The sequence below is a fragment of the Methylobacterium sp. A54F genome (assembly GCF_053346035.1).
Map to the genome: position 1 here is coordinate 1 of NZ_JBKFBF010000001.1, position 53,743 is coordinate 53,743.

54 protein-coding genes, 1 rRNA gene and 1 pseudogene (1 of these 56 cut by a window edge) are annotated in these 53,743 nt (G+C 72.9%); 21 read left to right on the forward strand and 35 right to left on the reverse strand.

Annotated features, from left to right (window positions below; genetic code table 11):
- Positions 1-122 (reverse strand): 16S ribosomal RNA (locus ACLBXP_RS00005); the annotation flags it as partial.
- Between the two features lie 649 nt (positions 123-771).
- Between ACLBXP_RS00005 and ACLBXP_RS00010 the strand changes: the two genes are divergently transcribed.
- Positions 772-2,814 (forward strand): M23 family metallopeptidase, encoded by a 2,043-nt coding sequence (locus ACLBXP_RS00010; protein WP_447665462.1) that lies wholly within the window; start codon positions 772-774, stop codon positions 2,812-2,814.
- Positions 2,815-2,864: 50 nt separating this feature from the next.
- Here ACLBXP_RS00010 and gluQRS read toward each other — a convergent pair whose 3' ends face one another.
- From gluQRS to ACLBXP_RS00035, 5 genes are all read right to left on the reverse strand, one after another.
- The gene (gene gluQRS, locus ACLBXP_RS00015; protein ID WP_447665463.1) at positions 2,865-3,752 is read right to left on the reverse strand and encodes a tRNA glutamyl-Q(34) synthetase GluQRS; all 888 of its coding nucleotides are present in this window, start codon (positions 3,750-3,752) and stop codon (positions 2,865-2,867) included.
- Positions 3,749-4,024 (reverse strand): hypothetical protein, encoded by a 276-nt coding sequence (locus tag ACLBXP_RS00020; protein WP_447665464.1) that lies wholly within the window; start codon positions 4,022-4,024, stop codon positions 3,749-3,751. Before ACLBXP_RS00020 ends, gluQRS begins: the two co-directional genes overlap by 4 nt.
- Positions 4,011-4,475, reverse strand: coding sequence for a DUF3016 domain-containing protein (locus ACLBXP_RS00025; RefSeq protein ID WP_447665465.1), 465 nt, complete (start codon positions 4,473-4,475; stop codon positions 4,011-4,013). The genes ACLBXP_RS00020 and ACLBXP_RS00025 overlap by 14 nt, the downstream gene beginning before the upstream one ends.
- Positions 4,476-4,591: 116 nt before the next feature.
- On the reverse strand, positions 4,592-4,810 hold the full coding sequence (locus ACLBXP_RS00030; RefSeq protein WP_447665466.1) for a hypothetical protein: 219 nt from the start codon (positions 4,808-4,810) through the stop codon (positions 4,592-4,594).
- Between the two features lie 89 nt (positions 4,811-4,899).
- Positions 4,900-5,427: a ComEA family DNA-binding protein gene (locus ACLBXP_RS00035; RefSeq protein ID WP_447665467.1), complete on the reverse strand. Its 528-nt coding sequence runs from the start codon at positions 5,425-5,427 to the stop codon at positions 4,900-4,902.
- Positions 5,428-5,628: 201 nt separating this feature from the next.
- Between ACLBXP_RS00035 and ybgC the strand changes: the two genes are divergently transcribed.
- The 5 genes from ybgC to tolB all read left to right on the forward strand — a co-directional run bounded on the left by ybgC (position 5,629) and on the right by tolB (position 10,213).
- A complete protein-coding gene (gene ybgC / locus ACLBXP_RS00040) occupies positions 5,629-6,120 on the forward strand; it encodes a tol-pal system-associated acyl-CoA thioesterase (protein WP_447665468.1) in 492 nt (163 codons plus the stop codon).
- 186 nt (positions 6,121-6,306) lie between these two features.
- A complete protein-coding gene (tolQ, locus tag ACLBXP_RS00045) occupies positions 6,307-7,023 on the forward strand; it encodes a protein TolQ (protein WP_447665469.1) in 717 nt (238 codons plus the stop codon).
- A 24-nt stretch (positions 7,024-7,047) separates the two neighbouring features.
- The gene (locus tag ACLBXP_RS00050; RefSeq protein ID WP_447665470.1) at positions 7,048-7,491 is read left to right on the forward strand and encodes an ExbD/TolR family protein; all 444 of its coding nucleotides are present in this window, start codon (positions 7,048-7,050) and stop codon (positions 7,489-7,491) included.
- A 13-nt stretch (positions 7,492-7,504) separates the two neighbouring features.
- Complete coding sequence (gene tolA / locus ACLBXP_RS00055; protein ID WP_447665471.1) at positions 7,505-8,827, forward strand: cell envelope integrity protein TolA; 1,323 nt, start codon at positions 7,505-7,507, stop codon at positions 8,825-8,827.
- Between the two features lie 54 nt (positions 8,828-8,881).
- On the forward strand, positions 8,882-10,213 hold the full coding sequence (gene tolB / locus ACLBXP_RS00060; RefSeq protein WP_447665472.1) for a Tol-Pal system beta propeller repeat protein TolB: 1,332 nt from the start codon (positions 8,882-8,884) through the stop codon (positions 10,211-10,213).
- A gap of 25 nt (positions 10,214-10,238) precedes the next feature.
- On the opposite strand, the pseudogene ACLBXP_RS00065 reads toward tolB, so the two are convergent.
- The 7 genes and pseudogenes from ACLBXP_RS00065 to ACLBXP_RS00095 form a co-directional block, all read right to left on the reverse strand.
- Positions 10,239-10,499 (reverse strand): annotated as a pseudogene (locus ACLBXP_RS00065) (GSU2403 family nucleotidyltransferase fold protein); the annotation flags it as partial.
- Positions 10,500-10,600: 101 nt separating this feature from the next.
- Positions 10,601-11,833: an MFS transporter gene (locus tag ACLBXP_RS00070; protein ID WP_447665473.1), complete on the reverse strand. Its 1,233-nt coding sequence runs from the start codon at positions 11,831-11,833 to the stop codon at positions 10,601-10,603.
- Positions 11,834-11,878: 45 nt separating this feature from the next.
- Positions 11,879-14,005: a protein-disulfide reductase DsbD family protein gene (locus ACLBXP_RS00075; RefSeq protein ID WP_447665474.1), complete on the reverse strand. Its 2,127-nt coding sequence runs from the start codon at positions 14,003-14,005 to the stop codon at positions 11,879-11,881.
- A 104-nt stretch (positions 14,006-14,109) separates the two neighbouring features.
- Positions 14,110-15,939: a M24 family metallopeptidase gene (locus tag ACLBXP_RS00080; RefSeq protein WP_447665475.1), complete on the reverse strand. Its 1,830-nt coding sequence runs from the start codon at positions 15,937-15,939 to the stop codon at positions 14,110-14,112.
- Between the two features lie 54 nt (positions 15,940-15,993).
- Positions 15,994-17,145: a hypothetical protein gene (locus tag ACLBXP_RS00085; protein ID WP_447665476.1), complete on the reverse strand. Its 1,152-nt coding sequence runs from the start codon at positions 17,143-17,145 to the stop codon at positions 15,994-15,996.
- Between the two features lie 159 nt (positions 17,146-17,304).
- Positions 17,305-17,493, reverse strand: coding sequence for a ribosome modulation factor (gene rmf / locus ACLBXP_RS00090; protein ID WP_447665477.1), 189 nt, complete (start codon positions 17,491-17,493; stop codon positions 17,305-17,307).
- A gap of 98 nt (positions 17,494-17,591) precedes the next feature.
- Positions 17,592-18,512 (reverse strand): 50S ribosomal protein L11 methyltransferase, encoded by a 921-nt coding sequence (locus ACLBXP_RS00095; RefSeq protein ID WP_447665478.1) that lies wholly within the window; start codon positions 18,510-18,512, stop codon positions 17,592-17,594.
- Between the two features lie 504 nt (positions 18,513-19,016).
- On the opposite strand from ACLBXP_RS00095, the gene modA reads away from it, so the two are divergent.
- From modA to modC, 3 genes are read left to right on the forward strand one after another with little or no spacing between them, the layout of a single operon-like run.
- Complete coding sequence (gene modA, locus ACLBXP_RS00100; RefSeq protein ID WP_447665479.1) at positions 19,017-19,826, forward strand: molybdate ABC transporter substrate-binding protein; 810 nt, start codon at positions 19,017-19,019, stop codon at positions 19,824-19,826.
- On the forward strand, positions 19,823-20,512 hold the full coding sequence (gene modB, locus ACLBXP_RS00105; protein WP_447665480.1) for a molybdate ABC transporter permease subunit: 690 nt from the start codon (positions 19,823-19,825) through the stop codon (positions 20,510-20,512). The genes modA and modB overlap by 4 nt, the downstream gene beginning before the upstream one ends.
- Positions 20,513-20,539: 27 nt before the next feature.
- Positions 20,540-21,643, forward strand: coding sequence for a molybdenum ABC transporter ATP-binding protein (gene modC, locus ACLBXP_RS00110; RefSeq protein WP_447665481.1), 1,104 nt, complete (start codon positions 20,540-20,542; stop codon positions 21,641-21,643).
- Positions 21,644-21,675: 32 nt separating this feature from the next.
- On the opposite strand, the gene ACLBXP_RS00115 is transcribed toward modC, so the two are convergent.
- Complete coding sequence (locus tag ACLBXP_RS00115) at positions 21,676-22,767, reverse strand: helix-turn-helix transcriptional regulator (protein ID WP_447665482.1); 1,092 nt, start codon at positions 22,765-22,767, stop codon at positions 21,676-21,678.
- Between the two features lie 342 nt (positions 22,768-23,109).
- On the opposite strand from ACLBXP_RS00115, the gene ACLBXP_RS00120 reads away from it, so the two are divergent.
- The 3 genes from ACLBXP_RS00120 (at position 23,110) to ACLBXP_RS00130 (ending at position 25,381) form a co-directional block, all read left to right on the forward strand.
- Positions 23,110-23,391, forward strand: a complete 282-nt coding sequence (locus tag ACLBXP_RS00120) for a hypothetical protein (protein WP_447665483.1) — start codon at positions 23,110-23,112, stop codon at positions 23,389-23,391.
- Between the two features lie 332 nt (positions 23,392-23,723).
- Positions 23,724-24,998, forward strand: coding sequence for a hypothetical protein (locus ACLBXP_RS00125; protein ID WP_447665484.1), 1,275 nt, complete (start codon positions 23,724-23,726; stop codon positions 24,996-24,998).
- A gap of 11 nt (positions 24,999-25,009) precedes the next feature.
- Positions 25,010-25,381 (forward strand): hypothetical protein, encoded by a 372-nt coding sequence (locus ACLBXP_RS00130; protein ID WP_447665485.1) that lies wholly within the window; start codon positions 25,010-25,012, stop codon positions 25,379-25,381.
- 15 nt (positions 25,382-25,396) lie between these two features.
- On the opposite strand, the gene nudC is transcribed toward ACLBXP_RS00130, so the two are convergent.
- The 5 genes from nudC to ACLBXP_RS00155 form a co-directional block, all read right to left on the reverse strand.
- On the reverse strand, positions 25,397-26,311 hold the full coding sequence (gene nudC / locus ACLBXP_RS00135; RefSeq protein ID WP_447665486.1) for an NAD(+) diphosphatase: 915 nt from the start codon (positions 26,309-26,311) through the stop codon (positions 25,397-25,399).
- A 3-nt stretch (positions 26,312-26,314) separates the two neighbouring features.
- Positions 26,315-26,728: an HIT domain-containing protein gene (locus ACLBXP_RS00140; protein ID WP_447665487.1), complete on the reverse strand. Its 414-nt coding sequence runs from the start codon at positions 26,726-26,728 to the stop codon at positions 26,315-26,317.
- Between the two features lie 8 nt (positions 26,729-26,736).
- Positions 26,737-27,339, reverse strand: coding sequence for a hypothetical protein (locus ACLBXP_RS00145; RefSeq protein WP_447665488.1), 603 nt, complete (start codon positions 27,337-27,339; stop codon positions 26,737-26,739).
- A 94-nt stretch (positions 27,340-27,433) separates the two neighbouring features.
- Positions 27,434-28,297 carry a universal stress protein gene (locus tag ACLBXP_RS00150; RefSeq protein ID WP_447665489.1) on the reverse strand — a complete coding sequence of 288 codons (864 nt, stop codon included), beginning with the start codon at positions 28,295-28,297 and terminating at the stop codon, positions 27,434-27,436.
- A gap of 113 nt (positions 28,298-28,410) precedes the next feature.
- Positions 28,411-29,526, reverse strand: coding sequence for an acyltransferase family protein (locus ACLBXP_RS00155; protein ID WP_447665490.1), 1,116 nt, complete (start codon positions 29,524-29,526; stop codon positions 28,411-28,413).
- 187 nt (positions 29,527-29,713) lie between these two features.
- Here ACLBXP_RS00155 and ACLBXP_RS00160 point away from each other — a divergent pair, with 187 nt between their 5' ends.
- Entirely contained in the window at positions 29,714-30,427 is a 714-nt protein-coding gene (locus ACLBXP_RS00160) for a DUF4142 domain-containing protein (RefSeq protein WP_447665491.1), read from the forward strand.
- A gap of 480 nt (positions 30,428-30,907) precedes the next feature.
- On the opposite strand, the gene ACLBXP_RS00165 is transcribed toward ACLBXP_RS00160, so the two are convergent.
- From ACLBXP_RS00165 to ACLBXP_RS00185, 5 genes are all read right to left on the reverse strand, one after another.
- Positions 30,908-31,378, reverse strand: coding sequence for a DUF2442 domain-containing protein (locus ACLBXP_RS00165; protein WP_447665492.1), 471 nt, complete (start codon positions 31,376-31,378; stop codon positions 30,908-30,910).
- A complete protein-coding gene (locus tag ACLBXP_RS00170; protein WP_447665493.1) occupies positions 31,365-31,598 on the reverse strand; it encodes a DUF4160 domain-containing protein in 234 nt (77 codons plus the stop codon). Before ACLBXP_RS00170 ends, ACLBXP_RS00165 begins: the two co-directional genes overlap by 14 nt.
- A gap of 198 nt (positions 31,599-31,796) precedes the next feature.
- A complete protein-coding gene (locus tag ACLBXP_RS00175) occupies positions 31,797-32,462 on the reverse strand; it encodes a carbonic anhydrase (RefSeq protein WP_447665494.1) in 666 nt (221 codons plus the stop codon).
- Positions 32,463-32,531: 69 nt separating this feature from the next.
- On the reverse strand, positions 32,532-33,053 hold the full coding sequence (locus ACLBXP_RS00180; protein WP_447665495.1) for an NUDIX hydrolase: 522 nt from the start codon (positions 33,051-33,053) through the stop codon (positions 32,532-32,534).
- Positions 33,050-33,799 carry a DUF429 domain-containing protein gene (locus ACLBXP_RS00185; RefSeq protein ID WP_447665496.1) on the reverse strand — a complete coding sequence of 250 codons (750 nt, stop codon included), beginning with the start codon at positions 33,797-33,799 and terminating at the stop codon, positions 33,050-33,052. The genes ACLBXP_RS00180 and ACLBXP_RS00185 overlap by 4 nt, the downstream gene beginning before the upstream one ends.
- Before the next feature lie 96 nt (positions 33,800-33,895).
- Between ACLBXP_RS00185 and ACLBXP_RS00190 the strand changes: the two genes are divergently transcribed.
- Together ACLBXP_RS00190 and dut are read left to right on the forward strand one after the other, a co-directional pair.
- A complete protein-coding gene (locus tag ACLBXP_RS00190) occupies positions 33,896-34,783 on the forward strand; it encodes an HpcH/HpaI aldolase/citrate lyase family protein (protein ID WP_447665497.1) in 888 nt (295 codons plus the stop codon).
- Positions 34,780-35,268, forward strand: coding sequence for a dUTP diphosphatase (gene dut / locus ACLBXP_RS00195; RefSeq protein ID WP_447665498.1), 489 nt, complete (start codon positions 34,780-34,782; stop codon positions 35,266-35,268). Before ACLBXP_RS00190 ends, dut begins: the two co-directional genes overlap by 4 nt.
- Before the next feature lie 14 nt (positions 35,269-35,282).
- On the opposite strand, the gene ACLBXP_RS00200 is transcribed toward dut, so the two are convergent.
- From ACLBXP_RS00200 to fabA, 4 genes are all read right to left on the reverse strand, one after another.
- Positions 35,283-37,133 carry a glycoside hydrolase family 15 protein gene (locus tag ACLBXP_RS00200; protein ID WP_447665499.1) on the reverse strand — a complete coding sequence of 617 codons (1,851 nt, stop codon included), beginning with the start codon at positions 37,131-37,133 and terminating at the stop codon, positions 35,283-35,285.
- Between the two features lie 95 nt (positions 37,134-37,228).
- Positions 37,229-38,059 carry an enoyl-ACP reductase FabI gene (gene fabI / locus ACLBXP_RS00205; protein ID WP_447665500.1) on the reverse strand — a complete coding sequence of 277 codons (831 nt, stop codon included), beginning with the start codon at positions 38,057-38,059 and terminating at the stop codon, positions 37,229-37,231.
- 361 nt (positions 38,060-38,420) lie between these two features.
- On the reverse strand, positions 38,421-39,647 hold the full coding sequence (fabB, locus tag ACLBXP_RS00210) for a beta-ketoacyl-ACP synthase I (RefSeq protein ID WP_447665501.1): 1,227 nt from the start codon (positions 39,645-39,647) through the stop codon (positions 38,421-38,423).
- 172 nt (positions 39,648-39,819) lie between these two features.
- Positions 39,820-40,359 (reverse strand): 3-hydroxyacyl-[acyl-carrier-protein] dehydratase FabA, encoded by a 540-nt coding sequence (gene fabA, locus ACLBXP_RS00215; RefSeq protein WP_447665502.1) that lies wholly within the window; start codon positions 40,357-40,359, stop codon positions 39,820-39,822.
- Positions 40,360-40,607: 248 nt separating this feature from the next.
- Here fabA and ACLBXP_RS00220 point away from each other — a divergent pair, with 248 nt between their 5' ends.
- A complete protein-coding gene (locus ACLBXP_RS00220; RefSeq protein WP_447665503.1) occupies positions 40,608-41,510 on the forward strand; it encodes a cell envelope integrity EipB family protein in 903 nt (300 codons plus the stop codon).
- 25 nt (positions 41,511-41,535) lie between these two features.
- Here the strand turns inward: ACLBXP_RS00220 and ACLBXP_RS00225 are convergent, their stop codons facing one another.
- The 3 genes from ACLBXP_RS00225 to ACLBXP_RS00235 form a co-directional block, all read right to left on the reverse strand.
- Complete coding sequence (locus tag ACLBXP_RS00225) at positions 41,536-42,174, reverse strand: N-acetyltransferase family protein (protein WP_447665504.1); 639 nt, start codon at positions 42,172-42,174, stop codon at positions 41,536-41,538.
- Positions 42,171-44,513, reverse strand: coding sequence for an Orn/Lys/Arg family decarboxylase (locus tag ACLBXP_RS00230; protein WP_447665505.1), 2,343 nt, complete (start codon positions 44,511-44,513; stop codon positions 42,171-42,173). The genes ACLBXP_RS00225 and ACLBXP_RS00230 overlap by 4 nt, the downstream gene beginning before the upstream one ends.
- Positions 44,514-44,606: 93 nt before the next feature.
- Positions 44,607-44,789: a hypothetical protein gene (locus ACLBXP_RS00235; RefSeq protein ID WP_447665506.1), complete on the reverse strand. Its 183-nt coding sequence runs from the start codon at positions 44,787-44,789 to the stop codon at positions 44,607-44,609.
- Positions 44,790-44,943: 154 nt separating this feature from the next.
- Here ACLBXP_RS00235 and ACLBXP_RS00240 point away from each other — a divergent pair, with 154 nt between their 5' ends.
- Positions 44,944-45,153: a hypothetical protein gene (locus ACLBXP_RS00240; protein ID WP_447665507.1), complete on the forward strand. Its 210-nt coding sequence runs from the start codon at positions 44,944-44,946 to the stop codon at positions 45,151-45,153.
- A gap of 22 nt (positions 45,154-45,175) precedes the next feature.
- On the opposite strand, the gene ACLBXP_RS00245 is transcribed toward ACLBXP_RS00240, so the two are convergent.
- From ACLBXP_RS00245 to ACLBXP_RS00260, 4 genes are all read right to left on the reverse strand, one after another.
- Positions 45,176-46,042: a metallophosphoesterase family protein gene (locus ACLBXP_RS00245; protein ID WP_447665508.1), complete on the reverse strand. Its 867-nt coding sequence runs from the start codon at positions 46,040-46,042 to the stop codon at positions 45,176-45,178.
- An 88-nt stretch (positions 46,043-46,130) separates the two neighbouring features.
- Entirely contained in the window at positions 46,131-48,188 is a 2,058-nt protein-coding gene (locus ACLBXP_RS00250) for an ATP-binding protein (protein ID WP_447665509.1), read from the reverse strand.
- Between the two features lie 137 nt (positions 48,189-48,325).
- Positions 48,326-48,988 carry a Shedu anti-phage system protein SduA domain-containing protein gene (locus tag ACLBXP_RS00255; RefSeq protein WP_447665510.1) on the reverse strand — a complete coding sequence of 221 codons (663 nt, stop codon included), beginning with the start codon at positions 48,986-48,988 and terminating at the stop codon, positions 48,326-48,328.
- Positions 48,988-49,263, reverse strand: a complete 276-nt coding sequence (locus ACLBXP_RS00260; RefSeq protein ID WP_447665511.1) for a hypothetical protein — start codon at positions 49,261-49,263, stop codon at positions 48,988-48,990. The genes ACLBXP_RS00255 and ACLBXP_RS00260 overlap by 1 nt, the downstream gene beginning before the upstream one ends.
- A gap of 305 nt (positions 49,264-49,568) precedes the next feature.
- On the opposite strand from ACLBXP_RS00260, the gene trpA reads away from it, so the two are divergent.
- From trpA to ACLBXP_RS00280, 4 genes are all read left to right on the forward strand, one after another.
- A complete protein-coding gene (gene trpA, locus ACLBXP_RS00265) occupies positions 49,569-50,399 on the forward strand; it encodes a tryptophan synthase subunit alpha (protein ID WP_447665512.1) in 831 nt (276 codons plus the stop codon).
- Positions 50,400-50,540: 141 nt separating this feature from the next.
- Positions 50,541-51,431 carry an acetyl-CoA carboxylase, carboxyltransferase subunit beta gene (gene accD / locus ACLBXP_RS00270; RefSeq protein ID WP_447666194.1) on the forward strand — a complete coding sequence of 297 codons (891 nt, stop codon included), beginning with the start codon at positions 50,541-50,543 and terminating at the stop codon, positions 51,429-51,431.
- A 5-nt stretch (positions 51,432-51,436) separates the two neighbouring features.
- A complete protein-coding gene (locus ACLBXP_RS00275) occupies positions 51,437-52,762 on the forward strand; it encodes a bifunctional folylpolyglutamate synthase/dihydrofolate synthase (RefSeq protein ID WP_447665513.1) in 1,326 nt (441 codons plus the stop codon).
- Positions 52,763-53,015: 253 nt separating this feature from the next.
- Positions 53,016-53,743, forward strand: the 5' portion of a protein-coding gene (locus ACLBXP_RS00280; protein WP_447665514.1) for an outer membrane protein. 175 nt of this gene lie beyond the right edge of the window; only the first 728 of its 903 coding nucleotides appear in the window; it begins with the start codon at positions 53,016-53,018; its stop codon lies off the right edge, out of view.

Genomic DNA, 53,743 nt, shown 5'->3' on the forward strand with positions numbered 1-53,743 from the left:
AAAGGGTACGTTCCCACGTGTTACTCACCCGTCTGCCACTCACCCCGAAGGATGCGTTCGACTTGCATGTGTTAAGCCTGCCGCCAGCGTTCGCTCTGAGCCAGGATCAAACTCTCAAGTTGAAGAGCTGATCTCAGCTGATCACAACATAACGGAAGCACACCTCAACCAGACCAAACAAACTACGACAGCACCCCAAGGGGCAAAACCCCACGAGATACCGCCGCAGCCGCCCGGACCCGGTCGGTGAGCTCTACGAAACGTCGGTCAAGCTTCATCTCTCGATGCCCCAGCCTTTCAGCCGGAGCCGCAAGGACAAGCCGCCCACGCTTCTCTTCCTCAGATCAACTTGTCAAAGAACACCGGCCTCGAAAGACCCGGCCCGCACCCTTACGAGGACGAACGATCGCTTCGGCGCCTGCGCCGAACAACCCGCTCAGTCTGTGCAAGAGACGTTTCAGCGCCCGGGCCACTTCCGCGGCCGGCGCCGATGAGCAGCGGTATACGGACACCCACCCCACCCGTCAACACCCAAAGTGACGATCCCGCAAAATCCACGTGACGCACCCGTGACGGCTGAGAAGGATGTGATCCTCTCGGCAGTGGAACTCCGAGTTGGAGCTCTGAGGATACGTACACGCTCGTTCGCGCGTGCGACCCTTGCGCCTCAATCTCGACATCCTCGGCTTCGACATGGTCTGTTGCGGGCGGCGGCCATCCCATCGGAGCGCCCATGGCCCTGGGATCAACAGCCTGCATGAAGGAGCGTCGGTGAACCGCGCACGCCTCGCGATCGCTACGAGCGGCGCTGCCCGGGCGGTCGGCACTCAGGCGCCCCTCGACATCCTGGGCCCGGATGCCTCCCGCATCGACCGGCGCGAGGTGAACCTGCGCTGGCTCTGCGCCAGTGCCCTCACGGGTCTGACCGGTGCCGGGCTCATCGGAGCCGCACTCCATGTCTCGCTCCAGGGCGGCACGACCCTCGCGGCGATCCCCGAGCGGGCGGCCGTGGTGGTGCGTCCGCAGCCGAGCGAGAGCGGCGCGAACGTCGCGCGCAAGGGCGATCGCCTGGTGCGCAACCTCATGATCGCCTCGGCCAAGCAGAGCTTTCGGGCGCCCGTCACCGTGCGCCTGGGGGACCGCGAGATCATCAAGGTCCGCCCCTTCGTCCGGATCTCGACGGCCTTGTCCACGGCGACCGGTGTGTTCGCGGGCGACATCCCCCCGTTCGACCCGATGAAGTTCGTGTCCGATGAGCCGGCGGAGCGCGCGCCCGACCCCGGCAGCGCCGAGGCGCCGGGCGCCGAGGTCAGCGTCGTCAAGCGCGACCTCGCCGAGGCCGCCATCGACGCGAACGCGCCAGCCCTCGGCGAGGACGCCGTCACCGCACAGGTGGAGGAGGAGCGCCGCATCGCGGCCGAGGCAGGGCGCCGCGCCATCATCCCGATCGCGCCGCAGATCATGCTCTCACGCACCCTGCAATCGGGCCAGGCGGCGCCCGATTTCGACACGGCGGGCAAGATCGGCCAGGACGGCAGCCCCTTCAAGGCCATCGAGGTCCTGGTGGTGCCCGAGAACGTGACGCGCCTCCCGAAGGTGGAGCTGCGGGGGAACGAGGCTCCCCTGGTCGAGGAGCGGGATCTCGCGCTCAAGCGGGGCGAGACCCTGGAGGGCGTGCTCCGGACGATGGGCTTCGCGGGCGAGGAGGCGGTCCGTGCCATCGTGGCGGCGCTCGGTGGCCGGACGCGGACCGCCGCCCTCGCGGAGGGCCAGCAGTTCCGCGTGCAGATCGCGCCCGGGCCCCGGCTCGGCGACCCGCGCCAGGTGACGCGCGTGGTGCTCTACGGCGAGAACGGGATCGAGGGCATCGCGGCGCTCAACGATCGTGGCGCCTTCGTCTCGGTCGCGCCCCCCACCGAGGATGCGCCGGGCCGCGGAAAGCCCGCGGTCGCGGCGGAGAACGGCGAGGACGACGAGGAGGGCGGCACCGGCCCGCGCCTCTACCAGAGCCTCTACGAGACGGCCGCGCGCCACGAGCTGCCGCGGGCGGCGGTCGAGGATATCGTGCGCGTCTTCAGCTACGACCTCGACTTCCAGCGCCGGATCTCCTCGGGCGACAGCCTCGACGTGTTCTACACCTACGACGAGGATGCGGGGCAGAGCGCGGCCGAACGGCCCGAGCTGCTCTACGCCGCCCTCAACCTCGGCGGCGAGACCCGCAAGGTCTTCCGCTTCCAGTCGCCCGACGACGGCTCCATCGACTACCTCGACGAGCAGGGCCGCTCGCTCAAGAAGTTCCTGATCCGCAAGCCCATCGCGGACGGCATCATGCGCTCGGGCTTCGGCTACCGGCGCCATCCGATCCTCGGCTACGCCAAGCTCCACACCGGCGTCGACTGGGCGAACCCCATCGGCACCCCGATCGTCGCGGCCGGCAACGGCACGGTGATCAAGGCCGAATGGGATTCCGGCTACGGCCGGCGGGTCGAGATCCAGCACATCAACGGCTACGTCACGACCTACAACCACATGTCCCGGTTCGGTCGCGGCGTCTCCGCGGGGGTCAAGGTCCGCCAGGGCCAGGTGATCGGCTACGTCGGCTCGACCGGGCTCTCGACGGGCGCCCACCTGCACTACGAGGTGATCATCAACGGCCACTTCGTCGACCCGATGAAGATCCGCGTGCCGCGCGGGCGCGAGCTCGACGGGCGGATGCTCGCGGAGTTCCGCCGCCAGCGCGAGCAGATCGAGGGCGTGATGCAGAAGTCGAAGAGCGCCACCGCCCTGGCCCAGCGGGATGCGGCGACCCGCTGAGCCGCGCCGCTGGACTCCCGGAGTGCCCACGCAGCGCCCGGGCCGAAGTCTCAACCCGTAGCCGGAAAGCCGAGCTGCGCCCGGAGCGCGGCAGGCTCCGTCCCCTCGGCGCGCAGGTCCGCGAGACTCGGCGAGCCCTTCGACTTCGCGAGCTTGGTGCCGTCCGGCGCAAGGATCAGAGCGTGGTGGTGGTAGGCCGGGCTCGGCAGCCCGAGCAGCGCCTGCAGGAGGACGTGGAGGTCCGTGGCGGCCTCGAGGTCCCGCCCCCGCACCACGTGGGTGACGGCCTGCTCCGCGTCGTCGTGCACGACGGCGAGGTGATAGCTCGTGGGCACGTCCCGGCGGCCGATCAGGGCATCGCCCCAGCGCTCCGGCGCAGCCATCGCCCACCCCTCCGATCCGTCGACCGCGAAGGTCCGGTATCGGTGCGGACCGGGCGCCGCGGCGAGGGCCCGATCCAGGGCGAGGCGCCAGGCGTGGGGCTCGCCCGCGGCGCAGCGGCCGGCGGCCACCTCCGGCGGCAGATCCCGGCAGGTGCCCGGATAGTGGGGCACCCCGTCGGGGTCGCGGGGAAGCGGACGCCCGGCCTCCGCCTCCGCGGCGGCCCGTGCCGCGATGGCGCCGCGGGTGCAGAAGCACGGATAGGCGAGGCCGCGTTCTGCGAGGCCGTGCAACGCCGCCCGGTAGGCCGGCATGTGTGCGGATTGGCGTCGCGCCGGCTCGGGAAAGCGCAGGCCGAGCCAGTCGAGATCCGCGTGGATCGCACCAACGAGCTCGGGGCGGGAACGAACCGGATCGATGTCCTCGATGCGCAGGAGAAGGGCCGCGTCGTGGCGCCGCGCCAGCGTCTCGTTGAGCAGAGCCGAGTAGGCGTGGCCGAGGTGTAGGCGGCCGTTCGGGCTCGGAGCGAATCGGAAGGTGGCCGCCCTCGGTCTCACTCGCCGGCGCGGCGCAGGCAGTGCGGCTCGGTCGGCTGGCAGGCGATGCCGGGCAGCGAGCAGGCCGGCCCCTCCGCCTGCCGCTGGCAGACCCGGCAGCCATCGGCCCACTCGAGGCAGGTCGCGTCCCGGGCGGGGTCGGCAGCCGGGCCATGCGCGGCCGGGGCAGGCCACAGGGCTCCCACCAGCACGGTCGCGACGACGAGGCCGGCGATGCTCCAGGCGACACGGGCATCGCTCGGCGGGGAGGGCGGGGCGCTATCGTCGGCCATGGGGTCCTGTTCGCGCGGAGGACGGGACGGTGTCAACGCGCGCCGGGCCCGAAGCGCTTGGCAACCAGTCCCGGAGCACCGCGCGCTCGTAATAGAGGGCGCCGGTCGAGAAGCGCGGATTGCTGGTCAGCAGGAAGTTGATGTCCGTGACGGTGTCCTCGCCCTGCGCGATCACGCGCCGCCCCCGGCGCAGGACGTAGGAGAGGCGGATCCGCGGCGGAGAGGCGTCCTGCACCACCCGCAGGCCCGTGGGCGCATTGATGCCCGGCCGCTCGAAGCCCGCGAGGTCGATGTCGAGAACCGAGACGTCGAGGGTCTCGCTCGGGTCGAGCACGGACCGGCCGAGCTCCTGCAGGATTCGGGTCATCTCGGCGAGCGTGACCCGCAGGGTCGGACCGGACCCGAAGCGGTTCTCCGCGTCCGTGAAGCGCTCGGGCGCGACGTAGCGCACGTGTACGCCCTGCGCCTGCGCGGGGCCCGCTGTCGTCAGGACTGCCGCCAGCACCACGGCGGCGAAGCGTGCGCGGCCCGGCGCCGACGAGCGCGTGGGCGACCCTGCCGATGCCCTCACTGCTTGGCGCGGTTGATGATCGCCTGGAGCGCCCGGGCGACCGGCTCCGTGATGGTACGGCGGTACTTGCGGTGGACGAGCTGGCCGTTGTGGTAGACGTCCTGCTCCACGTACAGGCGCTCGCCGTCCCAGCGGACGACGTTGTCCGACTCGATCGTTTCCTGAACCCCCAGATCGTCCCGCAGGATCGGGTTGCTGCCGGGCTGGCTTAGCATCGTCGGAACATCCTCGCGATCGTCTCGGCTTCGGGCGGGCCACCATAGGCAACCCGGTCCGGCTGCGCCAGCGGATGGGGCTGACGAGCCTACGGGACCGTCACCTGGTCCTTGATCCGGTCGTAGGTCGCCCGGCTGAGGACCCGCTTGGTCAGCAGTTCGCCGACCGACGCGTAGGGCCGCTTCTGGATGATCGCCCGGCCGATGCTGCCCCCGCCGCGCAGCCGGTTCAGCTCGGCCAGGGTGCCGGTGTTCAGGCTCACCAGGGCGACGGCCCGGGGGGGCGTCGTCTCCTCCGCCTGCTCCACGGCCTGCTGGCCGCTCGGCGGCGGCGGCTCCGGGGGACGCACCACGGTCGGGATCGGCTCGGCCGGCAGGGGCCGCACCGGCGGGGGTGCGGCCGGCTCGGCGACGCTCCCGGGGCGGGGCTCGGGCATCGGCGGCACCGGCGCGGGCGGGATCTCGCGCGCCTCGGGCGTCCTCGGGGCTTCGACGCCCGTGGCGGCAGGCTCGGGTGCGGCGTCGCCGTGCGGCCAGACGAGTTGCACCAGGGCCGCGAGGAGGCCGGCGACGATGAGCAGCCCGGAAATCCGCAGCACGGTTGACCCGCTGAGCATCGCGCCTCCCGTGACGACCCACTTATGACCTTCTCAACCTAGGCGCGGCGACCGCCGCATCCAACCGGATGGCCGCCAGCCCACGGCACCGGGGCGCCCTCCATCAACAGCCGGATCCCTAATTCGGCCCCATTCGGGCGGGAGGCCCCCAGCGTGGGGCCTCGCGGCGCCCCGCTCCGGCCACCTTGGAGCCAGACCCGCGTGACGGACGACTCGACCGATCCCCTGGACACCGACCCCCTGGACAAGGCCCATGCGCTGTCCGTGCGTGTCTACTACGAGGACACGGACTTCTCGGGCTTCGTCTATCACGCGAGCTACCTGCGCTTCATGGAGCGTGGCCGCACCGAGCTGCTCCGCGGCCTCGCGGGCGATCAGTCGGACCTGCACCGGGAGGCCGACGGCCTCGTCTTCGTGGTGCGCCGCATGGCGATCGACTACCTGCGGCCCGCCCGCATGGACGACGAGCTCACCGTGCTCACCGGGACCCGGGAGCTGCGCGGCGCCTCCCTGCACCTGAGCCAGGCCGTGCGCCGCGGCGACACGACCCTGGTGCGGGCCGAGGTGGTGGTCGCCTGTGTGCGCGACGGCCGGGCGATCCGGCTGCCCGACGGTCTGCGCCGGGCGCTCGGCCCAAGTGCCTCAGCCGGTGCCTCAGCCAGTGCCTCAGCCAGTGCCTCAACCAATCCTTAACCTGAAGGCCCCCTTAACTGGCGTGGGCCTCCACGCCGGGCCAGGCTCGAGCGCGGCCCTTACTTTCGACAGATTCGGCGGCGATTTCCCTTGATATCGCTCGACGATTTGGTCGGACCGCGCAGGCACTGCCGCGGCGTCCGAATGCCTTCCGAAGGTCGTGTCGACCGTGCCGAGGATCACACCATGAACCCAGCCGATGCGATGCAGGCGGCGCCCGTCGCCGACATGACGCTGCTCGGCCTGTTCCTGCAGGCCCACTTCGTCGTGAAGATCGTGATGCTCGGGCTCCTCGGCGCCTCGATCTGGTGCTGGTCGATCATCGTCGACAAGACGCTCCTGTTCCGCCGCACCAAGGAGGAGATGGACGCCTTCGAGGACGCGTTCTGGTCCGGCCGCTCGCTGGAGGAGCTCTACCGGTCGTTCAACGATCGCCCCGCCACCGGCCTTGCCGCCCTGTTCGTCGCGGCCATGCGCGAGTGGAAGCGCTCCTTCGAGGGCTCCGGCCGGCAGATCCAGAGCCTGAGCCAGCGCATCGACAAGGTGCTCGACGTGACGATCCAGCGCGAGGTCGAGCGGCTGGAATCGCGCCTCCTGTTCCTGGCCTCGATCGGCTCGGCGGGTCCCTACATCGGCCTGTTCGGCACGGTCTGGGGCATCATGACCGCCTTCACCTCGATCGCCGCCTCCAAGAACACGTCGCTGGCCGTGGTGGCGCCGGGAATCGCCGAGGCGCTGTTCGCGACCGCGATCGGCCTGTTCGCCGCGATTCCCGCCGTGCTCGCCTACAACAAGCTGCAGGCGAGCGTGGCCAAGTCGCAGTCGCGGCTCGAGGGCTTCGCCGACGAGTTCTCGGCCATCCTCTCTCGCCAGATCGACGAGCGCCTCTCGCTCGCCGCCTGACACGAAGCCAGGGAAACCGACCAGATGGGCATGGCGGCAGGCGCGAAGGGCGGCACCAAGCGGCGGCGCAGAGGCCGGCGCAGCGGCGCCATCAACGAGATCAACATGACGCCGTTCATCGACGTCGTCCTCGTGCTGCTCATCGTCTTCATGGTGGCGGCGCCGATGATGACGGTCGGCGTTCCCCTCGACCTGCCGCAGTCGAAGGCGAGCCCCCTCAACTCCGACGTGAAGCCCGTCACGCTCTCGATCCGGCAGACCGGCCAGGTCTTCCTGGGAGAGGACGAGGTCAGCGACGAGACCATCATCCCGAAGCTCAGCGAGGCCTCGAAGTCCGGCTTCGAGGAGCGGGTGTTCGTGCGCGGCGACAAGCGGGTCGATTACGGCCGCGTCGCGCAGGTGATGGCGATCGTGACCGGCGGCGGCTTCAAGAAGGTCGCCCTCGTCACCGAGCCCGAGCAGAAGTAGCGAGCGCGCCGCCGTGAAGCTGCCCCCCATCGACCGCAGAGAGCCGGGCGTCTGGATCTCGGCCGGCACCCACGTCGCGCTGCTGGTGCTCGCGCTGGTCGGCGTCTCCGCCCAGGCGCTGCCCGAGGCGCAGGAGGGCGTGCCCGTCGAGGTGATGACTGAGAACCAGTTCTCCGAGATCACCAAGGGCCAGCGCGAGGCCGACGCGCCGCAGCCGAACGCCTCCTCCCGCGCCGACCGCAAGGCGGACAAGATCGAGGAGCGCGAGCCCGAGAACGCGAAGACCGACGCCCCGACGGCCCCCACCCGCACCGCCGACATGAAGCTCGCGAGCGCCGACGCGGTGCCGCTGCGCTCCGACCTCGAGGAGCCCGTCGAGGAGGCGCGCGCCTCCAAGGCCGCGCAGGAGCGCGCCGAGGCCAAGGCCGCAGCGGAAGCGAAGGCCGCCGCCGAGAAGGCCGCCGCCGCCAAGGCCGAGGCGAAGGCCAAGGCGGACGCCGCCAAGGCCGCAGCGAAGGCGGAGGCCGAGAAGCGCGAGCAGCTCGACAAGCTGATCGAGCGCGAGGAGGCGGAAGCCGCCGCAGCGGCCGAAGCGAAGGCCAAGGCGGAAGCCAAGGCCAAGGCCGATGCGAAGGCGCGCGCCGACGCCAAGGCGAAGGCCGAGGCGGATGCCAAGGCGAAGGCCGAGGCCGACGCCAAGGCCAAGGCCGAGCGCGAGAAGGCCGAGCGCGAGGTCGCCGAGGCCAAGGCCGCGATGGAGAAGGCGGCCGAGGCGAAGGCCTCCGCCGAGAAGGCCAAGGCCGAGGCTGCCGCCAAGGCGAAGGCCAAGGCCATGGCCGACGCGAAGGCCAAGGCGGATGCCGAGGCCAAGGCCCGCGCCAAGGCCGAGCTCGCGGACAAGTTCAATGCCGGCGACATCAAGTCGATGCTGGCCTCGAAGGTGGCCTCGCAGTCGACGGGCGCCACGGGTCGCGAGGTGCAGCGCACCGCGGCGCTCGGGGCCGCCACCGGCACGGCGCAGCGGCTCTCGCCCTCGATGCGCGACGCCCTCGTGGGCATGCTGCAGCAGCAGATCGAGCGCTGCTACTCGGCGCCGCCCGGCGCCGCCCAGGGCGTGGTGCTGCCGATGCTCGACATCCGCCTGAACCCGGACGGCTCGCTCGGCAGCGAGCCGCGGTTGATGCGCGGCGGCGGCAGCGCCGTGGACCAGTCGATCGCCCAGGCGGCGCTGCGGGCGGTGCGCCGCTGCGCGCCCTACAAGATCCCGACGCAGTACGCGCCGTACTACAACGACTGGAAGGCCATCAACGCGGAGTTCGAGTTCTCGGCCGCCTGATCGCCGCCGAGCACCGCCCGACCGACGACACCCAGACGTTTCGGAAGACCCATCATGCTCCACAGCCCGTTCCCGCGGCGGCGCACGCTCGCCGCGCTCCTCGCCGCCCTGATGCTCGGCCTGTCCGGCGCCCTCGCGCCGGCCCACGCCCAGCTGCAGCTCCGCATCGGCGGCGGCGCTTTCCAGCCGCTGCCGATCGCGGTGGCGGACTTCTCGGGCGACGCGAGCCTCGGCGGCCTCGTGGCCGGCGTGGTGACGAACAACCTGCGCCGCTCCGGCTACTTCACGCCGCTGGAGAAGGGCCGCTTCCCCGAGCAGCCGCCCTTCGATGCGGCCCCGAGCTTCGACAAGTGGCGGGCGACCGGCGTGCAGGGCCTCGTCACCGGCCGCGTCTCGCGCGACGCCGGCGGCCGCCTCAAGGTCGAGTTCCGCCTCTGGGACGTGACCTCGGGCCAGCAGATGACGGGCCAGCAATACGCCACCGACCCGGCCAATGCGCGCCGGACCGGCCACCTCATCTCGGATTCGGTCTACACCAAGATCACCGGCCTCGGGCCCTGGTTCGACAGCCGCATCGCCTTCGTGGACGAGTCCGGCCCCAAGGAGAACCGCCGCAAGCGCCTGATGGTGATGGATCAGGACGGCGCGAACGTGCGGGCGCTCACCACCGGCGAGACCTCGATCGTCGCGCCGCGCTACTCGCCCGCCACGCAGGACATCGCCTTCATGGCCCAGTCCACCGGGCACCAGCCGCGGGTGCAGGTGATCAACCTGGAGACCGGCAGCCGGCAGGCGGTCGGCAACGTGGACTCGATGAGCGCGAGCCCGCGCTTCTCGCCGGACGGGCGGCGCCTCGTGATGAGCGTCCAGCAGGGCGGCAACGCCGACATCGTGACGATGGACCTGGCCTCGAAGGCGCAGCGCCCGATCACCAACGGCATGGCCATCGACACCTCGCCGACCTATTCGCCGGACGGCTCGCAGATCGTGTTCGAGTCCGACCGCGGCGGCTCCCAGCAGGTCTACGTGATGGGCGCGGACGGCTCGAACCCGCACCGCATCTCGTTCGGCGATGGCTCGGCCTCGCAGCCCGCCTGGTCCCCGCGGGGCGACCTCATCGCCTTCACGCGCCAGCGCAAGGGCGGCTTCGCGATCTGCGTCATGAAGCCCGACGGCTCCGGCGAGCGGGTGCTCACGGAGGGCTTCCACAACGAGGGCCCGACCTTCGCGCCGAACGGGCAGTACGTGCTGTTCTTCCGCGATCCCGGCGGCCAGGGGGGCGGCAAGCTCTACATGGTCGACGTCACGGGCCGCGTCGAGCAGCCGGTGCCGACCCCCTCCTACGCCTCCGACCCGACCTGGTCGCCCCTGCTCGCGGGGCGCTGAGGGGCTTCGGGCCGAGACCGCCCGCTCACCAGTCGGGCTCGAGCCGGTCGCGGCGCGCGGGCTCGGGCCGGACGAGGGCCGGCGCCTCCGCCCGCAGCGCCCGCGGCAGGGCGCTCAGCGCCGGATCGTCGAACCGCAGGTGCGGCAGGCGCTGCGCCAGGAGCGTCGCGACGAGCTCGGCCTGCCCCCGGTCGCGCAGGCGCTTCATCGGGTTGCGGTCCTCCCGGCCGGAGAGCCACGCCTTGTGGAGCGCGAAGGCGCGGGGATCGGGCACGGTCATCCGAGCCGGATAGCCGCGGGCACGAGTCCGTCATGGCAAGCTATTGCACGCTATAGGTTTATCCGGACCAAACGGCAATTTCGACGCGCGCCGGATAATATCGGGCCTCACCCCACCTCCAGCAGGCGGTCCCGCGCGCGGAGCGCCGGGAAGAGGCGGCCCCAGGCGAGTGCCACGAGGACGGTGGCGGCCCCGCCGATCAGCACCGCCGGGACCGCGCCGACGAGGGCCGCGAGGATACCAGACTCGAACTCGCCGAGTTCGTTCGAGGCCCCGATGAAGACGGCGTTCACGGCGGAGACGCGGCCCCGCATGGCGTCCGGCGTCTCGCCCTGAACGAGGGTCTGGCGCACGTAGACGCTGATCATGTCGGCCGCCCCCGTCACGAACAGGCAGGCCATGGAGAGGGTCAGCGAGCGCGACAGGCCGAACCCGATGATCGCGAGGCCGAACACCCCGACCGCCTGGAGCAGGCGCAGGCCCACCCGCTGCCGCAGGGGCCTGTAGGCGAGGAGCACGGCCGTCAGGACGGCGCCGGCCGCGGGCATGCTGCGCAGGGCCCCGAGGCCGAGCGGGCCGACGTGGAGCACCTCGGCGGCGAAGATCGGCAGCAGCGCCGTGGCGCCCCCGAGCAGCACCGCCACGAGGTCCAGGCTGATCGCCCCGAGCACCACGGGCTGCGAGCGGATGTAGGCGAGCCCTGCTGAGAGGGTCGCCCAGGTGACCGGCGGGCGCTCGGAGACCGGAGCGGGACGGTAGCCGATGGCGGCGGTGAGCGCGCTTGCCAGCGCGAAGCTCGCGGAGGCCAGCCCGAACACCACGGCCGGCCCCAGCGCGTAGAGGAAGCCGCCGAGAGCCGGCCCCATCACGGAGGCGCTCTGCCACAGGGAGGCGTTCCAGGCGATGGCCGAGCCGAAGACCGGCCTCGGCACGAGGGTCGGCAACAGGGCCTGGAGCGCGGGATTGGCGAAGGCACGGGCGGTGCCGATCACCACCACGAGGGCGTAGACGGGCCAGGCCGTGCCGCGCTCGAACCAGGCGCAGGCGAGCAGCGCCGCGCTCGCGGCGGCCTGGACGCCGAAGGACAGGGCTGCCACGAGGCGCCGGTCGTAGGTGTCGGCGACGTGGCCGGTGACGAGGGCCGCGAGCATCGCCGGCAGGAAGCCCGCGAGGCCCACGAGGCCGAGCGCGAGGGCCGAGCGGGTGAGGTCGTAGACGAACCAGCCGAGGGCCACCGCCTGCATCTGATAGGCGAGGCCGGTGAGGAAGCGCGCCCCGCCGAACAGGCGGAAGTCGCGCAGGCCGAAGACCTGGAAACCGTCGGAGGCGAAGGCGGGCATGCGGCCGTGCTGGACGCGCGCGGCCGGCTCGTCAAGCGCGGCCGCTCAGCGCCCCGTCGCGAGGGCCGCGCTCCGGTCCCGGATCGGAACGGCGTCCAGCGCCGCCAGGACGCTGCCCTGCGTCAGGATCTGCGGCAGGACCACGGGCTCGGAGCCGCCCGCGTAGAGCAGGTAGAGTGGCACGCCGCTGCGACCGTGGCGGGCGAGCAGGCGCGTGATCTCGGGGTTCTGGTTCGTCCAGTCCCCCTTCAGGTAGGTGATCCCGCGGGCCCGCAGGGCCGCGCGCACCGCCTCGGTGCCGAGCGCCGCGCGCTCGTTGACCTGACAGGTGATGCACCAGGCGGCCGTGAGGTTGACGAGGACCGGCCGACCCTCGGCGAGGAGCCCGTCGAGGCGGGCCTGGCTGTAGGCGTCGCCCCCCTCGGCCCGCGCCGTCCCGCCGGCGGGTTCGTGCGCCATGGTGACGACGAGGCCGCCCGCCGCCACGAGGGCCGCGGCGGCCAGCGTGCGGGACACCATGCGCCCGAACGGCGCAGCCTGCGTGCCGCGCTCCCAGGCCCAGGCCGAGAAGGCCACGAGGACGAGGCCGAGGAGCGCGGCGAGGAGCCCGTCGGACCCGACCTGCTGGGCGAGCACCCAGATCAGCCACGCCACCGTGGCGTAGACCGGGAAGGCCAGGGCCTGCTTCAGGGTCTCCATCCAGGCGCCGGGCCGCGGCAGGGCACGCAGGGCCGCGGGCCAGGCGGTGAGGGCCAGGAACGGCAGGGCGAGGCCGAGGCCGAGGCTCGCGAAGACGACGAGCGCGGCCGGCGCGGACTGGGTGAGCGCGTAGCCGACCGCGCCGCCCATGAACGGCGCCGTGCAGGGCGTCGCCACGACGGTCGCCAGCACGCCGGTGAAGAAGGAGCCCTCCAGGCCCTCGCGGCGGGTCAGCCCGTCGCCGACGCCTGCGAGGCCGGCCCCGAGATGGAACACGCCCGACAGGCTGAGCCCCATGGCCAGGAGCAGGTAGGCGAGGCCCGCAACCACCACCGGCGACTGCAGCTGGAAGCCCCAGCCCAGGCTGGCCCCCCCGCCCTTCAGGCCGATCAGCAGGCCGGCGAGCGCGAGGAAGCTGCCCACCACGCCGAGCGTGTAGGCGAGGCCGTGCAGCCGCACGCGGGCCGCGCTCTCGCCCGAGTGGCGCACCAGTGCCAGCACCTTGATCGAGAGTACGGGGAAGACGCAGGGCATCAGGTTGAGGACGAGGCCGCCGAGGAGCGCGAAGGCCGCAGCGCTCCACAGCGTCAGACTCTCCTCCGGTGCGGGCGTCGGCGCGGCGGAGGTGTCGGGGACCTGCCCGGCGGCCGGCGCGGGCGCCTCGCCGAGGGCGTAGGCGAAGCGGGTGCCGTCGTTCGTCTCGTAGGCGAGGACCCCCGGCAGGCTCGCGGGCGCGGGCGCCTTCGGGTCGGCCCGGGTGAGGCGCAGGTGCAGCCCCGTACCATCGACCGAGAGGTCCTGCGGCGCCGCGTTGTCGAGGGCGCTTTCCGAATAGGGAAAGAAGGCGGCGCTTCGCACGCCCGACGCGTCGAGCCCGGGCGCAGCGAGGCTCAGGACCAGACGCTCGCCCTCCGTGGACAGCCGCGCGGGAGCCGGCGCCGGCTTCGGCAGGGCGGCGCGTGCGTCGGCGATGGAGCGCGCCGTCTCGGGGTTGGGCGCAGCATCGCCCACCGGCAGGCTCAGCGCGATGTCGGCCGAGCCCGGGATGCAGATCTCCTCGCACACGAGGTAGCTGAGGCGACCGGCGAGCCGCACGGGCTCGGCCGGGTCGAGGCTCGGCGGCGGGGTCATCGTCACGAGCAGCGTGACAGTGCCCTCGTAGCCGTAGTTCATCAGGGTGGCGACCGGGATGCGCTCGGGCGTCGGCCACTGGATCGGGGCGGCCGAGAAGCCTGCCGGCAGGGTCCAGGTCACCTCGGGCGGTAGGCCGGAATCGCCGGGGTTGCGCCAGTAGACGTGCCAGCCCCGCTTCATGGCCATGCGGATGCCGACCGTGAACGGGGTCCCGGCCCGCACGGAAGCCGGCTCCGCCACGAGGCTCGCGCGCACGAGGTCGGGGGGCGCCTTCTGGGCCGCGGCGGCGGTGACGCCGGCGGCGAGGGCGAGCAGGAGCGCGAGGAGCCGGATCATCATGTCCCCGGAAGCGGAAAGGCCGCGCAGGATAGGCTCCGCCGCGCGCGATGCGAAGACGCGGGCGATGCCGCAGGCACCCTCGCCCGTGCGGGGACGCGTTCGGGTCAGCCGCCGCTCAACGGCGCCGTGGCCCGCTCGAGCCACGTCCCGGTCGCCCGGTCGAGCTCCGGCGCCAGCGTTTCCCGCACGCGGGCATGGTAGGCGTCGATCCAGGCCACCTCGGCGGGGCCGAGGAGATCGGCGTCGATCAGGCGGCGGTCGTAGGGGGCGAGCGTCAGGGTCTCGAAGCCGAGCATCGGGCGCTCGCCGCCCGGCACGGCCCGTTCCTCCACGAGGACGAGGTTCTCGGTGCGGATGCCGTAGGCGCCGGCCCGGTAGTAGCCGGGCTCGTTCGAGAGGATCATGCCCGGCTTGAGCGCCACCGTTCCGGTCTTCGCGATGCGCTGCGGCCCCTCGTGCACCGACAGGAAGGCGCCGACTCCGTGGCCCGTGCCGTGGTCGAAGTCGAAGCCCCCCTCCCAGAGCGGAAGGCGCGCGAGGGTGTCGATCTGGGCCCCCGTGGCGCCGACGGGAAAGACGGCGCGGGCGATGGCGACGTGGCCCTTGAGGACGCGGGTGAAGCGGTCGCGCATCTCCGCCGTCGGCTCGCCCACCGCGACCGTGCGGGTGATGTCGGTGGTGCCGTCCCGGTACTGCGCGCCCGAGTCGATCAGGAACAGCTCGCCGGCCTGCACGGTGCGGTCGGTCGCCCGGGTGACGCGGTAGTGCACGATGGCGCCGTTCGGCCCTGAGCCGGAGATCGTCGGGAAGGAAACGTCCCGCAGGTGCCCGTCCGCCGCGCGCAGGTCCTCCAGGGCCTCGACGGCGGCGATCTCGGTGAGACCTCCCGCCGCCGCCGCGCCGTCGAGCCAGGCCAGGAAGCGGACGACGGCGAGGCCGTCGCGGCGATGGGCCGTCCGCGTGCCTGCGATCTCGGCCGCGTTCTTCACCGCCTTCATGGCCGTGACCGGGTCGGGGCCGACATCCGCCACGCCGTCGGCGGCCTCGATCCGGGTCTTGATCGCGTCGGCGGCCGTCGCCGCATCGAGGCGCACGCGCCGGCCCCCGAAGCGGTCGAGGGCCTCCGCGAAGGCGGCGCGCGGCGCGAGGTCGCCGAGCGGCTCCAGGGCCGTGCGCGCCTCCGGCGTCACGTTCGGCGAGGCGAGGAAGAGGGTCGGGCGGCCTTCGCGGGGCAGGATCGCGTAGCCGAGCGCCAGGGGCGTGTGGCCGATATCGGCGCCGCGCAGGTTGAAGGTCCAGGCGAGGTTGTGCGGGTCCGAGATCACCAGCGCGTCGCACTTCGCCTCCGCGAGCGCCTCGCGGATCCGGGCGATCTTGTCGGCGGCGGCCTCGCCGGCCAGGTCGAGGGGGTGGGCCACGACGGCGCCCGCGGGCGGCTTCGGCCGCCCGGCCCAGCTCAGATCGACGGGATTCTCGGCCAGCGCCCGCACGCTGCCCCCGGCCGCTTCGGCCGCCCGCCTGAGGCGGGCGACGCCGTCCGGCGTGTGGAGCCAGGGGTCGTAGCCGAGCACGCCCTCCGCCCGGAGGTTCGCCTTGATCCAGGCCTCCGGCGTGGTCTCGGCGAGCGGCACCACCGTGATCAGCTCCGGGTCGACCTGATCCGGGGCCTGCAGGGTGTAGCGCCCGTCGACGACGAGCGCCGCCGCGTCCTCCAGCACCAGGGCGGTGCCGGCCGAGCCCGTGAAGCCGGTGAGCCAGGCGAGGCGCTCGGCGTTGGCGGGCACGTATTCCGACTGGTGCTCGTCGGCCCGGGGCACCACGAAGCCCTGAACCCCCGCCTCCCGCAGCGCCGCCCGCAGCGCCGCGATGCGCTCCGGCCCCTTGCGGTGGCTCGGGTCCTCGAAGGTCTGGAAGCGGCGGCGGGGCTCGGTCATGGCCCAAGGGTTAGGCCGGGCGGGCGGGGCCCGCAACCGGGCGCGGAGCCGCCCTCAGAACTCCCCGCCGAGGCCGGCCCGCACCCCGTGGCTGTTGTCGCCGCCGTAGGCGTAGCCGACCGAGAGGGCGAGGGGCACCGCCGTGTCGAGCCGGTGTGCGAGGGCCATGCCGCCGGCCCAGGCGCCCTTGTAGGTGGCGCTGTTCGCCACCCAGCTGGTGCGGCCGGGGGCCGAGGGCATCGAGGCCGTCGGCATGGCGAGCGCCGTCGCGACGCCCTGGCGCATCTCGCGGCGGCTCTCCGTGGCGTAGCGGCCGAGGGCGCCGAGCTGCGACTCCACCGCGCCGACGCGGTTCTCGACGGACCCGACGCGCCCGTCGAGGGCGGCGATGTTGGCCGGGCCGTAGCCGGAGGTGGCGAGGTTCCCGGCCGCATCCGTGGTGACGAACTGGGTCGGCCCGGCCTGCGCCGCGCGGCTCGCGTCGGTGGCGACGCCGCCGAGCGTGTAGGTGTTCTGATCGGTGCCGATCGCCACCTGCCCGGCCCGGGTGGTGCGGGCGTTAAAGCCGATGGCGACCGCGCCGGTCTGGGCGGCGCTGGCGTTCGTGCCGATGGCCGTCGCGGCGGTGCCGCCCGCCGACGCGTTGGTACCCACCGCGAGGCTTCCGGTGCCGCCGGAGGCGGCGGCATGGCCGACCGCGAGGGAATCCGCCCCATCGGCGGTCGGCAGCGGAAGGTTGCTGGTGTTGTTGGCGCGCAGGGGCAGATGCGCGAAGTCCTTCAAAGGCTTGAGGTCGGTCGGCGCACCCGGGTCGAGGGTCGCCCCCTCCCCCGTGGCGGTGCCGTTGGCGGGCCCTGCCGAGGTCGGCCCGGTGCAGCCGTCGCGGCCGCCGAGCAGCGTGCCGCCCCCGCTGAGCAGGCTGCCGCCCCCGACCGTCACGCCGCCGCAGGCGATCGCCCCGCCCCCAAGGGTGCCCCCGGCCGAGACCAGGCTGCTGCCGCCCACCGTGATGCCGCCGTTCGCGAGGCTGCTCGCCGTGTTGGTCACCACCTGCGTGGTCGCGCCGACGACCGCGCCCACCGTGTCGAGGGTGCCGCGCAGGAGCTGCGCCTCGGCCGTGCCGGGGGCGAGCCACAGGAAGCCGCAGGCGAGGGTCGCGGCGCCCGGACGGCGGAAAGGGTTGGGAAATTGAGACGCGATACGCATAGCCCGTCCTCCGGGCCTGCTCCGGTCATGGCCTTTCGGCGACCTCGGTATTCAACTCAGAGGTATTTGAGCAGGCTTATACAACCTGCAGTAGAATGCTTAACGCGAGCTTTCGTCCTGCGGAAGCGGTCGTGTCCGACGAGCCGTCCGACGGGCCGGTCAGCCGTTGTCCATGGGATGGTCCGGCGAGCGGTCGGCGGGGGCGCCGTCGTAGCCCTCGAGCCAGGCGGTGCGGGCCTCGGAATGGGCCGGATACGGGCAGGCATCCTTGGGGCGACCCTGCGCGCGGGCGCGGGCGCCCTGGGCGATGGGGTCGTTCTGCGTCGGGTGCGGATCGGTGGCGCTCATGACGGGAGAATGCCCGGAGCGGCCGCGGGTTCGAGCTTGGCCTGCAGCGTGGCTGCGAAAATCCTCAGACCCGGGAAATCCTCAGACCCGGGAAATCCTCAGACCCGGGGGCGCGGGGCGAGCCCGCCGCGGCGGAGGACCAGGGCCGACCAGCCCTCGATGACGCCCTTGCGGACGAGGTGGAAGCCCTGGTGGCGGTAGGTCGAGAGCACGCCCGGCACGTCGCGCTCGATCAGGCCGGAGAGGACGAGGAGGCCCCCATCCGCCACGACGGCGGCGAGCGAGGGCGCGAGGCGCTTGAGGGGGCGGGCCAGGATGTTGGCGAAGACGAGGTCGAAGTGCCGCGGCCGGCGGGCGAGCGGGTGCTCGACGCCCGCTCCCAGGTAGAGCCGCAACCAGGGCGCTAGTCCGTTGAGCCGGGCATTCGACCGGGCGGTGAGCACCGCCTCCGGGTCGAGGTCCCCGGCCACCACGGGCGCGCGGAGCGCCTTGGCGGCCGCGAAGGCCAGGATGCCGGTGCCGGTGCCGACGTCGAGGATGTGGGCCGGGCGGCCGCGCTTCAGCCGGTCGACGAGGGCGCGCAGGCAGCCGAGGGTCGTGCCGTGGTGGCCGGTCCCGAAGGCGAGCGCCGCCTCGATCTCGATGGCGAGGTCGTTCGGGCGCCGCTCTGCCCGGTCGTGGGCGCCGTGCACGAGGAAGCGCCCGGCCCGCACCGGCTTGAGGCCCTCCAGCGAGGCGCGGACCCAGTCCTGCTGGTCGAGGGTGTGGAATTCGGCCGCATCGGCCCCGGCGCCGACCACCGGCCGGATCAGGTCACGGATGAAATCCTCGTCCGGCGCGTCGGAGAAGTAGGCTTCGAGCCGCCAGGTCACCCCGTCCTCCGCCTCGAAGGCCGCGACCGCCGTCTCGGTGGGGTCGAACATCTCGCCGAGGAGGTCGGTCATGGCGCGGGCGGAGGCCTCGTCCGTGAGGAGGCGGAGCACGTGGGTCGGGCGGTGCGGGGGTAGTCCTTCGAGCATGGGGGGCCTCTACCATCGGTGGGGGCCGGCCGCCATGCCTCACCGAATGGGTCAGGGAACCGCACAAGGATGAGGCAATTTGTTCACGAGCTGAGCGTATGCTCCGCCGGAACGCCAGGCGACTCGCCGCGTTCCCGCTGGCTCTCCATCCTTGGTTGTGACCTGCGTTCAGAGTTCCGGGGCATCCGTCCATGACCACCCGAAGGTCCGGCCGCCGTGGGCCGGTTGTTCTCCGTGAGGCGGTCCGCCCGCGTCGCCGCCGCGTGCGCGGACGCGAGGCCGTGCTCTCGGAAACCCTCGAGGCGCCGCTGCCGGGCCAGATCCTCGTGCTGCTGAGCCAGCTCCACCGCTCCGAGCAGGCCCGCGGCCGGGACGACGAGGCGACGGGCTGAGGCGCGCGACCCGCGCAGGCCGCGCGGGCCGCATGCGCCGGCGGCCTTGTCGGCACCGGCAGCCCCCCTATCATGCCGGCCGGCGCAACGGGCGCCGGCACGGAAACGCACCATGCAGACGACGCGGCGAACCTGGCTCTCGGGCGCCCTCGCGCTCCTCCTCGGCGCGGGTGCGCTCGGCGTGGGCCGCACGCCCGCGCGGGCGGAGGCGCCCGTCACCGTGTTCGCGGCCGCGAGCCTGAAGAACGCCGTCGACGACGCGGCCGCCGCCTGGACCCGCGAGACCGGCAAGGCGGTGCGGACCTCCTACGCGGCCTCGAACGTGCTCGCCAAGCAGATCGAGGCCGGCGCCCCGGCGGACCTCTTCCTCTCCGCCGACCTCGCCTGGATGGACTATGCCGAGCGGGCCGGCGCGCTCCAGCCCGGCACCCGCTTCAGCTTCCTGCGCAACGCCATCGTGCTGGTCGCGCCGAAGGATTCGCCCCTGCGCCTCGACCTGCGCCCCGGCCTCGACCTCGCGGCGGCCCTCGGCGACGGCCGCCTCGCCATGGGCAACGTCGAGGCGGTGCCGGCCGGCAAGTACGGCCGGGCCGCGCTGGAATCCCTCGGGGCCTGGAACGGGGTGAAGGACCGGGTGGCCCAGGCCGAGAACGTGCGCGCGGCCCTCCTCCTCGTCGCCCGCGGCGAGGCGCCGCTCGGCATCGTCTACGCCACGGACGCGGCCTCGGAGCCCGGCGTGCGGGTGGTCGCCACCTTCCCGGCGGACAGCCACCCGCCGATCGTCTACCCGGCCGCGCGCCTGAAGGACTCGCAGAACCCCGACGCCGCCGCCTTCCTGGCCTTCCTGCGGAGCCCGGCGGCCCGGCCGTTCTTCGAGCGCCAGGGCTTCTCGGTGATCGGCCAGCCCGGCGAGCGTACGTGATCGGGCTGAGCCCGGACGAGTGGAACGCGGTCGCCCTCAGCCTCAAGGTCGCCTCCGTCGCGATGCTGGCCAGCGTCGGGCCGGGCCTCCTCGTGGCTTGGCTCCTCGCGCGCAAGCGCTTCCCCGGCCGCGCGCTCCTCGACGGGCTCGTGCACCTGCCCCTGATCCTGCCGCCGGTGGTCACCGGCTACCTGCTGCTCCTCGCCTTCGGGCGGCGGGGGCCGGCGGGCGCGTTCCTGGCCGAGTTCGGCATCGTCCTCGCCTTCCGCTGGACCGGGGCGGCGCTGGCCTGCGCGGTGATGGGGTTTCCGCTGATGGTGCGGGCGATGCGCCTCTCGATGGAGGCGGTGGATGCGGGGCTCGAGCAGGCCGCCGCGACGCTGGGCGCCCGGCCGCTCGCGGTCTTCCTCACCGTCACGCTGCCCCTCAGCCTGCCGGGCATCCTCGCCGGGATGGTGCTGGCCTTCGCCAAGGCGATGGGGGAGTTCGGCGCCACCATCACCTTCGTGTCGAACATCCCGGGCGAGACCCAGACCCTGCCGTCGGCGATCTATACGCTGACGCAGGTGCCGGGGGGCGAGGCGGGGGCGCTGCGCCTGACGCTGATCTCCGTCGCCCTCTCGATGGCGGCGCTGGTGGCCTCCGAGGCCCTCGCCCGGCGGGTCAACCGCCGCCTCGCGGCCTGACATGACCCGATCCGGGTCGCCCGCCGCATGACCCTCGCGGTCGAACTCGCGCTGACGCGCGGCGCCTTCCGGTTGGACGTCGCCTTCTCGGGAGGCCGCGGCCTCACGGCCCTGTTCGGGCGCTCGGGCTCCGGCAAGAGCACCGTCATCCAGGCCGTCGCGGGCCTCGTGCGGCCGGAGCGCGGGCGCATCGTCCTCGACGGCGAGACCCTGCTCGACACCCGCGCGGGGATCCGCGTGCCGGTGCACCGGCGCCGGATCGGCTGCGTCTTCCAGGAGGCGCGGCTGCTGCCCCACCTCAGCGTGCGGGGCAACCTCGCCTACGGGCGCTTCTTCTCGGGCGCCCGGCGGGACGCGGCGGAGTTCGACGCGGTGGTGGGGATGCTCGGCATCGACCACCTCCTCGGGCGGCGCCCGGCGGGCCTCTCGGGGGGCGAGCGCCAGCGGGTGGCCATCGGCCGGGCGCTCCTGGCGAGACCCCGCCTCCTGCTGATGGACGAGCCGCTGGCCGCCCTCGACGCCGCCCGCAAGGCCGAGATCCTGCCCTACATCGAGCGCCTGCGCGACGAGGCCGGTGTGCCGATCCTCTACGTCAGCCACGCGGTCGCGGAGGTGGCGCGCCTCGCCGCCGCCGTGGTGGTGCTGGAGGAGGGCCGGGTCGCGGCGGCGGGCCCCGCCGCGGAGATCCTGCGGCGGGCGGACGGGCTGCCCGAGCCCGAGGCGGAGGCCGGCGCCCTCCTCGACATGGTGGTGGGCGAGGAGCCCGAGGGGGCGGGGCTGACCCGCCTCGACGGCCGGGCCGGCACCCTGCTGGTGCCCCGCCTCGGCCGGCCGGTCGGCAGCCCCGTGCGGGTGCGGGTCCCGGCCCGCGACGTGCTGGTGGCGACCCGCGCGCCGGTCGGCCTCAGCGCCCGCAACGTGCTGCCGGGGCGCGTGCTCGCCGTGCTCCCCGCGGGCGCCGCCGTGATCGTCGAGATCGACTGCAACGGGGCGATCCTCGCCGCCCGCCTCACCGCGGCCTCCGCGCACGACCTCGGCCTCGCGCCGGGCCAGCCCGTCTACGCGGTCATCAAGAGCGTCGCCTTCGATCCCGCCGGCGTCGGCACGGGCCGGCCCGTGGTGGAGATCTGATCCGCGCGCCGCTTGCGTCGCGCGAAGCCCGATCAGCCCACGGGCGGAAGGGCTGCGAGGAGCCGCAGCAGGTCGCGCAGGTTGCGCGTCCCGGTCTTGTCCAGGATGGTCCTGAAATGCGTTCGCGCCGTCGAGGTGGCCACGCCGCGCTGCTCCGCCGCGACCTCGAAGGTGTGGCCGGTCGCGAGCAGCACGCAGAGATCCGCCTGCGTCGGGCTCAGCCCGAACATGTCGCGCAGGGCCGCTCGCTGCAGGGACGGCGGCGCGTCGAGGGGGGCGAGGCACAGGAAGGCGCGGTCCGGCTGCAGGTGGGTTGCGTCTGCGCCGGGCAGCGGGGTCGCCACCACCGCGAGGCGTCCGCCCTCCGCGCCGGTGAGCCGAATCGCCCCGCCGCGGCCCGCGGCGGCGGCGGCGATGAGCGCGCGCAGCCGGGTCGTCTCGGGCTGAAGCTGGGCGCGGAGGCCCTCCTCTGTGGCACCGATGCGCAGGCCGGCACGCTGCTCGGCGAGCGCCAGGGCTGCCCGGTTGACCTGGATCGGCCGGCCCTCGCCGGTGCAGATCACGGCGCCGAAGGCGAGGCGGTCGAGCGCGCCCGGAAGGGCGTCGCCGGCGTGGCGCTCGGACCGCAGGCGCCCGAACAGCGCCAGGGCCCCGCGCAGGTGGGCTCCGATCTCGTCCAGCAGGTCCTTGTCGTCGGGGCCGAGCAGCAGCTCGCCCGCGATTCGGTTGACGGCGACCGAGGCCAGCACGCCGGATCCGAGGTCCAGCACCAGACCGAGGGGACGCCGCATGCCGTAGTGGCGCGCGAAGTCGTTGTAGAACTCGGTCTTGAGCAGGGCCTCCTCGCTGATGAAGTCCGAGCTGAGCGTGGCTCGGTTGACCACCTTCGGCCGCCTTCCGCTCCAGGGATCGAGCCGCTGGTAGTAGGCGAGGTAGTCCTTGGCCGAGGCGACGATGTCCTCGGTCAGGCTCAGGTCGAGGATGCGGCCCTGCTCGATGAACCACAGGCCGGCGCTGTCGACACTCATGATGTCGCGCACGACCCCGGCGATGCGCCCCAGCGCGTCGGGCTCAGCCGACGCCGCGTACAGGCTCGCGATCTGGTCCGGACGCAGGCGTGGCATGGTGGATCGGACTGATTCCCTGATGACAGCGTATTTTCTTATTATACGGCTCCGGGCAGGAACGTGAACCTGTGTTTTGCAAATTCAGTTGGTCGAGCGGGGCTGCCCGGACAGAGGACATTTCCGACCGCGCACCGGCGGTCGCCGTCTGACGCTTCGTCCAAGCCCGGCTCATCATCAGTTCTGAGGATACCGGAGCACCGGACCGGACTGCCAAACCACGGCGGTTCGACAAACATCGCCGGTTCAAAGTGCCCCGAACCCGATGCAGCGAGAGGATCTCGACGCAGATCGACGCCAGGTCGGGTCGACGACAGGCGGATGGACTTGGAGGACCAAGCGATGAAGCACGTCTCTCTTCTCTGCCTCGGCATCGCCCTGGCGGGCCTCGGCGCCGGCCCGGCCGCCGCCGCATGCCAGGGCCTCGCCTGCTACAGCAAGGGGCCGGGCCTGAGCACGCTGCCCGCTGCCAAGGTCGGCGGCGGCACGGCCGTTTTCGCCAAGGGCAACGGAGCCGTCAGCCCGAACGCGGTCATGGCTCCGCGCGGCGGCAACCTCGTCGGGGCCGGTGCTGGAAATCTCGTCGGGGCCGGCGCCGGGAACCTCATGAGCGGCCGGCGCTGATCGGAGAGCCCTGCGCTGGGCCGTCGTCGCGCTGCGCACCGCAACCATGGATGATCGCATGGGTGATCGCCGGGATGCCGGGGAAAACCTCCTCGGCGCCCCGGCGAGCGCGTGCGTCGGTCCGCCTCTCAGCGGCTCCGCATGCATAGATTATTATTTATTCTACGTGTGGCCGCATAATACTTTCTCTACACCCGTAAGTACAAATACAATAAAACAATCCCGACGCTGTTACCGAATTTCAACAGATTTTTTCTCGCGATTCATTTCAGTATGACTTCGCCGGCCCCCGGGAAAGCGAATCGGGCGCCGCGCGGAGATCGGGGGATCGTATGACGAGGACACGATGGGCGGCGGCCTTGGGCCTGCTCGCCGGAGCGGCGCAGGCCGCGGACATGCCGGACGCGGCCCCGCCCGCGCCGGTTGCCTTCACGCCGGCCTGGGTCACCACCGTCAACACCGAAGTCCGGTCGTTCGCCTTCAGCGGCACCAAGGGGCAGGCGTTCGGCCAGGCCGCCAACGGCGTGCGCGGCTCCGGCGAACAGCTCTACCTGCCCTTCGGCCTCGGCTTGAGCGGCCAGCCGGCCGAGGACATGCGCTTCGACCTGACGGTGCGGGGCGGCTACGCCGACACCCGGCAGACCACGGTCGGGCTCTCCGGGAGCGAGCGCACGGCGCTCGACACCCAGCTTTCCGCGACCGCCACCTACCTCGGCGCGGCCGGCTTCCAGCCCTTCCTGTCGCTCAACGTCAACCTCCCGACCGGGGACACCTTCCTGGGCGGCAACCGCTTCCGGGCACGCCTTGATTCCGACCTCGTCGACGTCCCGGTCTTCGGCGAGGGCCTCAACTTCGGCCCGACGCTCGGCGTCAACGTCCCCCTCGGCGAGACCATGCTGCTCTCGTTCGGAGTCGGCTACACGATCCGCGGGCAGTACGACCGCGAGGGCTTCACCGACCCGGTGACGGGGCTCACGGCGACCACCCGCCTAGAGCCCGGCAACTCCGTCACGGGAACGGCCTCGCTGAGCTATCAGGCGGGGCCCGCCAGCGCGAACATCGCCTTCGTCTACATCGCGGAGGCCGCGACCCGGATCGACGGCACCCGCGCCCTGCGCAGCGGCGACCGCCTCTCGCTCTCCGCCACCGCGGCCTACGCCTGGACACCCGAATGGGCCACGACCCTCTCGGGCTCCTTCACCCACACGGAGAACAACTTCGTGCCGGGCGCCGTGCCGGGCCTGCTGGTGCGCGAGAACGCCAACGCGAACAGCAACCTCTACCGCGTCGGGCTCGACACGCTCTACACGACCGGCCCGGTCGGCCTCGGGCCGACCCTGAGCTTCCTCTACCGCGACCGGAACGCCTTCGACGCGCGGACCCTCGTGTTCGTGCCCCAGCGCGAGCGCTACGGCGCGGGCGGCATCCTGACCTACGCGCTCACCGAGACCGTGACCCTGAGCCTGCGCGGCGAGCGGATCTTCGTGCGCGAGGCGGTGAGCCCCGACAAGATCTTCGATCCGGTCGGGATCGTCCCGGGGACCGGGCAACCCCGCATCAGCTACCACGGCTATTCCGTGGGCGGCGGCGTCACGTTCAAGTTCTGAGGGAGGCCGCCATGCGTCACATCATCCTCGCCGCCGCGCTGCTCGGGCTGGCGCCGCTCGCCGCCGCGGCCCAGCCCCTGCCCGCGCCCGCCGCCTGCCCGGAGGGCCGGCGGGCCGACGGGCGCTGCGTCAACCCGTTCCTGGCAGCGCTCGCCCGGCAGCAGACCGTGTGCTTCACGCAGGTCCGGCTGTCCTACATCAGCTGTCCGGGCGTGCTCCCGGGGCTCGACACGCGCTACCGGTACCCGAACACGGTGGTGACCGAGCGCCAGGCCGAGATCAACATCCTGTACGAGCGCCAGGGCTATCAGGAGGTCTTCGGGAACCTCACCCGCACCGTCGTGCCCGTGGTCACCACCACCCGGCCCACCACCGCGCGCTGACGGGGGGCATCCCGCTCAGGCCCGCCCCTCGGCGAAGGCCCGCATCAGCAGGTGGGCGATCGCCATGGGCGGGGGGGCGGTGATGCCCTCCGGATGGGCGCCGGCGAGGATCCGGGCGATGGCGTCCCGGTGGAACCAGCGGGCGTCGGCGAGTTCGTTCGGGTCGGCCACGATGGCCTCGTCGAGGGCGTCGGCCACGCAGCCGATCATCAGCGAGGCCGGGAAGGGCCAGGGCTGCGAGGCGTGGTAGGCCACCGCTCCGATGCGGATGGCGGTCTCCTCGAAGCTCTCGCGGCGCACCGCCGCCTCGATCGTCTCGCCGGGTTCGAGGAAGCCCGCGAGGCAGGAGTACATCCCCTCCTTGAAGCGCGGTGCGCGCCCGAGCAGGCAGGCGTCGCCCCGGCGGATCAGCATGATCACCACCGGGTCGGTGCGGGGGAAGTGGTGCGTCCCGCAGGCCGGGCACTCGCGCCGGAAGCCCCCGGCCCGCAGCACGGTGGCGGTGCCGCAATGGGCGCAGAAGCCGTTGCGGGCGTGCCAGGCGAGGAGCGACTTCGCGGTGGCGAGGAGGCCGAGCTCGTGGGGGGCGACCCGCCCCTCGGCGGCGAGCGCCCGCAGGTCGGCGCCCGCCGCCCCCGGCGCGGCGCGCTCCCGCGCCTCCGCGGCCTCCGGGCTGATCGCGGCCGCGAAGACGGGGGCGCCGTCGAGGCGGCCGAGGAAGACCGTGAAGGCGGCGTCTTCCGGCCAGTGCGCGGCCGCCTCCAGCAGGGCGCTGTCGCCCGCGAGCACGACCCGGTCGCCGGCCATCAGCACGAGGCGCGCGCCGGGCGCGTCGCGCCCAGGGATCGCGGCCTCGTCCTGCTCGGCCGAGTGGCGCAGGAGGCGGCTCTCGGCGTAGCCGAGGCCGGGATGGTGGTCGGACAGGGTCATGGGTCAGGCCGCAGCGAACAGGGCGCCGGCCCGCTCGGCGAGCTGGATGCGGGCGTGGGGCGGATAGGGCGTGCGCGTGCCGTGGCCCCAGACGGGACCCGGCCAGGCGGGGTCCGAGCGGAAGCGCCCGACGACGTGCAGGTGGAGCTGCCCCACCACGTTGCCGAGGCTCGCGACGTTGACCTTGTCGGGCTTGGCGAGCCCCTGCATCACCCCGGCGGCGAGGCGCACCTCCTCCCAGAGCAGCCCGGCCTCGTCCGCCGGAAGGTCGGTGATCTCGGAGAGCCCCGGGCGGCGGGGCACCAGGATCAGCCAGGGGAAGCGGGCATCGTCCATCAGCAGCACGGAGGAGAGCGCGAGGTCCCCCACCGGCACGGTGTCCGCGGCGAGCCGCGGGTCGAGCGCGAAGGCGGTCATGCGGGGCTCTAGAGGCGGGGCTCGGCGCCGAGGCGCCCCACCGCCACGAGGTCGGCCTGGAGCGTGCCGTCCGGCGCCCGGCGGCTGAAGGCGACCGCCTGGGCGCCCGGCACGAGCAGGCCCTTCTCGCCGGTGGCGATCTGCACGGTCGGCGTCCCCTCCGGCACCGTGAAGGTCTTCGCGCCGCCGTCGTAGGCCACGTTCACCCGCAGGTTCTCGCCGCGGTCGAGTCCGTCGATCCAGCCCGCCGTCAGGGTGGCGCCGGGGGCGGTGTCCCAGGGGCGGGAGCCCGCCATGAAGCCGCGCTCGGAGGGCGAGTAGATCGTCACCGCGGTCGGCTTCGGCGCGGCCTCGCTGGTGCCGGGCTCGGTCAGCACGCTCACGTAGCTCTCGGGCTTCACGTCGCGCAGGCGGCCCTCGACGGCCGTGAACATCCGCGTCCTCGGGTTCATCTCCAGCACGACCGTGCCGCCGTCGCGCAGGCGCAGGGTGAGGGTTTCGCCGTCCCGGCTCTCCACGGTGCCGCGGTAGCGGGTGACGGCCTCGGTGGCGGCGGCGGAGCCCGCCGCGAGGAGGAGGCTGGCGAGGAGGACGGCGCGGAGGGGCTTCATCGGGGGTCCGGGGGGCGAGGCGGGGCGCGGTTGGGCAGATAGCGCGGCCCCGGCCGCTTGCCCACCGGTGGCCCAACCCGCGTCGGGCCGGCGCTCAATGCGCCATCAGCACCGGCAGGTCGGCATGCGCGAGGAGGTGGCTCGTCGGGCCGCCGAAGATCATCTGGCGCAGGCGGCTCTGGGTGTAGGCCCCCTTGATCAGCAGGTCCGCGCCGAAGTCCTTCGCCTCGGCCAGGAAGGTCTCGCCCGGCGTGCGCCGGCCGGCCGGGAGGGCCTTGTGCTCGGCCGCGACGCCCTCGCAGGCGAGCCCCCGGGCGAGGTCCTCGGCGCTCGGGCCCGGCACCGTGCCGCCCTCGACGCTGAGCACCAGGATGCGCTTCGCCGCGAGCAGGAACGGCATCGCGAAGGCCACCGCCCGGGCGGTCTCGGTGGAGCCGTTCCAGGCGATCAGCACCGCCTCGCCGAGGCGGGTCGGGGGCGTCGGCGGCGCGAGCAGGATCGGCCGGCCGCCCTCGAACAGGGCGGTCTCGAAGGTCGCCATGCGGGGCGCGCCGTCGTCGCTGCCGGGGCGGCCCACCACGGTGGCGGAGAACAGGCGGGCGTACTGCCCCAGGAAGGCGTCGCCCGCCGGCACGTCCTGCCGCCAGCGGTAGCGGGGGCCGGCGCCCGCCACGTTCTCGGGGATGCAGAGCCCGTCGCGGGCGTGCCGGGGGATGCCCGCCTGGTCCATGAAGGCGATGAAGCGGCCGCCCGCCTCCTCGGCCTCGGCCCGGTCGGCCTCCTCGTCGCGCAGCCAGGTCATGCCGCCCACCATGTCGACCGGCACGTACTCGGCGAGCGCCGGGCGGAGCGAGACGCCCTCGATCAGGCTGCCGAAGCGGGCGGCGACGAGCCGCGTGGTCTCGAACACCGAGGGCAGGGCGTCGTGCAGGGCGACGGGAACGAGCAGGGTCTTCATGGCCGGGTCCTCGTTCGGGCCTCCGCGGCGGGCGCGGGGGCCTTCACGCTACAGGCGCGCGCGGGCAGGGCCAAGCGGGGGCGCCCGCCGCATCCCCGGGCAATCCGGGCCGCTCACGCCCGCTCCGAGATCCCCGCCCCGGGCGCGCGGACCGCGCGGTCGAGGCGCCGGCGTACCGCCCCGGTCAGCGGCCGCTCGAGGCCGCGATGCACCAGGAGCGCCACCGGCAGGGTCAGCCCCACCATCAGCGCGAGCGACCCCCAGGGCCCGGCGAGCGCCGCGAGGCCGGTGCCGAGCAGCGCCTCGCGGGCCGCCCGCAGCACGAACGGGTGCGTGAGGTAGAGCGCGTAGGAGGCGTCCCCGAGGAGCACGGCGAGCCGCAGGCCGGGGGAGGCCCGCGCGGGTCCGGCCTCCGGACGCGGCGCCCCGAGGACCGCGGCCGCCACCAGCGCCGCGGCCGGCAGGCCGAGGAGCAGCGGGCGGCCCGCGCCCCAGATGTCGAGCCCGAGGGGCTCTCCGAGCCCGAGCCCCGCGAGGCCCGCGCCCGCCAGCGCGAGCCGGGCGCCCGCCCCAAGGCGCAGGCCTTCCGCCCGCGCGAGCCCCAGCGCGGCGCCGAGGACGAATTCGAGGAGGACGGGGTTGCCCCAGAAGGTCAGCGGCAGGCCGGCCCCGGGCAGGAGCGCGGCGGCGAGCACCAGGGCGCCGAGCGCGAGCGCGAGCCACGCCACGGCCGCCCGCCGCCCCCAGCCGAGGCCCACCGCGAACAGGAGGTAGAAGGCCATCTCGCAGTTCAGGGTCCAGCCGAGGCCGTAGAGCGGCTGCGGCGTGCCGTCCGGCCGGGCCATCGGCCAGAACAGGAACGAGCCCGCGAGGTAGGCGGGGTCGAGCATCCCCTGCGCGCCCTCGCCCAGCAGCGCCGGCACCCGCAGCGCCACGGCGAGGTAGGCGAGGGTGACGAGCCAGTAGAGCGGCACCACCCGGGCGACCCGGTGGGCGAGGAAGCGGGCCCGCGCCCCCGGCCGCCCGTAGAGGTCGCGGCCTGCATGGACGATGATGAAGCCCGAGATCACGAAGAACACGTCGACGCCCGCGGCCCAGGGCAGGAGCCGGCTCTCGGCGAACGGCGCCCCCGTCCGGGCGGCGATCACTCCGGCCTCGTGGCCGGCGTGGTGCACGGCGACCATCAGCGCGGCGGCGGCGCGCAGGACCTGGACGAGGACCAGCCTCATCGGGCTACCCGGTCGCCCAAGCAGAGGCGAAGAACGGCCAAGCTCATGCGGCTACCGCGAAAATCGTTCCGGAACAAAGCCCAGGCCTCATCGTTGACGGCGCGAAGTGCTCATTTCGGCCCCGATCAATCGAGCGATCGATCGGGACGCTTCTGTACGCTGACATTCTAAATTCTTGAGGCTCATGATGCTGAAGAACTACGTTGCCCTGTCCGCCCTGATGGTCGCCGTGGCCTCCCCCGCCATGGCCCAGAGCGCCGGCGACTTCCGCCTGCAGGCGATGCAGGCGAACGCGTTCGAGATCCAGTCCAGCCAGATCGCGCTGTCGAAGTCGCGCAACCCGGCCATCCGCAATTACGCCCAGCACGCCGTCCGTGACCACCGCGCCGCCAACGTGGCGCTGGCCGGCGGCGAGCGGAACTACGTCGCGGCCCGTCAGGACGGCCTCGGCGGTCCGATCGGCGGCCTGATCGAGGCCCCGCTCGCGGTGGCGGGCGGCGCGGTCGGCGCGGCGACGGGCGTGGCCACCGGCGTGGTCGGCGGCACCCTGGCGGGCGGCCCGATCGGCGGCCTCGAGGGCGCCGGCGCGGGTGCGGCCCGCGGCGCGGCGGCCGGCAGCCGGATCGCCACCGGCGGCGACGTCGACATGACGGCCGGCACCACCATCGTGCAGCCGAACCCGCAGCAGCAGGCGATGCTCGCCGAGCTCTCCGCGACCCCGCCCGGCGCCCGCTTCGATCGCCTCTACGTGCAGCAGCAGCTCCAGGCGCACCAGATGACGATCGGCATGACCCAGGCCTACGCCCAGGGCGGCCCGAACCCGGCGCTGCGCACCTACGCCCAGCAGGCCCTGCCGGTGCTGGAGCAGCACTACACGATGGCCCAGCGCCTGGCCCGCTGAGGCCCGGACAGAACGACGGCCGGAGGCGACGCGCCTCCAGCCCGGGAACGGGGCGGTGGATCGCAGGATCCGCCGCCCCTTTTCGTGCGTGGGGCGGCGCGAGGCGACGCCTCGAAGGAGGGTTCCAGGGATCGCGGAGATTTCTGGAGGGCTCCTTCGAGGCCCCCTGCGGGGGCACCTCAGGATGAGGTGGGTGGATGGGAGAAACTCTGTGCCAAACTGCTTCCCACCCGCGACCTCATCCTGAGGTGCGCAGCGAAGCGGAGCCTCGAAGGAGCCCTCCAGGGATCGCCGAGATTTCTGGAGGGCTCCTTCGAGGCTCCTCGCGGGGCACCTCAGGATGAGGCCGCGGGCGGGATCATTCGATCAAACAAGCCCTCAGCGCAGTTGATCAGCGAGGACGTGCGCAGGCTCAAGTCCTGTAAGGCGCTGAAGCACCCGGTCGGGGAGCCTGCGCGGTGATCCTACGTGACGCGGTCCTCAGATCCTGAGGCCATCCAGGTACTTGCAGGCGAGCGCGATGGAGCGCGGGATCTTCCGGTCCTTGGCGTAGTATGAGACGAGGCGTCGGGCTATGCCGAGCTGTCCCGCGGCGGCGTCGCGCGTGAGGGCATGCCGCTTCAGGAACGCCGCGAAGTCGGCATTCGTCATGGCCTCCTCCGCCAGCCGCGCCAGGGTCTTGCTCGCGACCGAGATCTCATCCCCCTCGCCCCATTCCAGGGCCTCTCCGAACTCCGCGACCCTGACGGTCGCGAACAGGGCGCGATCATCCCGGAGGGGAACGAAGACCCGGTACGTCAGGATCACGGGAGCGAGGTCGATGAGATCGCGCCGGCCCGCGCGCGGCCCGTCCTCCCACGTCACGACGACGGAGAAGGGATCGTGGCCGACCTCGACGCTCGCGAGCGTCGGATAATCCTCCCTCCCGTGGAGCATGTCAGCGTCGCTCATTGAGCCTCTCCCACTCCGAGCGGAGGGTACCGAGGTTTGCGGCCGCCCATGTTACGGCTTCGGCCATGATCTCCGGCGGCAGCTTCCCCGCATCGAGGCTGAGGCTCGCGAGCAGGATCGTCGCCTTGAAGCCGCGCCCCACGACATGGAAGTGCGGCGGGGGATGATCATCGGCGTAGACGCAGATCTTGAAGCGCTCGGACCGGTGAACCGTCGCCATCGGCGACACCTCCGCGCGCCAGATAATAGGGCACTGCGTGCCCTGACTTCAAGATCGTTTGCGGGACGGCGACGCCGGTTTGCGCTTCCTGGAGCCGCGAGGCGTTCTCCGCTGCCCCTCGTCACGACCTCGTCCTGCGCGGCCCGCCGGGATGGGGCCGCCGCAGGATCAGAGGGGGCGGGGAAGTCTCGCCTATTCTCAGGCGCAGTTGATCATCGCGGAGGGGCGCAGGGGCTGGCCGGCGCGGTCGACCACCGGGCCGAAATCGCCCGTGGCGGGGTCGCGGACCAGCAGCTGGCCGTTCGCCACGCCGAAATGGGCGCCGTGCAGCTCCACCTTGCCGGCCTCCACGCGCTCGCGCACGAACGGGAAGGTCATCAGGTTCTCGAGGCTCTGGCTCACCATCGCGTGCTCCATGCGGGTGAGGTAGTCCGGCGCCGAGGAATCGCCGGCCTTCTCCTCGGCGGGCTTCACCAGCGAGACCCACTTGCCGATGAAGTTGCCTGGCGAGAGGGGCTGGGCCTTGTTGGCGAAGGCCTTGATGCCACCGCAGGTGGCGTGGCCCATCACCACGATGTGCTTCACCTCCAGCGCCTGCACGGCGAACTCGATGGCCGCCGAGGTGCCGTGGTAGTCGCCGCCGGTCTCGTAGGGCGGAACGATGTTGGCGACGTTGCGGATCACGAACAGCTCGCCCGGCCCGACATCGAAGATCACCTCCGGCGATACGCGGCTGTCGCAGCATCCGATCAGCAGCACCTCGGGCGCTTGGCTCTCGGCGAGATCCTTGAAGCGCTTGCTCTCCTTGGGAAAGCGGTCGTCCAGGAACGCGCGGTAGCCTTCGGTCAGGGCAGTGGGGAACATCGGGGTCTCCGGGCCGGCTCGGAAGCGAGCATCGTCACACAACGGCGATGGCGGGCCATCGTTGCCGACTCAAGCGCTTCGCGGGGCATCCTGCCAGGACAGGCGCACGGGCTCGGCCGGGACGTCCCCCGCGACGATCGCCCGCGCCAGGGCGGGAAGGCCCGCGGGCTCGATGCGGGCCTCGGTCTCGGCCAGCTCCGCCATGGTCCACCAGCGGGTGCCGTGGAGGGGGTTGTCCTCCGTCTCGGCAAGCCGGCTCGTGTCGATGGCGTCGCTCGGCAGGCGCACGAGGAAGTAGCGTTCGCGCGCGTCCCGGGACTGGCGGAAGAGGTGGAACGGCCCGTCGCAGGCGGCGACCTGGGGGCCGATCGGGGCATCGCGCACGCCGATCTCCTCCTCCAGCTCGCGCCGGCAGCCCGTCACGTGGTCCTCCCCGGCCTCCAGGCCGCCGCCCGGCATGAACCAGAAGCGCGTCGCCTCAGCCCCGTTGTGGGGGAAGGGGCGCACGGCCTCGTACTCGATGAGCAGCAGGCGGTCGCGCGGGTCGAACACCAGGGCGCGGGCGATGTGGCGGACGGGCAGATCGGTCATGACGGGACGCTAGCAGAGGCCGGCGCCCAGATCACCACGGGCAGGCCGTGGCCGTCCCGCGCCGGCGGGTCCGGCAGCGGCACGGCGCGGCCCGCGAGGATGTCGCGGGCGACGACGAGGCCCGCCAGGGCGTCGAGGTGGTCGTCGGCCCCGACGCCGCGCGGGCGGGCATCGACGAGGCCCTCGGGCAGGCCGGCGCCGATCAGGAGCGCCCGGCGCTCGGCGAGCCCGGCCGCGCGGGTCGGCCCCTTCTTCCGGTGCGCGAGGGGACGCCCGCCGTTGAGGCGCCGGAAGGCGATCTCGGGGTGGACCTCGTGCAGGCGCTCCCGCAGCTCCGGCCGGGCGCGGACGAGCCCGTCGGCCTCGCGCACGTAGGGGAGGATGTTCCAGCACTGGATCGAGGGCGCGAAGGGCGGCGCGCTGCCGGCCCGCGACAGGGCCTTGGCGGCGGCGTAGTCCGGCGCGTAGACGGCGGCGCGGGGCGGCACCGGGAAGACGCTGGCCCGGCCGGAAGCGCCGAGCTCGGCCCGGGCCGCCCGGTCGGCGACGCGCCCGCCCCCCTCGACCCGGTCGGGCAGGCCGATCGGAACGTCGATGCCGACGCGGAGCGGCGCCTCCGGCCCGTCGAGGCAGTCGGCGATGCGCGCGAACAGGCCGGCGCGGTGGCGCTCGGGATCGTCGAGGTCGAGGAGCACCCCCGCCCAGGCGCCCCGGCAGCCGTCGAGCCCCGCGATCCAGCGCGCCATGCCCCGTTCCCTCAAGCCCGCCGCCCGCCTTGAAAGCGCGCGGCCCGGAGGCTATCCGCGGTTCCGCCGGCAGCCCATTGGACCTGGAGACGCGCCATGACCGAGATCCGCCCGCGCCGCAGCGTCCTGTCCCTGCCCGGCTCCAACGCCCGCGCCCTGGAGAAGGCCGCGGGCCTTCCCGCCGACGTGGTGATGATCGACCTCGAGGACGCCGTCGCCCCCGAGGCGAAGCCCGCGGCCCGCGAGGCGGTGGCGGCCGCGGTGCGGGAGCGCCACTTCGGCCGGCGCGAGGTGGTGGTGCGCGTCAACCCGCTGGAGACGGCCTTCGGCGAGGACGACCTCGCGGCCATCGCGCCCGCGGGCCCCGACGCCATCCTGGTCCCCAAGGTGCACGGGCCGGACGCGCTGGTGGCGGTGGGCTCGCGCCTGCGCCGCCTCGGGGCGCCGCTCACTACGCGGCTGTGGGCGATGATCGAGAGCCCGCTCGCCATCCTCCACCTCGACGCCATCGCGAGCGCGGCGCGCGACGTGGACACCCGCCTCGCCTGCCTGGTGGTGGGCCCCAACGACCTCGCCAAGGCCGCCCGGATCCGCCCCGGCGTGCCCGGCCGCCCGGCGCTGATGCCCTGGCTGATGGGCGCGGTGGCCGCCGCCCGCGCCTACGACCTCGACGTGATCGACGGCATCTACAACGCCTTCCGGGACGCGGCCGGCTTCGAGGCCGAGTGCGCGCAGGGGCGCGATTGCGGCTTCGACGGCAAGATGCTGATCCATCCGAGCCAGATCGAGGCCGCCAACGCGGCCTTCGGGCCGAGCCCGGAGACCATCGCCGAGTCCGAGGCGATCGTCGCCGCCTTCGCGGCGCCCGAGAACCGTGGCCGCGGGGCGATCCCCTTCCGCGACCGCATGATCGAGCGCCTGCACGCCGAGGAGGCGCGGCGGGTGCTGGCGCTCGCCGAGGCCATCGCGGCGCTGCGCGGATGAGTGGCGCGCCGCCCGAGGCCGATCTTCCTGAGGTGGATCTGCGCCTCCTCGACGCGCGGCTGCCGGGCTGGGGCTTTCCGCGGTGGGGCTCGGCGCAGGCCGCGGGGCTCGACCTGCATGCCTGCCTCGACGCGCCCCTGGAGCTCGCTCCGCAGGGCCCCCCCGCGCTGGTCCCGGCCGGCTTCGCCGTGCTGATCCGCGATCCCCGCTGGTGCGGCCTGGTGCTGCCGCGCTCCGGCGCGGGCCATCGCGGGCTCGTGCTCGGCAACGGCACCGGCGTCATCGACGCCGACTACGAGGGGCCGCTCCTGGTCTCGGCCTGGAACCGCAACCCGGGCGGCGCCCCGATCCGCGTCGAGCCCGGCGAGCGCATCGCCCAGCTCGTCTTCACCCGGGTCGCGCGGCCGGCCTTGCGCCTCGTCGGGGAGGCGCCCGGCCCCGGCTCGGCCCGCGGCTCCGGCGGGTTCGGGTCGAGCGGCCGCTAAGCCCAAATAGCCGGCTATTTAGCCGCCTGCTCCACCTCCGCCACACCGAACCGGTCGATGCAGGCTTCGAGGCGCAGGGCCGCGTTGATCAGCGCCATGTGGGTGAAGCCCTGGGGCGTGTTGCCCCGCTGCTCGCCGCTCGCGGCGTCGATCTCCTCGGCGAACAGGCCGACGTCGTTGGCCCGCGCGATCAGGCGCTCGAAGGCGGCCTTGGCCTCCCCCGTGCGGCCGGCGAGCGCGAGGCAGCTCACCCGCCAGAAGGCGCAGGGCGTGAAGGTCGCCTCCTCGCCCTCCAGCCCGTCGTCGAAGCGGTAGCGGTAGATGAGGTCGCCGTCGCCGAGCTCCCGCTCGATGGCCGAGAGCGTCGAGGCGAGGCGGGGATCGTCCGCGTCGATCGCCCCGAACAGCGCCACCCGCAGCACCGCGGCGTCGAGGTCCCCGGAATCGTAGAAGCCCGCATAGGCCTGCTTCTCCGGGTTCCAGCAGCGCGCGAGGTACTCGGCGCGGATCTCAGCCGCGAGGCTCTCCCAGCGGGCGATGCTCTCGGCCGGCACCCCGTCGACGCGGCGGCCGATGCGGGCGGCGTTGGTGAGCGCCACCCAGATCATCGCCTGGGTGTGGAGCTGCACCCGGCGCTCGCCGCGCAGCTCCCAGATGCCGTGGTCGGGCTCGCCCCGGCAGGCGATGGCCCGCCGGGTCAGGTTCTCGAGGACCTCGGGCAGGCGGTCGTTCACCTTCTCGGGCGGGTCGTAGTCCACGGCCTCCAGGAAGCTGCAGAGCGCCCGGATCAGCTCGCCGTAGATGTCGTGCTGTTCCTGGTGCTCGGCGGCATTGCCGATCAGCACCGGCCCCACGCCGTTCCAGCCGGAGAGGTGGATCAGGGCCTCCTCGGGCGGGATCACCCCGTCGATGGCGTAGAGGAGCCGCGTCTCGCGGCCGAAGCTGCCGTCCGCCTCGCGCAGGAAGCGCAGGAATTCGGACGCCTCGCGGACGTAGCCGAGCATCGCGAAGGCGGTGACCGTGAAGCTCGCGTCCCGCATCCAGGTGAAGCGGTAATCGTAGTTGCGGTTGCCCGGCACCGCCTCGGGCAGCCCCGCGGTGACGGCCGCGACGATGCCGCCGCTCGGCGCGTAGGTGAGGAGCTTCAGGCACAGCACCGAGCGCAAAACCGCCTCGCGGTAGGGACCCCGGTAGGAGCAGCGCTCGCCCCAGCGCTCCCAGTAGCGCACGGTGGCGTCGAGGCGCAGGCAGGCGCCGTCCCAGTCCTCGATGGCGGCGGCCTGATCGTCCTCGCCGTGGGTGAGGACGAGGTAGGCGCTCTCGCCCGCCCGCAGGTCGATGGCCGCCTCCGCGACCGTCCCGCGGATTGTGGGCGCGCGCGACGCGATCACCCGCAGCCGCTGCTCGCCGGCCTCGAACAGCACGGAGCCGGCCTCCGCGATCGGCGTGCAGCCGCAGCGGGCGTAGTCGAAGGTCGGGTGCACGGTGAAGCGGCCGCTCACCCGGCCGGACTCGCAGGTGAGCAGGCGGATCAGGCGGCTCTCCCCCTCCCCGTCCGGGCCCTCGTCGGGCTCGGTGGTGGGCGGGTTCACGGGCATCAGGTCGGTGAGCCGGGCCCGGCCCGTCTCCGTGACGAAGGTGGTCTCCAGGACGTTGGTGCCGGGCCGGTAGCGCCGGCTGGTGCGCAGCGTCCCGTCGAGGGCGATCCCGCAGGAGCCGCCCGCCTCGTCGTCGAGGAGGCGCAGGAACAGGGCGGGCGAATCGTGGCGCGGCCAGCACAGCCAGTCGATCGAGCCGTCACGGGCGACGAGGGCGGCCGCGTGCGTGTCGCCGATGATGGCGTAGTCGCTGATGGGCTTGGACACGGGCGCCTTCGTGGGGGAGGATTGCCCCACGAGTTAGGGCCGCGGCGGACCCGTTCGACGCTGGCCGACACCATGCCGCACGGGCATGGGGGTCCTCAGGCGTCCCCCACCACACCCGCGGCGTCCTGCGCCTGGAGCACATCGGGGCGGGGCATCGAGATGATGTTGTAGCCCGCGTCCACGAAGTGGACCTCGCCGGTCACGCCGCCGGAGAGGTCCGAGAGGAGGTAGAGGGCGGAGCCCCCGACATCCTCCAGGCTCACGGTCCGCCGCAGCGGCGCGTGGGCCTTCTGGTGGTTGAACATCAGCCGGGCGTCGGCGATGCCGGCGCCGGCGAGCGTGCGCATCGGCCCGGCCGAGAGGGCGTTGACCCGGATGCCGTCGGGCCCGAGGTCGCTCGCGAGGTAGCGCACCGAGGCTTCGAGCGCCGCCTTGGCCACCCCCATCACGTTGTAGTTCGGCATGACGCGGGTGGAGCCGCCGTAGGTCAGGGTCAGGAGCGAGCCGCCCCGGCCCATGCGCCGGGCCGCCCGCTGCGCGATCTCCGTGAAGGAGAAGCACGAGATGGTCAGGGTGCGCGCGAAGTTCTCGCGGGTGGTGACGTCGACGTAGCGGCCCTTGAGCTGCGCCTTGTCGGAGAAGCCGATGGCGTGGACCACGAAGTCGAGCTCGCCGCCGAAGCGCTCGTCGAGCGCCGCGAAGGCGGCGTCCACCGAGGCGAGGTCCTCCACGTCGCAGGGGAGCACGATGTCCGAGCCGAGCCGGGCGGCGAGCGGCCCGACGCGCCGCCCGAGCGCTTCGCCCTGGTAGGTGAAGGCGAGGTCCGCGCCGTGGTCGCGCAGGGTCCTGGCGATGCCCCAGGCGATCGAGTGGTCGTTGGCGACCCCCAGGATCAGGCCGCGCTTGCCCGTCATCAAACCCGTCATGCGCCCGTCCGCTCCGTTCCGAGGCCCCGTGAATTCCCGGGCGGAGGCTTAAGGGCGGGGGGCGGTCCTGTCCAATCCGGGCCGGGCCCCGACACGAAAAAGCCCCGCCGGAGCGGGGCCTCGCGTCGCGGCAGGGTCCCTCAGAAGTAGCCGCCGGTCTTCGCCTTGGCGTCGTCGATCAGCGCCTGCTGGGCGTAGGCCGCGGCGGAGGCTGCGAGGACGAGGGTGCCGAGCGTTCCGAGGAGGAGAAGCAGCATGGGTGTGTCCGTCCCCGCGCGGGCCTGCCGGAAAACTTCGTGACGAAGCATGGGTTCCGGCAGGTTAACGCCCCGGGCCCTGAACGGGCCCTGTACGCGCCGCCTCAGGCGTCGACGTGCTTCAGGACGAGCGTCGCGTTCGTGCCGCCGAAGCCGAAGGAGTTCGAGAGGACGTGGCCGAGGCGCGCGTCGTCCCGGCGCTCGCGCAGGATCGGCATGTCGGCGAAGGCTGGGTCGAGCTCCTCGATGTGGGCGCTCTCGCAGATGAAGCCGTTGTTCATCATCAGGAGGGAGTAGATCGCCTCCTGCACGCCGGTGGCGCCGAGGGAGTGGCCGGTCAGCGACTTCGTGGCCGAGATCGGCGGGCAGGCCTCGCCCGCGCCGAACACCTCGCGGATCGCCTCGATCTCCTTCTCGTCACCCACCGGCGTCGAGGTGGCGTGCGGGTTGATGTAGTCGATGCGCGCGCCCTTCAGGCCGCCGATCGCCTGACGCATGCAGCGCACCGCGCCCTCGCCCGAGGGGGCCACCATGTCGTGGCCGTCCGAGGTCGCGCCGTAGCCCGCCACCTCGCCGTAGATGCGCGCGCCCCGCGCCTTCGCGTGCTCGTACTCTTCGAGCACCAGCACGCCGGCGCCGCCGGCGATCACGAAGCCGTCGCGGTTGACGTCGTAGGCGCGCGAGGCCCGCGCGGGGGTGTCGTTGTACTTCGAGGACATGGCGCCCATGGCGTCGAACAGCACCGAGAGCGTCCAGTCGAGGTCCTCGCAGCCGCCCGCGAAGATGACGTCCTGCCGGCCCGCCTGGATGATCTCCGCCGCGTTGCCGATGCAGTGGTTGGACGTCGCGCAGGCCGAGGAGATCGAGTAGTTCACGCCCTTGATCTTGAACCAGGTCGCGAGGGTCGCCGAGGCCGTGGAGGACATGGCCTTCGGCACCGCGAACGGACCGACCCGCTTCGGCCCCTTGTCGCGGGCGATGGCCGCGGATTCGACGATCACCCGCGTCGAGGGACCGCCGGAGCCCATGATGATGCCGGTGCGGTCGTTCGAGACGTCGCCGGCCTCGAGCCCCGCATCCTGGATCGCCTGGTCCATCGCCACGTGGTTCCAGGCGGTGCCGCCGCCGTGGAAGCGCATGGCGCGCCGGTCGACCACGCCCTCGGGGTCGAGGGTCGGGGCGCCCTCGACCTGGCTGCGGAAGCCGTGCTCGGCATAGGGCGCCGAGCGCACGATGCCGGAGCGCGCCTCGCGGAGCGAGGCCAGCACCTCCTGGGTGTTGTTGCCGATGGACGAGACGATGCCCATCCCGGTGATGACGACTCGGCGCATGGAACCTGACTTCTCCGCCGCGACGGGGGACCCCTCGGACGAATCCGCCCGGCCGCGCTTCCCCGTCAGCTAGGATGCCGCGGGCCTAATCTCAACCAGCGAAACCGTCCGGGGTGCCCGAACGGCCCGCGCATCGGTGCGCCGAGCTCCCTCGCACGGCCCCCTCGCGTGCTCAGGCCTGCTGGAACAGGGCGACCCGCAGGTCCCGGGCCTCGTAGATCCGCTTGCCGTCGGCCTCCAGCCAGCCGTCGGCGATGCCGAGCACCAGCTTGCCGGTGCGTATCCGCTTGAGGTCGACGCCGTAGACCACGCGGGCCACGCTCGGCAGGACCTGGTCGGAGAACTTCACCTCGCCGACGCCGAGCGCCCGGCCGCGGCCCGAGGCGCCGAGCCAGCCGAGATGGAAGCCCACGAGCTGCCAGAGCGCGTCGAGGCCGAGGCAGCCCGGCATCACGGGATCGCCCTGGAAGTGGCAGGGGAAGAACCAGAGGTCCGGACGGATGTCGAACTCGGCCAGCACGTGGCCCTTGCCGTGGGCGCCGCCCTCCGCCGCGATCGACGTGATCCGGTCGAACATCAGCATCGGCGGGAGCGGCAGCTGGGCATTGCCCGCACCGAACAGCTCGCCGCGCCCGCAGGCCAGGAGATCCTCGTAGGAATAGCTCGACGCCCGGGCGGGCGCCTGCGGCGCGGTCTCGGAATCGGAAGCCATGTGGTCGGGTCGGTCCTCGGCTCGAACGAAGCGTCGCCCCCCGGGCCCCCGGAAGCGGAGCCCGCGCCGGCCGGCCGGAGGGCTCGCGGAAGGGCGGCGTACAGGGAGCGGGGCCTCGTTAGCACAGGGGCGGAGCGCCATCAAAGCCGGGCTCGCGGCCCGGACCCGGAGATCGCCGCCTCGGGGCGCGAAGATTGCCGGCCCGGCGGCGCCCACCTATCTGGGGGCCGATGAAACCGGGAGCTCCCATGACCCTGCGCCTCGCATCCGCCGGCCTCGCCCTCCTCGTGGCGGCGGGCACATCCGGGGTCCGTGCGGCGCCCGCGGCCCCCGCGGAGGCGCCCGCCAGGGCCGCCCCGGGCAAGGCTGCGCCCGACAAGGCGAGTCCGGTGGCGCTCGCCAACCACCGGGCCGTCTACGACCTCTCCCTCGCCTCCAGCGGCGGCACCCGGGCCGTCGAGAGCGCCCGCGGCCGCATCGTCATCGATTTCCGGGGGGATGCCTGCAAGGGCTACACGATGCAGACCCGGCAGGTGACCGAGCTGACGAGCGGCGAGTCGGGCGAGCGCACCTCGGACCTGCGCAACACCACCTTCGAGAGCGGCGACGGCCACGATTTCCGCTTCAAGACCGTCACCGTGCTGAACGGCGCGCCGAGCCCGGCGGTCGACGGCACCGCCGAGGCGGGCGAGGGCCTGAAGGTGCGCCTCAAGGAGCCGAAGCGGGACCAGTTCGGCGACCGGGCGCCCGTGCTCTTCCCGAGCGCCCACATGCGCCGGCTGATCGAGGCGGCGCGCGCCGGCGACACCACCCTGTCCGCCAAGGTCTTCGACGGGTCGGACGACGGCCGCAAGGTCTACGACACCCTGGCGGTGATCGGCCGCCCCGTCACCGCGCCGACGAACGCCGCGGGCAGCGACCGCGACAAGCCCCTGCGCGCGGGCGCCATGGCGGCGGTCCCCTACTGGCCCGTGACCCTCAGCTACTTCACGCAAGGGGAGGGCGAGCGCACGCCGATCTACACCCTGTCGTTCAACCTCTACGAGAACGGGGTGAGCGGCGCGCTGAAGCTCGACTACGGCGACTTCGCGATCCTCGGCGACCTCACCCGCCTCGACCTCGACGCCGCGCGGGGCCCCTGCGCGCCCTGACAGGCAGAGCGCCGAGGGCCGGAGCTCAGTCCCGGCCCCAGTCGTGCCCGGCCACCAGCGCCTCCACGGGCCTCGGCTCGGGACGGCGGTTCCAGGTCGAGGGCTGGTCGGCGGCCCCGGTGCCGAGGGGGCACTGGACCATGACGCTGTCGCTCCAGCGGCCGTACTTGTAGCCCACCGCCGGCAGCAGGCCGACCTGCGCGAAGCCGCAGGCCTCGTGGAGGCGCAGGGACGCCGCGTTGCCGGCGTCGATGTAGCCGATCATCTGGCGGTAGCCGCCGGCCGCGCAGGCCTCGATCAGCGCCGGCAGCAGGCGCCGGCCGATGCCGGCATGCAGGTGGTCGGGGTGCACGTAGATCGAGTGCTTGAGGGTGTAGCGGTAGGCCGGGCGCTTGCGGAAGGGCACCGCGTAGGCGTAGCCCGCCACCACCCCGCCCCGGTCGGCCACGAGGTGGGGGAGCCGCCGCTTGCGCATGCTCTTGCGGCGCTGCTTCAGGTCGTCGGGCAGGAACGGGTCCGCCTCGTAGTCGGCGGTGTCGCCGACGCCCCGGCGGATGTGGTGGGTGTAGATCGCGACCATCGCGGGGACGTCCGCGTCGGACGAGGGCCGGATCACGATGTCGGGGCAGGGCTGGCCGGCGCCCGCGGCGTCGGGGTCCGTCACCGCTCCTCCCGCATCACGTAGGTGTGGAAGCGGATGCGCCCGTCCGGGTCCACCTCGCGGTAGACGCCCTGGATCTCGGCCTCGAAGCCCGGGAACAGGTTGGCGGAGGCCTCGAACATCTTGAAGTAGTCCAGCATGGGTTTGGCCCGCGCGTCCAGTCGCTCGCCGGGCAGCACCGTGCCGATCCCGGGCGGGTAGACGAGAAGCAAGGTCGTCGCCACCCGCCCCTCCGCCTCAGCGATCGGCACGTAATCGACCCGGTTGCGGGTCAGCATCTGCGCGGCGTGCTTCGGCGGCACCACCATCTCGGGCAGGTGCCCGGGCTCGAACTGCTTGCGCTGCAGCGCCGAGGTGCCGGCCTCGCGATGGAAGGCGTGGAAGTCGGCGCAGAGGTCGCGCAGGCGCACGCCGCGGTAGCGGTTCGGGCGGCGCCGGACGAACTCGGGCATCGCCTCCTCCAGCGGCACGTTGTCGTCGTGCAGGCGCTTGAAGGCGACGAGGCCGGAGATCAGCGTGCCGGCCTTCGAGGATTCGACGCCCGGCGTCAGCAGGAAGAGCAGCGAGTTGAGGTCGTTCTTCTCCGGCACGATGCGGTTCTCGCGCAGGTACTGCGCGACGATCGGGGCCGGCACGCCGTGCTCCGCGTAGGCGCCGGTGCGGCGGTCGAAGCCCGGGGTCAGCACGGTGAGCTTGTTCGGGTCGGTGATCGCGTAGCCCGGCGCGACGTGGGAGAAGCCGTGCCAGGCCGCGCCGGGCCGCAGCTCCCAGTGGCGCGGGTCGGAGGCCAGCTCGTCCGTCGACAGGCTCTCCCACGGCACCTCGCCGCTGGCGCCGTGCGCGATGTCGGGCACGAAGGGATCGAAGAACCAGCGCCGCAGGGGGTCCGCCTCGCGCTCCTCGAACTCCCGCCGGATCGCCCGCACCTTCTTGCGCCACTCGATGCCGAGCCGGATCGTGTCGTCCCACAGGATCATGCCGGAGCGGCCCTTCATCATCTGGGCGCCGACGTCGAGGGAGGCGAAGAGCGGGTAGAACGGCGAGGTCGAGGCGTGGACGAGGAAGCTCTCGTTCAGGCGCTTGTGCTCGACGCGCCGGGTCTGGCCGCGGATGTGGCTGTCGCGGGTGTGGATCTGCGAGGCCTGGCTGAAGCTCGCGAGCTGCTTGTGGGTCGACTGCGTGGCGATGATGCCCGGCGCCGTCTCGTCGAGGCCCTTGAGCCCCATGGCGAAGCGGCCGGCATAGAGCGGGTGGAACTTCATGAAGCCCGCCCAGGCCTCGTCGAACAGGATGTAGTCGCAGAGGTGCCCGATCCGCTCCAGGATCATCTGGGCGTCGTAGATGGTGCCGTCGTAGGTGCACTGCTCGATTACCGCCACCCGGAACGGCCGCTCCCGGCGCCAGGCCTCGCGGTCGGTCACCAGCGGGTTGTCGCGGATCTTCTCGCGGATCCGGGTCTCGTCGAGGGCCTCGTGGTAGATCGGCCCGATCAGGCCGTAGGCGTTGCGGTCGGTCTCCAGGAAGATCGGGATGCCGCCGCCGAGGAAGAGGGCGCCGTGGTGGGCGGCCTTGTGGTTGTTGCGGTCGAACAGGACGAGGTCGCCCTCCGCGACGAGGGAGGAGAGCACGATCTTGTTCGAGGCCGAGGTGCCGTTGAGGACGAAGTAGGTCTTCTCCGCCCCGAAGATCTGGGCCGCCTCCTTCTGGGCCTTCAGCGCCGGTCCCTCGTGGGTGAGCAGGTCGCCGAGGTCGAGCACCGAGTTGTCGAGGTCGTCGCGGAAGATCGCCTCGCCGAGGTGCTCGACGAAGATCCGCCCGATCGGCGAGCGGTTGTAGAAGATGCCGCCGTTGTGGCCCGGGCAGGTCCAGAGCTGGTTGCCCTTCTCGGCATAGTCCACGAGCGCGCCGAAGAAGGGCGTCTTCAGGGTCTCGGCGTACTGCGTCACCCGGGAGACGAGGCCGCGGGCGATGAACTCGGGCGTCTCCTCGGCGAGGAAGATGTAGCCGTCGATGAAGTCGAGGAGCTCGACGGGGATGTCCTCGAGGCGCTTGCGCCGGACCATGATGACGATCGGCATCTCGAGGCCGCGCCGGCGCATCATGTCGATCAGCGCCGCGGCCTTGCCGTCGAGGCCGCGCTTGCCCCAGTCCACCACCATGCAGCCGATGGCCGCGTCCGTCTGCACGGCGATCGCCGCGTCCTCGACGCGGCGGGCCCGCACCACCTCGAAGCCTCGGCCCTCCACCGCCGCCACGATCTGCTGGACGCGCACCCCCTCGAGGTCGTCGGGGTCGAAGTTCGGCGCGCACATCAGCACGGTGAAGCGGCGGTGGAAGTCCATGCGGTGGCCCCGATCGGTGAAGGCGCGCACCCTCCCGATGGAGTGTGACGCTCGGATGACGCGGCCCGGGCGGCGTCCGGCCCGGGGGAAGGCTCAGCCCGCGTCGCCCGCGGCCTCCCGCGCCAGGCGCTCGGCCTTCAGGCGCTGCGTGCGCTCCTCGACGGCGCGCTGCTCGGCCTCGTGATCGGCCCAGGCCGCGGCGCCCGCGACCGCCCGCTCCTGCTGCTTGGCAGCGCGGGTCTCGGCCCGGTCGCGCGATCCGCTGTCGTTTGCCATCTGACTGATCCCTGTTCCTCTACGCGAAACGCGTTCTCGCAACTCAAGATAGGGCGTGGGGGGTCGGATTGCCCGCCCGCCCCCCCGGGCGGGCCGCGGAACCGGCGCCCCGGCCCGCCTCTTCCCCCTTTGAGAACCACCGCGGGAGAGGGTCATGTCCGAAGACGAAACCAGGGTTGCGGGCGGGCTCGGGAAGCCGGGGTCCGCGGAGCGCCCGGAGCCTGAGCCGGACCTCGGCCCCACCGGCCCGCAATCGCCGAAGCCCGTCCGCCCGGAGACGGACGCCGAGGAATCCGGCGGCTACGAGCACGGCCAGACGGACCGTGCCGGCGCGAACCGCCGCGGCGGATACGGCGCCGGCTAAGGAACTGAGGCTGGCCCTCAGATCACGCCTCGCCGGAGGCCGGGCGGTCCGCGGGCGCCTCGCCGGCGCCCTGCGCGGCGGCGTCCTCCCAGGCGCGGCCGTTCCACAGGCGCACCGTGACGGTAGCGAGGCCGTCCGCGATGCGGATGCGGTTGTAGGCGTTCGGCTCGTTGCCGCGCAGGCGCGTCGAGGTGGCGGACCCCGCCTGGACGGCGAGCAGCCGGCCCCGGCCGCCCTGCATCTCGGCCCGGTCCACGGCCACCCGCGGCTCGGCCTCGCCGTGATCCTCGGCGAAGCGCGCGTAGTTCCGGTGCAGGTGGCCCGCGAGCGTCAGCCCGACGCCGCAGCGCCGGAAGGCCGCAAGCGCCTTGTCGGCGCGCCCGACGAGGCGGGCCTCCTCGTCCCAGGGCGGGGGCATGAAGGGGTGGTGGCCCACCACGATCTTGAACAGGTGGGACGGCATCGCCCGGAGCCGTGCCTCGGCCAGCGCGATCTGCCAGCGGTGGATCTTGCCCTGCGACCAGTCCCGCTCCGGCGCCCAGGTGCGCACGGTGTTGAGGCAGACGACGCCGATCTCGGCGTCCTGGAAGGTCGGCTGGGTGTCGGGGGCGATGAAGCGCTTGTAGCGCTTGAAGGGCCGGAAGAAGCGCTGCATCAGGTGGAAGGGCGAGATGTCGTGGTTGCCCGGCACCGCGATCCAGGGCCGCGGCAGCCGCGCCAGGAAGGCCTGCGCGGCCGCGTACTCCAGCCGCCGCGCCGCCATGGTGAAGTCGCCCGAGATGATGGTGAGGTCCGGCGGCTCGGCGTTCAGCTCGCTCACCAGCCCCTCGACCACGGCCGGATCGGTGCGGCCGAAATGCAGGTCGGAGATCTGGCTGATGCGTCGCATGAACGGCCCTCGCGCGCCGGCCGCCGGCGGCCGGGCTGCAGCACAACGCGGCAGCCCGCCCGGGGATGCGTCGCGGCGGCGGGCTCCCTCAGGCCGCCCGCGCGACGTGCCCGTCGAGGAGTGCCGGGAGCAACTTCAGGTTTAGAGGCTTCGCCAGGAACTCGTCGAAGCCCGCGGCGCGGGCCGCGCGCTCGTCGTCCCGGCCCGTGTTCGCGGTGAGGGCCACGAGGCGCAGGCGCACGGCGCCCCCCTGCGCCGCCTCGGCCGCCCGGATGCGGCGGGCGGTCTCCAGGCCGTCGAGGCCCGGCATCCGGATGTCGAGCAGCGCGAGGTCGAACCGGTCCGGGCCGGCGAGCCGCTCCAGGGCCTCCAGGCCGTCGCGGGCGAGCACGACGCCGGCGCCCAGGCGCTCCAGGGCCTTGGTGGCGAGGAGGGCGTTAATGGGGTTGTCCTCGGCGAGCAGCACGCGGATCCGGGGCGGGGCGCGCACCAGCGCGGGCTCGGGGGCCGGGGGCTCGGGCGGGCCGGCGCCGGCCGGCTCCCAGAGGGTCGCGGGGGCGAGCAGCCGGTCGAACAGCGAGCGGGCGCGGACCGGCTTGATCAGGTAGCTGTCGAACCCCGCCGCGCCGGGGGCGCCGAATTCCCGCCGGTCGAAGGGCGAGAGGAGGACGAGGCTGCAGCGCACGCCGCAGCGGCGCGCCTCGTCGGCGAGGCGGCGCACGGCGGCATCCCCGAGGGCCCGGTCGGCGATCACCGCGTCGAGGCGGGCGCCCGAGAGCGCGTCGAGGCCGGCCTCCAGGCTCGGCACCACGGCCGCGGCGGCGCCGGCCCGCGACAGCCATCGGGCGAGGCCGGGGGCCTGATAGGGGGAATCGGCGACGATCAGGATGCGCCGGCCGTCGAGGACGACGGGCGGGCCCGGCTCCGGCTGCGCGGCGGCGGCCGGGAGCGGCAGCAGCACCCGGAAGGTCGAGCCCCGGCCGAGGCGCGATTGCGCCTCGATCCGCCCGCCCATCCGGGCGACGAGGCGGCGGGTGATGGCGAGCCCCAGGCCCGTGCCCTCGTGGCGCCGGCTCGCGCTGCCGTCGCCCTGCTCGAACTCCTCGAACAGCACCGGCAGCCGGTCCTCCGGGATGCCGGGCCCCGTGTCGGAGACGGCGAGCACGACGCCCTCCGGCGCGGGCGCCACGCTCACGCCGACGCCGCCCGCGTTCGTGAACTTGATGGCGTTGCCGGCGAGGTTGACGAGGATCTGGCGGACGCGGTCGGCGTCACCGATCCGCAGGGGCGGCAGGCCGTCGGCGACGTCGAGGGCGATCTCGATGCCCTTGTCCTGGGCGCGCGGCGCCAGGAGCTCCACCACGCCCTCGGCGAGGCCCGGAAGGTCGAAGGGCTCGGCCGCGAGGTCGAGCCGGCCCGCCTCGATGCGGGAGAAATCGAGGATGCCGTCGATGAGGCTCAGGAGCGCCTTGCCGCTGGTGCGCACCGCCTCGACGTAGGTACGCTGCTCCGCGTCGAGGCTCGTCGCGAGCACGAGGTCGGCCATGCCGAGGATGCCGTTCAGCGGCGTGCGGAACTCGTGGCTGACGGTGGCGAGGAAGCGGGACTTGGCGACGTTGGCGGCCTCGGCCCGGCTCAGAGCCTCGTCGAGGGAGCGGGCGGCCTCCACGCGGGCCGTGATGTCGTTGCCGGCCCGCAGGGCCTGGGCGGGCTCGCCCGCCCGGCCGGCCGGCGAGACCGGCATCTCCACGAAGGCGAACCAGCGCGGCACCCCGTCGACCGGCAGCACCCGGGCCTCCACCCGGCGCACCCCGTCCGCGCCCGTCTCGACGCGGCCGGTCTCCAGGGGCTCGAGGTCCACCGTGGCGCCGACGAGATCGAGGGGGCTCCGCCCGAGGAGCCGCGCGAAGCCCTCGTTGGCGAAGGTGATGCGCCCCTGCGCGTCGCGCTGCACCACCACGTCCATGGTGGCCTCCACGAGGGAGCGGTAGCGCTCCTCGCTCTCGGCGATCCGCGCGATGCGATCGTGCAGGTGGTCGGTCTCGGGCTCCTCCGGCCGGGGCTTGCGCGCCCGCCAGACGAGCGCCGCGAGGCTGAAGGCCGCGGCCAGGAGGGCGAGGACGAGGGCGACGTCCTTCAGGTCCATGGCAATCTCCTCCGGCGCAGGGCTGCCGGAGGCGCAAGCATGGGGGGCGGAGCTGAAGGCCCCCTTGCCGAAGGCGGTTAAGGAAGCGTCGATGGGACGCGTCACCCCGCCGGGATAGGGCGCAGGCGCGGCATTCGCTAAGGTGGGGCGGCCGCGACAGGTATGGTCATGCCTGCTCCCACCTTGAGCTGTATGTCAAAGTATTCATAGAGATCGTCGTAGGTCTGCAGGTGTACACCTCGAATGCCGGGCAGGCTCACCGATCGGCTGCGCCAGTCCCAACGATCCTTTCCGGTCGCGTCGGTCAGGGACGTTGACCTGCCGATGACGAGCACCGCCATGACGTTCGGTCGCCTCGATCCGAACGCATCCTGGAAGTCGGGTGCGTCCCGATAGGTGTCCAGCGCCCAGGCCCAGTCCACGATCTGGCTGAAGCCCTTCTCCATCGCGGTAGCCCAAGGCAGTACTCTTCGACCCTTGAGGCGCGCCGAGAAGATGCAGTTGTCCTTGGCGCCTTCGAATTCGATCAGGCAGACGTTGGCTGTAGCCGAACGCCGAACGCCCAGGTCGGCGATGAAGTGGGCGCCGATCCTGAGTTCACGCTTGGCGAGATCCGCCGCCTTGATCAAGGGATGATAGTGGCCAAACATCGAGCAGAGCTGCGGCCATCCTGCGAAGCTTGCCAGGACCTGCTCACGCTCGGCCAGGGCCGTGTTCGCATCGAGCAACGTCCGGAACTCTGCCAGCTCCCGCACAGCAGCGGCTTGGTCGAACGCATGAAGGTCGTAGTAGGCCGACATCAGCCATCAGCGGCGACTGATGTGACCACCGACTGGCCATCCTTGCGCGTGAACAGGATCCTCATTCCGTGGCCGCGCGCCACGAAGACGTCGTCGTAACCCGCAACCTTCTTCACCTTCGCGGGATCTTCGATGTCGGCCTCAATAGCTGCAACGGCAGCGTTCACCCTGGAGCGGCTGCGCCCATACAGCGAGGTCAGCATATTGGCGGCCGTGTTGCTGATCGCGACACCAGGCCGCGCCTTCAGGGCGCCCTTCGGCTTGATCATGGCCATGTGTCGGCTCGTTCAACATCGCGCGGCAATGGCGACTTGCATACCGGGCGGGTTTCAAACCGTCCAGCCGAGGGATTGCCGACCCAGGCCGCAGGACCCTGCTGGCTCGCTGCCATCCTATCACCGTTCGCCGCATAGGCGGGGCGTGCAGGTCCGGCTCTGCACGGGAACCGCCCCGTGTCGGACGGCGGTAGGGCGGGGCCCTCTGCCTTCACGGACGGCTCCCGATAGTGTAGGCGCGGCCGGCTCCCGCTCCGGCCCGCCGGGCTTGCCCGCCCGGGCGGCTCCCTCTCGACAGGTCCGCCATGACCGATAGTCCCAACCGCATCGATGCGACCTTCGCCCGCTGCCGGGCGGAGGGCCGCGCCGCCCTCGTCACCTACGTGATGGCCGGGGACCCGGACGCCGAGACCTCGCTCGCCGTGCTGGAGGCCCTGCCGCGAGCGGGCGCCGACATCGTGGAGTTCGGCCTGCCCTTCACGGACCCGATGGCGGACGGCCCCGCCATCCAGGCGGCGGGCCTGCGGGCCCTGAAGGGCGGCCAGGGCGTGGTGCGGACCCTCGACCTCGTCCGCCGCTTCCGGGCCGGCGACGACCGGACCCCCGTGATCCTGATGGGCTACTTCAACCCGATCCACACCTACGGGGTCGCCCGCTTCCTCGACGACGCGGTCGCGGCGGGCATCGACGGGCTGATCGTCGTGGACCTGCCCCCCGAGGAGGACGAGGAGCTCTGCCTGCCCGCGCTCGCCAAGGGCCTCGCCTTCATCCGGCTCGCCACGCCCACCACCGACGAGCGGCGCCTCCCCGCCGTCCTCGAAAACACGGCGGGCTTCGTCTACTACGTGTCCATCACCGGCATCACCGGCACGGCGACGCCCGACTTCGACAAGGTGGCGGCGGCGGTGGGCCGGATCCGGCGGCACACCGCGCTGCCCGTCGTGGTGGGCTTCGGGGTGCGCACGGGCGCGCATGCGGCGGCGATCGCGCGGGGGGCCGACGGCGTGGTGGTGGGGTCGGCGCTGGTCGATGCCCTGCAGCGCACCCTCGACGATGAGGGCCGGGCGCAGGGCGGCACCGTCGAGGCGGTGACGAGCCTCGTGCGCGAGCTCGCCGCGGGCGTGCGCTCCGCCTGAGCGCCCTCACGCTGGTGTCCCGGCGGGCCCGAGGCCCGCCATACTGGCGCCCAGGCGGGCCGAAAGCCCGCCATACTGGCGCCTCAGCGGGGCGCTTCCGATATCGAGCCCGGGCGAAACCCTTTAGAACGGCGCTGAATGATGGTCGAACCGATGAACTGGATCTCGGAGGTCGTGCGCCCCAAGATCAAGACCCTGTTCAAGCGCGAGACCCCCGAGAACCTCTGGGTGAAGTGCCCCGACACGGGCCAGATGGTGTTCCACAAGGAGGTGGAGAGCAATCACTGGGTGATCCCAGGCTCCGAGCACCATCTCAAGATGAGCGCCCAGGCCCGCCTCAAGATGATGTTCGACGAGGGCACCTGGATCGACGTGCCGCTCCCCGAGGTCGCGGCCGACCCCCTGAAGTTCCGCGACGAGAAGCGGTATGTGGACCGCCTCAAGGAGGCCCGCGCCAAGACCGGGATGGCGGACGCCTTCAAGGTCGGGTTCGGGCGGGTCGGCGGCCTGCCGATGACGCTGGCCGCGCAGGAATTCGGCTTCATGGCGGGCTCCCTCGGCATGGCGGCGGGCGAGGCCTTCGTGCGCGGCGCCGAGACGGCCCTCGACAAGCGCACCCCCTACATCCTGTTCTCCGCCTCGGGCGGAGCCCGCATGCAGGAGGGCATCCTCTCCCTGATGCAGATGCCCCGCACCACCGTGGCGGTTCGCCGGCTCAACGCCGCCCGGCTCCCCTACATCGTGGTGCTGACGAACCCGACGACGGGGGGCGTCACCGCCTCCTACGCGATGCTCGGCGACGTGCACCTCGCCGAGCCCGGGGCGCTCATCTGCTTCGCGGGCCCGCGCGTCATCGAGCAGACCATCCGCGAGAAGCTGCCCGACGGCTTCCAGCGCGCCGAGTACCTGCGGGAGCACGGCATGGTCGACCAGGTGGTCCACCGCCACGCCCTCAAGGAGACCATCAGCCGCCTGTGCGGCCTCCTGATGCGCCAGGAATCCGCCGCGGCGCCGGCGCCCCAGCCGGCCTGAACCCCATGGAATCCTCCGACGCGCTGATGGCGCGCTTCCTGGCCCTGCATCCGCGCACCATCGACCTGTCCCTCGGGCGCATCGAGCGGCTGCTCGCCCGGCTCAACCACCCCGAGCGGCGCCTGCCGCCGGTGATCCACGTGGCCGGCACCAACGGCAAGGGCTCGACCATCGCGTTCATGCGGGCGATCCTGGAGGCCGGGGGCTTGGCCGCCCACGTCTACACCTCGCCCCACCTCGTGCGCTTCCACGAGCGGATCCGCCTCGGGCGCATCGGCGGCGGCGTCTTCGTCCCCGAGGACCGCCTCGCCGACGCCTTCGCGCGCTGCGAGGCCGCCAACGGCGGCGACCCGATCACCGTCTTCGAGATCACCACCGCGGCGGCGCTGCTGCTGTTCTCGGAAGCGCCGGCCGACGTGCTCCTCCTCGAGGTCGGCCTCGGCGGGCGGGTCGATGCCACCAACGTCATCGACGCGCCGGCCGCCGCCGTGGTGACGCCGATCGGCCGGGACCACGCTGAGTACCTCGGCGACACCGTCGCGGAGGTGGCGGGCGAGAAGGCCGGCATCTTCAAGCGCGGCTGCCCGGCCGTGATCGCCGCGCAGGACTACGCCGAGGCCGACGCGGTGCTGTGCCGGCACGCCGAGGCCGTGGGGGCGGGGCCGATCCTCGTCGGCAACCAGGACTTCTCGGTCCACGAGGAGCGCGGGCGGCTCGTCTTCCAGGACGAGACGGACCTGTTCGACCTGCCCAAGCCCAGGCTCGCCGGGCGCCACCAGTTCACCAACGCCGGCACCGCCATCGCGGCCCTGCGCGCCGCCGGCTTCGGCGACATCGGCACGGCGGCCCTGGAGGCGGGCCTGCGCAACGTGAACTGGCCCGGGCGCCTCCAGCGCCTGAGCCGCGGCCACCTCTCCGCGCTCGTGCCGGCCGGCGCCGAGCTGTGGCTCGACGGCGGCCACAACATCGACGGCGGCCGCATCCTGGCCGCCGCGGTGGCCGACCTCAGCGAGCGCAGCGACGCCCCCCTCGTGCTGATCGTCGGGCTTCTCGGCACCAAGGACGCCGAGGGCTTCCTGCGCAACTTCGTGGGCCTGTCCCGGGCGCTCATCGCCGTGCCGATCGCCGGCCAGCTCGCGGCGCGCCCGGCCGAGGAGGTGGCCGGCATCGCGGCCGGCGTCGGCCTCAGCGCCCGCACCGCCCCGAGCGTCGAGGCGGCCCTCGCGATGATCGCCGACATCGCCTTCGAGCAGGCGCCGCGCATCCTGATCTGCGGCTCGCTCTACCTCGCCGGGGCCGTGCTGACGGCGAACGGCACGCTGCCGGACTGACGCGCGCGCCGCCCGACCGGGGCCGCGAGGCGTTCCCGCGGGAACGCAAGCGAAGGTTGCACGAATCCCGGCCCCGTCCACAGGCCCGGCCCGGCGGGGGCCCGCTCGGCATCCCGGCCGGTCATCCCCGGTTTCCACCGGCCTGCCCAACGGAAGAGCAAGCGCGGCCGTGTGTGGCCTCAGCGCTACATCTTAACTGTGGAAAATCCCGTAGTTTCGCCACCGATCGGGCACAATGCTGGGGATCAAAACAATGAAGAAGCTTCTGACATCGCTGGCCGCATTCACGGCCCTCACCGCGGCGGCCTCCGCCGCCGATCTGCCGCGCCGCGCCGCGCCGCCGATCTTCACGCCGGTTCCCGTCTTCACCTGGACGGGCTTCTACGCCGGTTTCAACGCGGGTTACGGCTTCAACGCCCGTGACACCGCCGCTCCGACCGTGATCGGCGTCCCCGCCGGCGCGACCACCGCGGGCAGCCTGTTCCGGACCGCCGGTGGCGCCCCGGCCGCTGGCGTCCTCGCCTTCAGCAACGACCAGAGCAACGACGGCTTCGTCGGCGGTGGTCAGATCGGCTACAACTACCAGTTCACCCCGGGCTCCGGCGTGGTCGTCGGTATCGAGGCTGACGCGCAGTACGTCGATTTCGGCCGCAACCGCAACAACTTCGCCTTCGCCACGGTGGCGGGCGGCGGTGTGAACCCCGGCGCGCTGGTGTTCAACCCGGGTGGCCTGTCGAGCCTCGACTACTTCGGCACCGTCCGCGGTCGCCTCGGCTACGCCTTCGACCGCGTCCTGTTCTACGCCACCGGCGGTTTCGCCTACGGCTCGGGCGGCGGCCGCAACTTCGGCCTGCCGAACTCCTCGCGTGACAGCTTCCAGACCGGCTACGCTGTCGGCGGCGGCATCGAGTACGCTCTCCCGACCGACTCGTTCCTGAACTTCTTCCGCTCGTCGGCCGTGACCCTCAAGGTCGAAGGTCT

What these genes read in the sequence shown, in the direction of transcription:
- ACLBXP_RS00275 (WP_447665513.1), top strand. Translation starts at nt 51,437, where the DNA reads ATGGAATCCTCCGACGCGCTGATGGCGCGCTTCCTGGCCCTGCATCCG.
- tolB (WP_447665472.1), top strand. Translation starts at nt 8,882, where the DNA reads ATGCTCCACAGCCCGTTCCCGCGGCGGCGCACGCTCGCCGCGCTCCTC.
- ACLBXP_RS00150 (WP_447665489.1), bottom strand. Translation starts at nt 28,297, where the DNA reads ATGAAGACCCTGCTCGTTCCCGTCGCCCTGCACGACGCCCTGCCCTCG.
- ACLBXP_RS00190 (WP_447665497.1), top strand. Translation starts at nt 33,896, where the DNA reads ATGACCGAGATCCGCCCGCGCCGCAGCGTCCTGTCCCTGCCCGGCTCC.
- trpA (WP_447665512.1), top strand. Translation starts at nt 49,569, where the DNA reads ATGACCGATAGTCCCAACCGCATCGATGCGACCTTCGCCCGCTGCCGG.
- ACLBXP_RS00020 (WP_447665464.1), bottom strand. Translation starts at nt 4,024, where the DNA reads ATGGCCGACGATAGCGCCCCGCCCTCCCCGCCGAGCGATGCCCGTGTC.
- ACLBXP_RS00035 (WP_447665467.1), bottom strand. Translation starts at nt 5,427, where the DNA reads ATGCTCAGCGGGTCAACCGTGCTGCGGATTTCCGGGCTGCTCATCGTC.
- ACLBXP_RS00050 (WP_447665470.1), top strand. Translation starts at nt 7,048, where the DNA reads ATGGGCATGGCGGCAGGCGCGAAGGGCGGCACCAAGCGGCGGCGCAGA.
- ACLBXP_RS00170 (WP_447665493.1), bottom strand. Translation starts at nt 31,598, where the DNA reads ATGGCGACGGTTCACCGGTCCGAGCGCTTCAAGATCTGCGTCTACGCC.
- ACLBXP_RS00080 (WP_447665475.1), bottom strand. Translation starts at nt 15,939, where the DNA reads ATGACCGAGCCCCGCCGCCGCTTCCAGACCTTCGAGGACCCGAGCCAC.
- ACLBXP_RS00240 (WP_447665507.1), top strand. Translation starts at nt 44,944, where the DNA reads ATGTCCGAAGACGAAACCAGGGTTGCGGGCGGGCTCGGGAAGCCGGGG.
- ACLBXP_RS00180 (WP_447665495.1), bottom strand. Translation starts at nt 33,053, where the DNA reads ATGACCGATCTGCCCGTCCGCCACATCGCCCGCGCCCTGGTGTTCGAC.
- ACLBXP_RS00130 (WP_447665485.1), top strand. Translation starts at nt 25,010, where the DNA reads ATGCGTCACATCATCCTCGCCGCCGCGCTGCTCGGGCTGGCGCCGCTC.
- ACLBXP_RS00115 (WP_447665482.1), bottom strand. Translation starts at nt 22,767, where the DNA reads ATGCCACGCCTGCGTCCGGACCAGATCGCGAGCCTGTACGCGGCGTCG.
- ACLBXP_RS00125 (WP_447665484.1), top strand. Translation starts at nt 23,724, where the DNA reads ATGACGAGGACACGATGGGCGGCGGCCTTGGGCCTGCTCGCCGGAGCG.
- ACLBXP_RS00230 (WP_447665505.1), bottom strand. Translation starts at nt 44,513, where the DNA reads ATGGACTTCCACCGCCGCTTCACCGTGCTGATGTGCGCGCCGAACTTC.
- ACLBXP_RS00160 (WP_447665491.1), top strand. Translation starts at nt 29,714, where the DNA reads ATGCTGAAGAACTACGTTGCCCTGTCCGCCCTGATGGTCGCCGTGGCC.
- fabI (WP_447665500.1), bottom strand. Translation starts at nt 38,059, where the DNA reads ATGACGGGTTTGATGACGGGCAAGCGCGGCCTGATCCTGGGGGTCGCC.
- ACLBXP_RS00165 (WP_447665492.1), bottom strand. Translation starts at nt 31,378, where the DNA reads ATGAGCGACGCTGACATGCTCCACGGGAGGGAGGATTATCCGACGCTC.
- modA (WP_447665479.1), top strand. Translation starts at nt 19,017, where the DNA reads ATGCAGACGACGCGGCGAACCTGGCTCTCGGGCGCCCTCGCGCTCCTC.
- ACLBXP_RS00095 (WP_447665478.1), bottom strand. Translation starts at nt 18,512, where the DNA reads ATGCTCGAAGGACTACCCCCGCACCGCCCGACCCACGTGCTCCGCCTC.
- ACLBXP_RS00185 (WP_447665496.1), bottom strand. Translation starts at nt 33,799, where the DNA reads ATGGCGCGCTGGATCGCGGGGCTCGACGGCTGCCGGGGCGCCTGGGCG.
- ACLBXP_RS00140 (WP_447665487.1), bottom strand. Translation starts at nt 26,728, where the DNA reads ATGACCGCCTTCGCGCTCGACCCGCGGCTCGCCGCGGACACCGTGCCG.
- fabA (WP_447665502.1), bottom strand. Translation starts at nt 40,359, where the DNA reads ATGGCTTCCGATTCCGAGACCGCGCCGCAGGCGCCCGCCCGGGCGTCG.
- nudC (WP_447665486.1), bottom strand. Translation starts at nt 26,311, where the DNA reads ATGACCCTGTCCGACCACCATCCCGGCCTCGGCTACGCCGAGAGCCGC.
- tolQ (WP_447665469.1), top strand. Translation starts at nt 6,307, where the DNA reads ATGAACCCAGCCGATGCGATGCAGGCGGCGCCCGTCGCCGACATGACG.
- dut (WP_447665498.1), top strand. Translation starts at nt 34,780, where the DNA reads ATGAGTGGCGCGCCGCCCGAGGCCGATCTTCCTGAGGTGGATCTGCGC.
- ACLBXP_RS00255 (WP_447665510.1), bottom strand. Translation starts at nt 48,988, where the DNA reads ATGTCGGCCTACTACGACCTTCATGCGTTCGACCAAGCCGCTGCTGTG.
- ACLBXP_RS00075 (WP_447665474.1), bottom strand. Translation starts at nt 14,005, where the DNA reads ATGATGATCCGGCTCCTCGCGCTCCTGCTCGCCCTCGCCGCCGGCGTC.
- ACLBXP_RS00120 (WP_447665483.1), top strand. Translation starts at nt 23,110, where the DNA reads ATGAAGCACGTCTCTCTTCTCTGCCTCGGCATCGCCCTGGCGGGCCTC.
- ACLBXP_RS00030 (WP_447665466.1), bottom strand. Translation starts at nt 4,810, where the DNA reads ATGCTAAGCCAGCCCGGCAGCAACCCGATCCTGCGGGACGATCTGGGG.
- ACLBXP_RS00145 (WP_447665488.1), bottom strand. Translation starts at nt 27,339, where the DNA reads ATGAAGCCCCTCCGCGCCGTCCTCCTCGCCAGCCTCCTCCTCGCGGCG.
- ACLBXP_RS00220 (WP_447665503.1), top strand. Translation starts at nt 40,608, where the DNA reads ATGACCCTGCGCCTCGCATCCGCCGGCCTCGCCCTCCTCGTGGCGGCG.
- ACLBXP_RS00155 (WP_447665490.1), bottom strand. Translation starts at nt 29,526, where the DNA reads ATGAGGCTGGTCCTCGTCCAGGTCCTGCGCGCCGCCGCCGCGCTGATG.
- rmf (WP_447665477.1), bottom strand. Translation starts at nt 17,493, where the DNA reads ATGAGCGCCACCGATCCGCACCCGACGCAGAACGACCCCATCGCCCAG.
- ACLBXP_RS00250 (WP_447665509.1), bottom strand. Translation starts at nt 48,188, where the DNA reads ATGGACCTGAAGGACGTCGCCCTCGTCCTCGCCCTCCTGGCCGCGGCC.
- ACLBXP_RS00085 (WP_447665476.1), bottom strand. Translation starts at nt 17,145, where the DNA reads ATGCGTATCGCGTCTCAATTTCCCAACCCTTTCCGCCGTCCGGGCGCC.
- ACLBXP_RS00235 (WP_447665506.1), bottom strand. Translation starts at nt 44,789, where the DNA reads ATGGCAAACGACAGCGGATCGCGCGACCGGGCCGAGACCCGCGCTGCC.
- ACLBXP_RS00245 (WP_447665508.1), bottom strand. Translation starts at nt 46,042, where the DNA reads ATGCGACGCATCAGCCAGATCTCCGACCTGCATTTCGGCCGCACCGAT.
- accD (WP_447666194.1), top strand. Translation starts at nt 50,541, where the DNA reads ATGGTCGAACCGATGAACTGGATCTCGGAGGTCGTGCGCCCCAAGATC.
- fabB (WP_447665501.1), bottom strand. Translation starts at nt 39,647, where the DNA reads ATGCGCCGAGTCGTCATCACCGGGATGGGCATCGTCTCGTCCATCGGC.
- ACLBXP_RS00260 (WP_447665511.1), bottom strand. Translation starts at nt 49,263, where the DNA reads ATGGCCATGATCAAGCCGAAGGGCGCCCTGAAGGCGCGGCCTGGTGTC.
- modC (WP_447665481.1), top strand. Translation starts at nt 20,540, where the DNA reads ATGACCCTCGCGGTCGAACTCGCGCTGACGCGCGGCGCCTTCCGGTTG.
- ACLBXP_RS00175 (WP_447665494.1), bottom strand. Translation starts at nt 32,462, where the DNA reads ATGTTCCCCACTGCCCTGACCGAAGGCTACCGCGCGTTCCTGGACGAC.
- ACLBXP_RS00070 (WP_447665473.1), bottom strand. Translation starts at nt 11,833, where the DNA reads ATGCCCGCCTTCGCCTCCGACGGTTTCCAGGTCTTCGGCCTGCGCGAC.